The following is a 57346-nucleotide window of genomic DNA, read 5'->3' as shown; positions in this document are numbered from 1 at the left end:
GCGGATGCCGTCGAAGTTGACGAGCGGATGCAGCCGCTCCGCTTCGTCACGGCCGATCTCGTAGAAGTTCATCTTGTAGCGGCGCGCCTTGGCCTCCTGGAGCCGGAGCTGGTGCTCGCGCGCCTCGGTCTGCGCAAGATAGAGCGAACCGGGCTGGAAGATGCCGCAGCCTTGCCCGGTCTCGACCTGCAGCTCCTTGTAGAGCGCCATTGTATAATGCTGAAGCAGACTGATGTTCGTGGAGTCGTGCAGGCCGTGGATGTTGGCGGCCGCATGCCAGGTCGATCCCGATGTCAGTTCGCTGCGCTCGAGAAGCACGACGTCGGACCAGCCGAGCTTGGTGAGATGGTAGAGAATGGAGCAGCCGATGAGACCGCCGCCGATGACGACCGCTTGAGCGTGGGAGCGCATGAAAATCCAGCCTTGAAACGATGACCTCTGCCGCCGGCAAATCTCTGCCGTCGCGGCTTCAGTTTAGGGACGAGCCGTTTTTTGCAAAGCGGCCCAAAGCGGGAAATCGGCCCCTATTGTCATCGAATGAACAAATAAAACGAGGTCATTGATCTCGCAATTTTCGTTTGTTGCCGGATGGGCTCTGGCTAGTGTGAAATCGGCCCTTTCGGTATCGGGGGTGAACCGGTCAGCCGATCACCTTCTGAGCCTCGGCGATGATCCAGTCGCGCACCTTCGAGACGGTCGTTCCCCTCGACGCCTGCCCTTCGGCGAGGTAGTAGTTCCACGCGCTCTTGGTGCGGATCTGGAACGGCTCGACAAGCAGGCCGCGATCCACATAGGCCCGCGCCAGCGACTGGGTGGTCACGATGCAGCCGGCGCCGCTCGCCGCCATTTCCAGCGCTATATTGGTGGAATTGGTGGAAAGCCGCTTGTCGTTCGCGGAGGCGTCTATTCCGAGCGCATCGGCCATTTCCTGCCAGAACTCCTGCCGCCCGTGCACCGCGATCCAGTTCGATTTCAGAACGTCGGCCGGCGTCCTGATCGCATTCTGCCCGTGAACGAGCTGCGGCGCGCATAGAAGCACAAGCCGGTCGTTCCACAATTGCATGCCGCTTGCCGGCATGTTGTCGAAGCGGCGGATCGAAATGAGGATATCGGCGATCTGCTCGGTCGAATCCTCCCAGATCGTGCCGTGCAGAAGGATTTCGACGTCGGGATGTTTCCTGCTGAACCCGGCCACGCACCTTGCCAGCCAGTTTTCGGCAAGGCTCGTCGGGCAGGAGATGACGACGGTTTTGTTGCGCGCCGACGCAAGTACCGCTTCCGTGGCGAAGTCGATCTGGTTCAGAGCCTGGCGCAGGGTGGGAAGGAAGGCCTCTCCCATCTCGGTCAGCTTGAGGCTGCGCGGATAGCGGATGAAGAGCTGACGCCCGAGATATTGCTCGAGCGCCCGCACATGATTGCTGATGGCGGCCTGCGTATAGCCCAGTTCGTTGGCCGCCTCGGTGAAGCTGAGATGCCGGGCGGAGCATTCGAAGGAGCGGATGTAGTTCAATGGCGGCGGCGGCTTCATCTGAAAGTTCCCCTTTTGCTCCATGCTAGTCAGGCCCGTCCGGGACTTGCAAGGTGCACGCGTGCCATGACATGGTTTTTTTTGGCCATTGCCGCCGAACTTATCATGTGAAGACCGGTGCATGATTGGCCATAGTTTCGGGGAGCGGAACAGAAAAAGCATAAGTATCCCGAGCAGGGCCTTCTATGGCGCAGCTGCGCGGATCAGGGGATGAAAGGCAGTTCTCGATGAGCGGCAGACGCGGCGGCGGAAGACGATCGCGGGCGATCCGGGGCGGCGACGGTATCTCGCAGCTGCCATGGCACGAGGTCGTCAACACCTATTCCCCGATGCAGCTTCTCGACGAGGATCGTCTCGAGGCGCTTCATCGCAATTCGATGCGCATCCTCTCGGAAATCGGTATCCGCGTCATGAGCGAAAAGGCGATGGCGCTGTTCGAGAAGGCGGGCGCCATCGTCGACCGCGAGAACCTGATGATCCGCATCGACGAATCCATCGTCGAGGCGGCGCTCGCCACGACGCCGTCTTCCTTCACGCTGACCAGCCGCAATCCCGAAAAACGCCTGACGATCGGCGGCAATAGGATCGCCTTCGGCCTCGTGGCAGGTCCTCCGAACGTGCACGACCGGATCAAGGGCCGGCGGCAGGGAAATCTCGCCGATTACCAGAACTTCACGCGTCTCGCCCACCACTTCAACGCGATCCACATTCTCGGGAACCAGGTCTGCGCGCCGATGGAGCTGCCGGCCAATTCCCGGCACCTCGATACCTACAAGGCGAACATCACGCTCAGCGATCTCTCATTCCATTGCACCGCCATCGGGCGGGGGCGGGCGGTGGACGGCATCAACATGATGGCGATCGCGCGCGGCATCAGCGTCGAGGAGATGCGCCGATCCCCCGGCGTCATCACGATCATCTCGGTGAATTCGCCGCGGCTTTTCGACGATGCGATGGCGGACGGACTGATCGCCATGGCCGAGCACGGGCAGCCCGTGACCATCACGCCCTTCACGCTAATGGGCGCCATGACGCCGGTGACGCTTGCGGCGGCACTCTGCCAGCAGAATGCCGAGGCGCTGTTCGGCGTCACGCTTGCGCAACTGGTCAATCCGGGTACGCCGGTCATGTATGGCGCATTCACGTCCAATGTGGACATGCGTTCCGGCGCCCCCGCCTTCGGCACGCCGGAAAACGCGAAGGCCAACATCATCGCTGGTCAGCTCGCGCGCCGCTACAAGCTTCCCTATCGCACGTCGAACGCCAATGCCTCCAACGCCGTCGACCTTCAGGCGGCCTATGAGACGGAGATGGCCACCTGGGGTGCGGTGCTCGGGGGTGCCAACCTTATCTATCACGCTGCCGGATGGCTCGAAGGTGGCCTGACGGCCTCCTATGAGAAGCTGGTGCTGGACGTGGAGATCCTGCAGAACATGATGGGCTTCCTCGAGCCCATGCCATTCTCCGAGGACGATCTCGGTTTCGACGCCATCAAATCGGTACCGGCCGGAGGACACTTCTTCGGTTCCGAACATACGATGGCGCGATACGAAACTGCTTTCTATCAGCCGATGCTGTCCAACTGGCAGAATTACGGCAGCTGGCAGGAGGCCGGCGGGCACGACGCGCTGGAGCGCGCGACCGGCATCTGGCAGCAAGCCCTGAGCGAATACGAGGAACCGGTCCTCGACCCGGCGATCCGGGAAGAGCTCGATGCCTACATGATCAAGCGGCGAGCGGAGATCGGGGTGGGCGAACCTTGAGGGGCAGATGAGGGATACGCAGGAAATCCGCTTTGCGGTTTTGATGTTTCCGAACTTTCCGCTGATGGCCTTCAGTTCGGTCATCGAGCCGCTGCGCGCAGCCAATACGCTCTCCGGCAAGCGCTGCTATTCCTGGATTACCGTGGCGGCCGGTGAGAAGATCACGGCATCGAACGGCATCGGTATCGAGCCGGACTTTCATGTACGCTACGCACCGGAGGTCGACCGGATTGTCGTGTGTTCGGGCGGTGACGCAGAGCACCTCGTTGCGGACGAGGAGATGGCGTGGATCCGCAAGAATCTCCGATCCGGTGCGCAACTCGGTGCGGTAGCCGACGCTGCCTTCTTCCTGGCGCGCAAAGGGTTGCTCGACGGCCATTCCTGCACGCTCCACTGGACCAGCCAGCCGGCCTTCAAGGAAGCATTCCCGCAGCTCGACATGCGCTCGGACCTCTATGTGATCGACCGCCGCCGCTTCACTTCCGTCGGCGGCATCGGCAGCCTCGACATGATGCTGGACATGATCGGACGGGACTATGGCGCCGAGCTCGCCGACGGCGTCGCCGGCTGGTTCATGCACAGCCCGCTGCGACCCGACGCCGATCGCCGGAAGCTGACCTTGCGTATCCGGAGCGGCATCGCCGACGACCTCGTCCTTTCCGCTGTGGCGATGATGGAGAATGCGATCGAGGACCTATTGCGGATCGGGGACCTGGCCGACCGGCTGAATGTCTCGTCCGATAAGCTCGAACGCGCCTTCAAGGCCGAACTTGGCGTGTCGCCCAACAGCTATTACCGCAATCTGAGGCTTGGTCACGCGGCAGACATGCTGACGCATTCCAGTCTCAAGGTGAATGAAGTCGCGGTCGCCTGCGGGTTCGGAAATGCCGCCAACTTCTCCCGCGCCTTCAAAGAGCAGTTCGGATATGTCCCGCACAGCGTTCGCCGCCGCGTTTCGCGAGCGGGCGAGGCGCCTCGCGCAGTCGCGGGGCTGAAATAATGAAACTCTGCGGATTCCGGCATAGATACCGCGGAATTTGCGCAAATGCGCGCTCCGACTCTTCTCCATCCTGCTGGAAAAGGAGAATGTCATGAGCATTGTTGTATTCGATCCCGACAGCGTGGATGACGTGGACTTCAAGGACCGGATGCGCCATCCGGAGGCAGCCGATCCGGCCGGCGGCATGTGGCTTTCGGACACGGAACCGTCCTTCATCGACGCCGACGCCCTGCGCAAGGGGAGGCTGAAGAAGCTTCGCGACTGGATGCGCGCGGCCGGCTACGGCGCGGTGGTCCTTTTCGATCCCTATAACCAGCGCTACGCGACGGGCTCCCGAAACATGTTCGGGTATTTCCTGCGCAACTCCACCCGCTATTTCTTCATCCCCACCGAAGGTCCGGTCGTCCTCTTCGAATATCCGCAGAGCTATCATGTCTCGATGGTCCTCGACACGATCGACGAGGCCCGCCCTTCCAAGCTTGTCTGGTCCTCCGTCTCCGGTAAGGACGACGAGACCGCCGGGCCCTTCGCGGACGAGATTACCGATTTGCTCAAGCAGCATGGCGGCGGGTCGATGAAGCTCGGCATGGACCGCTGCAGCCATCTGCAGGCACTGGCGCTCGAAAAGCGCGGGTGCGAGGTAAAGGACTGTCAGGGTGAAATTCTCGCCGTCAGGGCCGTCAAGACTCCCGAAGAGATCAAGTGCCTTCAGGTATCCATGGCCGGCGCCGAAGCTGCCGTGGCCGCCGTACGCGAAGCGATCAAGCCGGGCGTTTCCGAAAACGAGCTCTTCGCGATCATGTATCATGAAGTGATCCGGCAGGGCGGCGAGTTCATCGAGACCCGGCTGCTGAGTTCCGGCCAGCGAACCAATCCCTGGTTTAACGAGGCAAGCGGCCGCAAGATCAGGCCGGGCGAACTCGTGGCCCTCGATACCGATACGATCGGCTGCTACGGCTACTATTCCGATTTCTCGCGAACCTTCCGCTGCGGTCCCGGCAAGCCGACCCCTTACCAGAAGTCGCTCTACCGAATGGCCTACGAACAGGTTCAGCACAATATCGACATCGTCAAGCCGGGCATGGCCTTCCGCGAGATCGCCGAAAAGGCCTGGAAGATACCGGACCGCTTCGTCGATCAGCGTTACACGTCCGTGATGCACGGCGTCGGCATGCACGGCGAGACGCCGTTCATCGCCCATGCGATGGACTACGAGACCTACGGTCGCGACGGATGTCTCGTGCCCGGAATGGTCGTCTCGGTCGAAAGCTACATCGGCGAAAAGGGCGGCCGCGAGGGCGTGAAACTCGAAGACGAGATCCTCATCACGGAGAACGGAACGGAACTCCTGTCGCGCTTTCCCTATGAGGACGAATTCCTGAACGGGGAGACTTGATGAAGAAACCGTTGCGGATCGACCGCGCAAAAGCTGCCGCTCTCTTTATCGATCTCCAGGAGGAGCATCGCCACGACGAGCGCTATCTCGTAGACGGTTACGAGACGGTGCTCGGCAATGCCGCGCGCCTTCAGGAGGCGGCCCGCCGCAGCGGCATCCCCGTCTTTCATTGCGCCTATATCGTCGATCTCGCCGAGAATCGTCGGCCGTTCCATCCCATCGGACCGGATGGACGTTCCGCCTTTAGCGACAAGGACGATCCGCTCACGGCGATCTGCCCGGAGGTCGCTCCTCTTCCGTCGGAGCGGCTGCTTGTCAAAAACGAAGCGAGCGCCTTCGGCAAGAGCGCCTTGATCGGCGAATTGCGGGACGCTGGCGTGGAATGGCTGGTGATCGCCGGCGTCTGGACCGAGGCTTGTGTCGATGCAACGGTCAAGGACGCGATCAACCTTGGCCTGCATGTCCTGCTCGTCAAGGACGCCTGCGGCAGCGGCGGCCTTGCGATGCACCAGACCGGCATTCTCAATCTGGCGAACCGCCTCTATGGCGGCGCGGTCGTCGATGCCGAAGCCGCTTGCGCCCTTCTGAAAGGGGCTACGGTCGAAGCATGGCAGGTCGAGGGATCGGTGCCCCTGCGCTACACTTTCGGGAATGCCGCTAACCTGTACGGCGAACTCTGACGAGCGTTTGACAGGGGCGCGCATCAGTGCGGAAGGCCGGGTGTCCCGCCTGCCGCCCGCTCTGACTTATTGGAATCGGTCACGCACCGACCGAGACATCGTGACCCAGTTTAGGAAAGGCAGGCCGCAACGAATGGAGATCATACGGTTCATCATCGACAATCTGGACGTCATAGGCACGCGGACGATCGAGCACATTTCGATCGTCTTCCTGGCGGTCGGGATTGCGATCGCGACGGCCGTGCCGATCGGGATTGCGATCACGCAGTCGAAGAGCACGGCCGATACCGTCCTCTATCTCGCGTCGATGATGATCACCGTTCCGTCGATTGCGCTGTTCGGCCTGATGATCCCGCTGCTCTCGCCGATCGGCCACGGCATCGGCTATGTCCCGGCGGTCGTAGCCGTCATTCTCTATTCCCAGCTTCCCATCATCCGCAACACCTACACCGCCATCACCAATGTCGATCCGTCTCTTCGAGAGGCCGCGAAAGGCATGGGGATGAGCACCTGGCAACGTCTGCGCCAGGTCGAAATCCCGCTTGCCATTCCCGTCATAATGGCCGGGGTCAGGACGGCCGTCGTCATGAACATCGGCGTGACGGCGATCGCGGCTTATATCGGCGCGGGCGGCCTCGGCACTTTCATCTCGCGCGGCATCAGCCAGTCCGATCCCCGACAGCTGGTGACCGGGGCGCTGGCGGTCTCGCTGCTTGCGATCGCAGCCGACCTGTTCCTCGCGCTCGTACAGCGCCTTCTCACGTCACGCGGTATCCAGGGGGAGGTCACGCCATGATCCGGCTCGAAAATCTGACGAAACACTACGGCCCGGCGCACGATCCCCTCATTGCCGTCGACAATGTAAGTTTGGACTTACCCACAGGAGAGATCTGCGTGCTGCTCGGCCCTTCGGGGTGCGGCAAGACGACGACGATGAAGATGATCAACCGGCTGATTCAGCCCACCAGCGGCAAGGTCTTCATCAACGGCAAGGACACCAGCACCATCGATCCGATCAAGCTGCGGCGGAGCATCGGCTATGTGATCCAGCAGATCGGCCTTTTCCCGAACAAGACGATCGAGGAAAATATCTGTGTCGTGCCAGACCTCCTCGGCTGGGATCGCCGCAAGTCGCGCGACCGTGCCAAAGAGCTCCTCGAGCTTGTCGGTCTCCAGCCCGACCTTTTCCTCGCGCGCTATCCGAAGGAACTTTCAGGCGGCCAGCAGCAGCGTGTCGGCGTCCTGCGCGCGCTGGCGGCCGATCCGCCGGTGATGCTGATGGACGAACCGTTCGGGGCGATTGATCCGATCAACCGCGAAGTCATCCAGGAAGAATTTCTGAAGATGCAGCGGGAGATCCGCAAGACGATCATCTTCGTCTCGCACGATCTCGACGAAGCGGTGAAGATGGCGGACAAGATCGCGATCTTCCGCAGCGGCAGGCTCGAACAATATGCCGCGCCCGACGAGTTGCTCGCCCGTCCCGCCAACAGCTTCATCGAAGACTTCCTGGGTTCCGACCGGGCACTCAAGCGGCTGAGGCTCGTCTCGGTGCGCGACGCCATGGAGACGGGTTTCATCACGGTCCGGAGCTCGGACTCGGTCGAACATGCGCTTGAGCGAATGCGATCGTCGCGCAGCGCTGCAGTCTTCGTTCTGGACGCCGACGGCGCACCGCAATCTCTCTTGAGCGAGCAGGTGGCGGAGCTGCGCTCCGGTACGGTGGGCGATCATGCGGAACCGGTAAAGTCCGCCGTCCCGACCACCGGCGATCTTAGGCAGGCCGTGTCGATGATGTTCGCACACGACATGGCGCTGCTGCCCTGCGTCGACGAGGGCGGACGGATGGCGGGCGTGATGAGCTACCGTTCCATCGTGCACAATCTCGGCCATGGAGGGAAGGCATGAGCGCTCTCGCCGGCCAGGCCGCACCGCAGCATCGCCGCCGGATCGAGACCGCACCGATGATCGTGCTCGTCGTGCTGGCCGCAACCGTCGCCTGGCTGTGGTGGAGCGGCATGGCGGAGGAAATCCTCGCCTATTCCGACGACATTTCCTATCTCGCCGTGCAGCATCTGGAGCTGGTCGCCTGGGCGGGAGGGCTCGCCATCCTTGTGGCCGTACCGGTCGGCATCGTCCTTTCGCGGCCTGCCTTCCGCCTCGTTTCGGAAGCCGTGATGCAGATCTTCAATGTCGGCAGCACCGTGCCGACGCTCGCGATCCTGGCGCTTTCGATGACGCTGCTCGGGATCGGTACGGTGCCCGCGGTGTTCGGCCTCTGGGCGGCCACCCTCCTGCCGATCGTGCGCAACACCTATGCCGGCCTGCGCGCCGTGCCGCCGCACCTTGTGGAGGCCGCAACCGGGATGGGCATGACGCCGCGGCAGGTTCTGTGGCGCGTCGAACTTCCAAACGCCCTCTTCGTGATCTTCGGCGGCATCCGCACGGCGCTCGCGATCTGCGTCGGCTCGGCGCCCCTGGTCTTTCTGATCGGCGCGGGCGGGCTTGGCGAACTGATCTTCACCGGGATCTCGCTGGACGAACTCCCGATGATGATGGCCGGGGCCATTCCCACGGCAATGCTCGCGGTCCTGGTCGATTTCATCATCGGCCAGATTCAGTACTACCTCGTTCCACGGGGCATCAATCCGCTACGATAACAAAATGAGAGAGAGGAACTGAAATGAACTTCGCACCGAAACTTGCCAAGACCCTTCTGTCGGCGGCCGCCATCGCGCTCGTCACGACGACTGCCTGGGCCGCCAGCCTTACCGTCGGCGGCAAAAACTTCACCGAGCAGCTGATCATCGCAGAGATCACCAAGCAGCTCCTTCAGAGCAAGGGCCACACGGTCGACAAGAAAGACGGCATGGGCACGAAGATCGTTCGCGCCGCACTGGAGAACGGCGAGGTCGATCTCTACTGGGAATATACGGGGACGTCGCTCATCACCTTCAACAAGGTGACGGAACGGCTTTCGCCGGAGGAGACCTACAACCGCGTCAAGGAACTCGACGGTGAGAAAGGCCTCGTCTGGCTGGCGCCGTCCGCGGCGAACAACACCTACGCCTATGTCATCAAGCCGGGCAACGCCAAGACGGACGGCATGGAGACGATCTCCGACCTCGCCAAGGCGTATAACGACGGCAAGGATGTCCTCATGGGCACGACGGCCGAATTTCCGAAGCGTCCGGACGGCCTGATCGGCTTGGAGAAGGTCTACGGTTTCGAAACCGGCCGGGCCAATATCCGGCCGATGGATCTTGGTCTCGCCTATAACGCACTCGCCAATGGCGATCTCGACACGATCGCCGCGCAGGCGACCGACGGCCAGATCGCGGCGCTCGGATTGAAGACGCTGAAGGACGACAAGGGCTTCTTCCCCAACTATGCGCTGACCCCCGTCGTGCGCAAGGAAGTGCTCGACGCGAATCCGGATCTCAAGGAAACGCTCGAAGCGGTCTCGAAGAAGCTCGATGACGCCACGATGCAGCGTTTGAACAGCCAGGTCGATGTGGAGAAGAAGACCATCGAAACGGTCGCCGCCGACTATCTGAAGTCGCTCGGCATGTAAACGCGCCGCATCTATCGACGAACGTCTCGTCCCGCCTGCAGGTTTTCTGCCGGCGGGCGGGAAGGGTGCGTGCCGGAGAACCGGGCGCAGATATACCGGACCGGCCGTGCCGGCCGTCTTTTCGAGGAACTCCGAGAATGGTCAAGATATCAAACGTCCGCGTCCGCCCGCTGGTACTGCCGCTCAAGCAACCCTACCACTGGTCCTACGGCATCCGTGAATCCTTCGCGGTCAACCTCATCGAGATCGAGGCAGATGACGGCACAGTAGGGGTCGGCGAGTGCACGGTCGCGCCGGACCAGACCGGTACGGCGGCTATCCTCTATCGCCTCGCCAAACACCTCGTCGGCCATTCGCCCCATGATGTGGCGCCGCTCATCGCGCGCATCTTTCACCAGGAATATCTCGGACACGGCGCCAATATCATGCGGGCGGCCAATCAGATATTTTCCGGCATCGACCTGGCCATGTGGGATCTGCAGGGCAAGCTCGCCGGCCTGCCGGTCCACCAGCTGCTCGGGGGGGCTCACAGGAAGGCGGTCGGCTACTTCTATTTCCTGCAGGGCGAGACCGCCGAGGAGCTTGCGAGCGATGCCGCGGTCGGTCACGCCGAGGGCGAGCGGGTCTTCTATCTCAAGGTCGGCCGCGGCGAGAAGCTCGACCTGGAGATCACCGCGGCGGTTCGCCGCGAGATCGGCGACGCGCGCCTGCGCCTCGATGCAAACGAAGGCTGGAGCGTCCATGACGCGATCAACATGTGCCGAAAGCTCGAAAAATTCGACATCGAGTTCATCGAGCAGCCAACGGTGAGCTGGAGCATTCCGGCCATGGCGCATGTCCGCGAGAAAGTCGGTATCCCGATCGTTGCGGATCAGGCCGCCTTTACGCTCTACGACGTCTATGAGATATGCCGCCAGCGTGCCGCGGACATGATCTGCATCGGTCCGCGTGAAATCGGCGGCATACAGCCGATGATGAAGGCGGCAGCCGTGGCGGAGGCCGCCGGACTGAAGATCTGCATCCATTCTTCCTTTACCACCGGCATCACCACCTGCGCGGAACACCACATAGGGCTCGCCATTCCCAATCTCGACGACGGTAACCAGATCATGTGGCAGCTCGTCCAGAAGGATATCGTCTCCTCACCCGACCTGGCCCCCAAAAAAGGCTGGCTGGATGCCTTCAGGAAGCCCGGACTCGGTTTCCAGCTCGCCGAAGACCTGGTCGCCGAAGGCGAAAGACGCTACGCGGCAAGTCGATGACACCGGTCGAAACCTCCCGTGAAGAGATCGAGGTAGTTTGCCTCAAGGCGCTGACGGTCCATGGTGCGGCAGCCAAAAACGCACGCGCCGTGGCGAGCGCGATCGCCACGGCGGAGGCCGACGGCAATCGCGTCTGCGGCCTTTACTACCTGCCGATCTTCTGCAGGCACCTGGCGATCGGAAAGGTCGCTGGAGAAGCCGTTCCCGAGGTGACGACGCGCGGTGTGACGGTCACGGTCGACGCGAGATCCGGCTTCGCACATCCCGCCATTGCCGCCGGTACGCCGGTCCTGATCGACCTCGCACGCCAAGCGGGCCTCGCGGCAATGGCGGTGCGCAACTCCTATAATTGCCTCGCCCTCGGTCATCACGTCCGGCCCCTTGCCGACGCCGGCCTGATCGGCATCTGCGTTTCGAATGCGCCTGCCTCCGTTGCGCCGCCCGGGGCGACGCGGGCGCTTTTCGGCACGAACCCGCTTGCCTTCGCCGTGCCTTCGAAAGAAGGGGCTCCGGCAATCGTCGTGGACCAGAGCATGAGTGCCGTCACCAAGACCGAGATGATCCTGCGCCGCGATCGCGGCGAGGCAATCCCGATCGGCTGGGCGCAGGACGGGAACGGCCAGCCGACGACCGACGCGGCCATCGGGCTGGAAGGCTCGCTGCTGCCCGCCGGCGGTCGCAAGGGCGCCAATATCGCCCTTCTCGTGGAGATCCTTGCTGCCGCCCTGACCGGTTCTGCCGTCAGCACGGAGGCGAGCGCCTTCGGAAGCGACGAGGGTGGGCCGCCGCATGTCGGCCAATTCCTGATCGTCATCGACCCTGGTCACTTCGCCGCCGATCGCTTCTGCGAAGCGATGGATAATCTGGTCGCCTCCCATGGCGCCGCCGGCGTAAGGCTTCCCGGCCACTCCGGACGAAAGCAGCCCGTTTTCGTCGATGCCGATCTCTGGAAGAAGGCGGTTTCGCTTTCGGAATCGAAGGACGGTCGAAATCCTCGTTAGAGCTGGGCGGTCGTGTCTATCTTGCGAAATCGCATTCCCTGCCATATATTTTGCACAGGAAATATGTTCTTGGATATGGCGCAAGATGGCTCAGTCTCAAAAGACCCAAAGCGATGGCGGACCGTTGATACTGTCCTACATGGACAAGGGCGGAAAGATCGCGGTTCAGCAGGTCGCGGACGGCTTCGGCATGTCGAAAACGCAACTTGCCGAAACGGCCGGGCTTGCGCGTGAAACGCTCTACCGGCTGGAGCGCAGCCGGGCGACGAAGACGCAGAACCGCCTCCGCGAAATGCTCGAGATCATCAGCCGTGTCACCGACTGGGCGGGCGGCAAGGAGCAGGCAATGGCGTGGTATCGCGCCCAGCCCCTCCCGGCATTCGGCGGACGAACGGCCGAAGCTCTGGTGAAGGACGGCAAGGCGGCGGCCGTGCGCGATTATCTCGACCACATGGCCCTCGGGGGCTTTGCTTGAGGTTCACCGGAACCTGCTATCGCGCGCATGACCCACGCTGGCCTTTCAAGCCTACATCCGGCGATGGCGCGGCATTAAAGGGCGCGCGCTTCAACCCGAAGGGCTTGAAAACGCTTTACCTTGCACTCAGCATCATGACAGCGGTCAAGGAGGCCAATCAGGGCTTCGCCCATCGTATCGATCCTTGCGTGCTTTGCTCCTACGACATCGATTGCGCCGACATCGCTGATCTGACGACCGAGAGGGGGAGGGCGGAACACGGGGTATCGCTGGAGGAGATGGCCTGCAGCTGGGCGGGCGCGCTTGCCGAGGGGAGGCGTCCGGCCTCCTCGGCCATTTACGACCGTCTTCATCCGCGCGGGACCGCCGGCATCCTGGTTCCGAGTTTCGCACCGGGGACCGAAGCGGAAGACCGGAATCTCGTACTTTGGACGTGGGGACCGGATCTGCCGCATCGCGTCGACGTGTATGATCCAAGTGGCCGGCTGCCTAAAGATCAGCTCTCCTGGGGCTGACTGCGTTTCCGTGGTGAAGTGCTTTCCGAGAATTCCGTACGCGTCGCATTGCGCCGGAATTGCGCCGGGGACTTTCCGGTCCATTTCCGGAATGCGCGGTGAAAGGCGCTCGGCTCGGAAAAGCCGAGCTCGACGGCAAGCTGGGCCACATTCGTCCGGCCGTCGGCGAGGGCTTCCATCGCAAGCGCCCGGCGCAGGTCCTCCTTGATCGATCGATAGGTCTGGCCCTCCTGCTTCAATCTGCGTCGAAGGGTCGGCACTGCAATCCGCATGCGCGCGGCAAGCGCCTCGAAACCCGGCCAGGCGGACGGAGCCGTGGCATGGAGCCGCTGGCGTATTGCCGCGGACAATCCTGCGTCGTGGCGATAGCGCACGAGAATATTTGCAGGCGCATGCCGGAGGAAGTGCTTCAGTGCCCGCTCATCACGAATGGGCGGCAGTTTCAGGTACTCTGCATCGAAAACGAGCCGCGTCCGGGGCTGATCGAAGTGGACGGGCGCGCCAAAGAAGAGCCGATAATCGGTTCCGGCGGGGGGCGCACTGCAGCGGAAGTCGACCCAGCGGATCGGAAGCCGGCGTCCGATCAGCCAGCAATTGACGCCATGCAGGATGATCCAGAAGGTACGATAGGCGAAGGCGGAGCGCGTCGCGCCGGCGTCCTTCAGGACGATCTGTGCCAGCCCGTTTTCGACGACCAGCTCGCCATGCGGTTCCTCGAGAACCACCCTGAGGAAGCGCAGCGCTCGCCGCAGCGCATGTTCGAGCGTCGCGGTTGAAAGAATGGCGTGGCACAGCAATGCGAAGCTGCCGGCGCGCATCGGCCGGGCGCCCTCGCCGAAAAACTCGTCATCCATCGCCTGTGCCACCGCATGCCAGAAGGCGCCGTATTGTTCGGCCGAAACCGGACCGGTGACGACGGATGGCAGGCCGGCTTGTGCAAGGAGGGGTTCGGCGTCCACTCCATGGCGCTGGAGGCATTCGAGCGTATCGTCCATGAAACATGGGGCGATCATCCGGCGTTCCATGGGCGACGTCCCTCTCGTCGAACATTGCAAAAGCGATCACATAATCTGAGTCATTCGGTCATTGCATACCATATTTCTCCTCTGCATCATCCCGGTTGGAAAAAGTTGGAGCTGGAGCCTATGCAACTCAAGGGCCGCGTCTTTATCGTCACGGGGGCCAGTTCCGGACTGGGCGCGGCTGTGACGCGCATGCTGGCTCAGGAGGGCGCGAGGGTGCTGGGGCTTGACCTGAAGCCTCAAGCGGGAGAGGCGCTTGCCGCCGAACTCGGCGCGGCGGTGTGCTTCCGAAATGCCGACGTGACGAGTGAGGCCGACGCCACCGCCGCTCTGGCGTTCGCGAAGCAGGAATTCGGGCACGTCCACGGATTGGTGAATTGTGCCGGCACTGCGCCCGGCGAGAAGATTCTCGGCAGGAGCGGCCCGCACGCACTGGGCAGTTTCGCCCGCACGGTCGCCGTCAATCTGATCGGGACATTCAACATGATACGGCTTGCCGCCGAGGTCATGTCGCAGGGAGTGCCGGACGCCGACGGAGAGCGGGGGGTGATCGTCAATACCGCCTCGATCGCCGCTTTCGACGGGCAAATCGGCCAGGCCGCCTACGCTGCGTCGAAAGGCGGCGTCGCCGCGCTGACGCTTCCGGCCGCGCGCGAGCTCGCGCGTTTTGGAATTCGCGTCGTCACCATTGCGCCTGGCATCTTCGATACGCCGATGATGGCCGGTATGCCTCAGGATGTTCAGGACGCGCTCGCGGCAAGTGTGCCCTTTCCTCCGCGTCTTGGTCGGGCCGAGGAATATGCCGCCCTCGTGAAGCATATTTGCGAGAATACGATGCTTAATGGCGAGGTCATCCGCCTCGACGGGGCTTTGCGCATGGCGCCCCGGTAAGCATGGCCATGCAGGGAGGTTCGAATGAACAAGCAGGATCCTGTGGTCATCGTCGGGCAGGCCCGAACCCCGCTTGGCAGTTTCCAAGGTGAGTTGAGGGACCTTTGCGCCGCCGAGCTAGGGGCGGCCGCGATTGCCGATGCTCTGAAGCGCGCCGGGCTTGCCCCGGATGCAGTCGATGAGGTGCTGTTCGGTTGTGTCCTGACCGCGGGACAGGGACAGGCGCCAGCCCGTCAGGCTGCGCTCGGTGCGGGTCTTCCCCCCGGCGTCGGCGCGACCACCGTTAACAAGATGTGCGGTTCGGGCATGAAGGCGACGATGCTGGCACACGACCTGATCAAGGCGGATTCCGCCTCGATCGTGGTTGCGGGCGGCATGGAGAGCATGACCAATGCCCCCTATCTGCTCGACCGCGCGCGGCAGGGCTATCGCATCGGGCACCAGAAGGTACTGGACCACATGTTCCTCGATGGCCTCGAGGATGCCTACGACAAGGGGCGCCTGATGGGCACGTTTGCCGAGGATTGCGCCGAAGCCTACCAATTCACCCGCAGCGCCCAGGATGAGTATGCCATTGCGTCCCTCGAGAAGGCGCAAAAGGCAAGTGCCGACGGCAGCTTTGCGGAGGAGATCGTCCCCTTGAGCATCGTCTCGGGCAAGGGGGAACGAACCGTCAGCCTGGACGAGCAGCCGCAAAAGGCGCGGTTCGACAAGATTCCCCTGTTGAAACCGGCTTTTCGCGACGGCGGCACGATCACGGCTGCCAACGCCTCTTCGATTTCGGACGGCGCGGCGGCGCTGGTGCTGATGCGCCGGTCGGCGGCGGATCAAAAGGGCATCGCGCCTCTGGCGACGATCTGCGGTCACTCCACCCATGCGGATGCACCCAGTCTCTTTCCGACGGCGCCGATCGGAGCGATCAAGGCACTCTGCCGGCGCATCGGCTGGGACATCGGTGAGGTCGATCTCTTCGAAATCAACGAGGCCTTTGCCGTCGTGCCGATGGCGGCAATGCGCGAATTGGACCTTGCCGCGGAAAAGGTGAACGTCCACGGCGGCGCCTGCGCACTGGGCCATCCAATCGGCGCCTCGGGCGCCCGGGTAATCGTCACGCTCGTCAATGCGCTGCGCCGCCGCGGCCTCAGACGCGGCATAGCTTCCGTCTGTATCGGCGGCGGCGAGGCGACCGCGGTGGCGGTGGAGATATCAGGCTGAGGGAGGACAGGGCGCAGCACGCACGGCGGCGCGCCTAGCAGGTGGAGGGTGGCGGGCATTGGCGGGCGCCGATGCCTCGGAGACATAGAAGAGGCCCGTCCAGGGAACGATACGATCCAAAGTCGCCGGTACGGAATGCCTGACGCGTATCTCTGCGCGCCAGACGGCTTTCTGCGTCACGAGTGGGCAGCGCAGGAGGCTTCATCGGGGGCCCGCAGCAGTACTGGGAGCGCAACAATGAAGAAACTACTCTTGTCCGCCGTGGTCGCGACGTCCATCGTCGCACCCGGAGGCACTGCCTGGGCCGACATCCTGATCGGTGTCGCCGGTCCGGTCACGGGTCCGAACGCTGCTTTCGGAGCGCAGTTCGTCAAGGGCGCGGAACGCGCCGTTGCCAATCTCAACGCCGCCGGCGGTGTGCTTGGCGAAAAGCTCAAGATCGTCATCGGAGACGACGTTTCGGACCCCAAGCAGGGCATTTCGGTTGCCAACAAGTTCGTCGCGGACGGCGTCCGCTACGTCGTGGGGCATTACAATTCCGGCGTATCGATCCCCGCTTCGGAAGTTTATGCGGAAAACGGTGTGCTCCAGATCACGCCCGCATCGACAAATCCGCAGTTCACCGAGCGCGGCCTTTGGAACACGTTCCGCACCTGCGGGCGTGACGACCAGCAGGGCAAGGTCGCGGGCGAGTACATCGCCGCCAATTTTCACGGGGACAAGATAGCGATCGTCCACGACAAGACGCCCTACGGGCAAGGTATCGTCGACGTGGCGAAGCAGGTGCTGAACGGCGCAGGCATCGAAGAAGTGCTTTACGAGGGAATTACCGCCGGAGAGAAAGACTTCTCGGCGCTGATCGCCAAGATGAAGAATGCCAGCGTGACGCTCATCTACTTCGGAGGACTGCATACCGAGGCCGGCCTGATCATGCGACAGTCCGCCGATCAGGGGCTCGGCGCCACCCTCTTTTCCGGCGACGGCATGGTTTCCAGCGAACTGGCATCGATCGCCGGCGACGCAGTCGTCGGGACGCTGAACACCTTCGCTCCCGATCCGCGGCGCAATCCGGCCGCCAAGGAGGTGGTCGAAACCTTCCGTGCCGCCGGCTTCGAGCCGGAAGCCTATACGCTCTACGCCTATATCGCCGTGCAGATCGTTGCCGCGGCCATCGAGAAAACGGGTTCGGCCGACGACGCGCAGAAGGTCGCCGAAACCATCAAGGCGGGCGGACCGTGGTCGACCGTCCTGGGTGAGATCGGTTATGACGACAAGGGCGATATCACGCGTCCGGATTATGTGATCTACGAATGGAAAAAAGGCGAGGACGGAAGGCCTACCTATTTTCAGAAATAGAGCACCGACGGTTGCATGAAGTGCGGCGTTCGTGAACATCATGGCTGCGGCAGGAGAAGGGCCCGCCGCAGCCATGATCCGGCGACCGAATTCAGATCCATATCTCAAAGCGTTGGCAAGACCGCCCGAACATGTTCGGCGAAGGCCGCGACCGCGGGAGATTGGTGGTCGGCATCAGCGAACGCCAGCAAGATGCCCAGATGCGGCAGTTCCGGAAGCGGCGCATTCAGGATGTGGAGATCCGGCGGAACGGCTTCCTGCGTCATGACGCTGACGGCAAGCCCGGAGCGTGCAAGACCGATCAGACCAGCAAGACTGTTGCTCGCATAGGATATCTTGTAGCGCAATCCGGCGCGCGCCATCGCCTCCCGGGCTGCGCGATGGTCCATGGCGTTCGACGCCGGCAGCGCCAGGGGCACCGTGTCGCCGAAATCATGCAGCTCCAGCGCCGGCTTGCTGCCGACCCAGGCGAGCGGCTCCGTTCTGATGATGGTTTCGACGTCGTTCAGGTTGGGCGTCGAAACGAGCGCGAGATCGACCTTGTGCGATTGCAGAAGCGCCCGCAATTCGGCCGTGGGAGCGGATACGACCTTGATTTCGACGTCGGGGTATTTTGTGCCGAAGCTCCTCAGGAGCGCCGGAAAGAAGGATATCAGATAGTCCTCCGGGCTGCCGAAAACCATGGAGCCGTGCAAACCCTTTTCGGAAAAGGCCGACACCGCCTCGTCGTGCATTTTCAGGATGCGTTCGGCATGAGCGAGAAAGCGTTCGCCGCTGCCGGTGAGCCGAACACCGCTGCCGCTGCGATGCAGCAGGCTCTGGCCGAGCATCTCCTCGAGCCGCTGCATCTGCATCGTGACCGCGGACTGCGTACGCCCGACCTGCACCGCCGTCGCGCTCAGCGACCCGGAATGGGCAGCATGCACGAAGGTGATCAGCAGGCGAAGGTCGAGCGGTCCGTGCATATCAACTTTCCTTATATCTGAATCCCAATACTATCAATTTTACACAGAACTTGTCAGCCGCTATCGATTCCCGGGTGTTTGGAGGCTTACAATGTCGAAAAATCAGGATCCCACCTTTTGGGCGGCCGCGAGCAGGCATCTGATACGCTATGGCGGAAGCTTTGACCCGGCGATCATCGAGCGGGCCCGGGGCTCCTTCGTTTTCGATGCGGACGATCGGCCCATCCTCGATTTCACATCGGGACAGATGAGTGCGTTGGTCGGCCATTCCCATCCGCGGATCGTCGAAACCGTCCAGCGACAGATGGAAAAGGTCGCGCACTTGTTCAGCGGAATGCTGTCGCGGCCTGTCGTCGACCTGGCGGAGCGCCTGGCCGCGCTGGCGCCCGGCCTCGACAGGGTCATGCTGCTTTCGACCGGGGCGGAGTCCAACGAGGCGGCGATCCGCATGGCCAAGCTGGTCACCGGCAGGCATGAAATCGTCGCCTTCTCGAAAAGCTGGCACGGCATGACTGGCGCGGCGAGTTCCGCCACGTACAGTGCCGGCCGCAGGGGATATGGCCCCGCGATGGTCGGCTCGCTCACCATTCCCGCGCCCAACGCGTTCCGTCCGCGCTTTCGCCACCCCGACGGCAGCCTCGACTGGGAGACGGAACTGGACGATGCCTTCGCGCTCATAGACAGCCAGTCGACCGGCAGCCTCGCCGCCTTCATAGCCGAACCGATCCTGTCGAGCGGCGGAATGCTCGAATTGCCGCAGGGCTATCTCGCAGCGCTGAAGGAGAAATGCCACGCGCGCGGAATGCTGCTCATTCTGGACGAGGCGCAAACCGGGATCGGCCGGACCGGCAGCATGTTCGCATTTCAGCGCGACGGCGTCACGCCCGACATACTCACGCTTTCGAAGACGATCGGCGCCGGCTTGCCGCTTTCCGCCGTGATGACGACCGCCGAGATCGAAGACGCGGCACATGAGAAGGGTTTCCTCTTCTACACGACGCATGTCTCGGATCCCTTGCCGGCCGCGGTAGGGCTGGCCGTGCTCGATGTCGTTGCCGAGGAAGGGCTCGTCGACCGCGCCCGCCTGACAGGCGCGAAGCTCTTCCACGGACTGTTGCAACTGAAGCAGAGGTTCGAATGCGTCGGCGACATTCGCGGCCGCGGCCTCATGCTCGGCGTCGAAATCGTTAAGCCAGGCCCGAGCAGGAGCGCCGATCACGAGCTTGGCGGCAGGATCGCCGCCGAGGCTTTCCGCCGGGGATTGAGCATGAACATCGTCAAGCTTCCCGGCATGGGCGGCGTGTTCCGCATCGCGCCGCCGTTGACGATTTCCGAGGAGGAGATCGACCTCGGGCTGGGCATCATCACGCAGTCCATCGAGGCGGCTCTGTCCCTCGGCGCGGGCCTTCCCGATCTTGCGGCAGAATAGGGAAGGCAGCCGATGACCGAAACGAATCGCACCGGCGGTGGCCTTGGCGACGGAGCCGGAACTCCGTCGCACGCGGCGGACACCATTCGTGTCCTTGTCGCCAAGCTGGGCCTCGATGGCCATGACCGCGGCGCCAAAGTGGTGGCCCGCATTCTGCGCGATGCCGGCATGGAAGTGGTCTATACGGGGCTCTACAAGTCGCCGAAGGACGTCGTCGCGGCGGCGATCCAGGAGGATGTCGACGTCATCGGCGTCAGCCTTCTTTCGGGGTCGCATGTCCCGCTCTTTCGCGAATTGTGCGGCTGCCTTCGCGAGGAGGGCGCCGAGCACGTTCTCGTGGTCGCCGGCGGCGTGATCCCCGAGCAGGACTATCCCGCCTTGCTGGAATGCGGCGTCGATGCGATCGTTCCGCAGGAGGCGCGTGCGGAGGTGATCGTCACGGCGATTGCCGACCTCGTTGCCGCCCGTGGCCGCATATGACCGTCGTCACGCAGTCCGGATCGGCGAAGCGCGGGGTCTACAAGCCCTCCACGGAGTTGGCCGAGGGCGTCCTGGCCGGGCGGCCGATCGCCATTGCCCGGATGATTTCCCGCGCCGAAGAGGGGCATAGGGAAGCGGCCTTTGCCCTGGGCGAACTCTACAAGCGCGGTGGAAGAGCTCATGTCGTCGGGATTACCGGCGTCCCGGGCGCAGGCAAGTCCACGCTCGTTTCCGCCCTGATCAAGGCCTATGCCGCCGAAGGCCACAAGGTCGGCGTCATTGCGGTCGATCCGAGCAGCCCGTTTTCGGGTGGCGCAATACTGGGCGATCGCGTCCGGATGAGCGATGCGGCCGCGGCGGGCAATGCCTTCGTGCGCAGCATGGCGACCCGAGGTCACCTCGGCGGACTGGCGCGCTCGACACTCCAGGCCGTCGATATCCTCGACGCGGCTGGTTATTCGCCGATCATCATCGAAACGGTCGGAGTGGGACAAGACGAGGTGGAGGTGGTCGCGGCGGCGCACACGATCGTCGTCCTGTCCGCGCCCGGCCTCGGTGACGACATACAGGCGATCAAGGCCGGCATCCTGGAAATCGCGGACATCCACGCCGTCAGCAAATGCGACAAGCCCGAGGCATCGGCAACGGTGTCGGCGCTTCGGGGGATGATGGCGCTTGGCGGAGACGGCGCCGGTTCGGACTGGAAGCCGCCTGTCCTGCCGGTCAGCTCCGTTTCGGGCGAACGCGTCCGCGAATTGAAGAACACCATCGGGGAGCACTGGGCGCATCTGAACGGAAGTGGCGAACTGGCAGACCGTCAGCGCAACATCTGCAGGACGCGCATTCTCGGAACGGCCAGGCACCTGTTTCAGCAGAAATTTCAGCGGGAGCCAGAGACGCTCGAGCGGCATGTTCGGGCCGTGGCGGACCGGCGGATCGATCCGTCCGTCGCCGCGCGCGCTCTGCTGGGTTGGGAGGACGACTCATGGACGACGTGAAACTGTTCTCGGGAGCGGCGATCGAAGACATCCGGCGAAGACAGACCGAATGGGAGGAGGGCGCTTTAGCCGCCGCTCTCGAAAGGCGGCCGGAGGAGAAGCCGGTGTTTGAGACGGAATGCGGCATCCCGCTGAAGCGGGTCTATACGGCGGCCGACATTGCCGATATTCCCGCAAGCGAGCTCGGTTTTCCGGGCGCCTATCCCTTCACGCGGGGCGTCTATCCGACCATGTATCGGGGCCGGCCCTGGACCATCCGCCAGGTCGCCGGCTTCGGCAACCCCGAGGCGACCAACCAACGCTACAAATACATGATCCAGACGGGTCAGACCGGTCTTTCGACCGATTTCGATCTTCCGACGTTGCTGGGGCTCGATTCCGACGACCCTATGGCCTTCGGCGAGGTCGGGCGTGTCGGCGTCGCCATCGATACGGTGGACGACGTCGACCGCCTGTTCGACGGCATCGACCTCGAGAAGATCTCGGTCTCTCTCACCATAAATCCCTCAGCCTGGGTCATATACGCCATGTTCGTCACGGTGGCGCAACAGCGTGGTTGCGACCTGCATAAGCTCACCGGCACGCTGCAGGCCGACCCGCTCAAGGAATACGTTGCCCAGAAGGAATGGATCTACCCGGTTCAGCCGGCCGTCCGGCTGCTGCGCGACCTCATCATGCACAGCGCCTGCGCCACCCCGAAGATCAATCCCGTCAGCCTCAGCGGATATCACCTCTCGGATGTCGGCGGGAATGCGCTTCAGGAAATCGCTTTCATCATGGCTTTCACCATTGCCTATTGCGAAGAGGTGACCAAGGCCGGCATGGATATCGACGAGTTTGCCCCCCGCCTGTCGTTCTTCTTCATCAGTCATCAGGACTTCTTCGAGCAGATCTGCAAGTTCCGGGCCGCGCGGCGCGTCTATGCCAAGATCATGTCGGAGCGCTTCGGCGCACGCAGACCGGAATCCATGCGTCTGCGCGTGCACGTGCAGACCGCTGCCATGAGCCTGACCAAGGTCGAGCACCACAACAACCTCATGCGAACCGCCATTCAGGCGCTCGGCGCCGTGCTCGGGGGATGCCAGAGCATGCATACCAACGGTCTGGACGAGGCTTTCGCCATCCCCACCGAGGAGGCGATGAAGCTCGCCATCCGAACCCAGCAGATCATCCGCGAAGAGATCAACGTGACCTCGGTGATCGATCCTCTCGGCGGCTCCTACTTCATCGAGCGGCTGACGAAGGACATGGAGGGCGAAGTCTGGAAGATGCTCGATGAAATCGACGAACGGGGCGGCGCGATCAAGCTGGTGGAGGAGGGGTGGTTCCAGCAGAAGCTCGCCGACTCCGCCTATGCGACCTTCAAGAAAATCGACTCGGGAGAAAAGATTTCGGTCGGCGTGAACAAATACGCCGATCCGGCGACCAGTACGGCGGATGTGCACATTCATCCTTATGACGAGCATTGCACGCAGCTGCAAATCGACCGTCTGAACGCCGTGAGGGCGAACCGTGACAACGGGCGCATCCAGCGCCTCCTGAAGGAGCTTGCCGAGCAGGCGCAATCCGAAGACGTCAATCTGCTGCCGAAAACGATCGAACTGGTGAAGGCCAAGGCGACGCTCGGTGAGATCTGCGGCGCTCTTCGGGAGGTCTGGGGCTCCTATGCCGAGCCGATGATCGTGTGAGGAGGGAGACGATGAACAACACTGTCATCTCCAAGAACGAGGGAGCGGTCGCCTGGGTAAGGCTGAATCGCCCGGAGCGGCTGAATGCGATGAATCGGCAGCTCGTCGATGGGCTCTCCCGGGCGCTCGCCGACGCGGAAGCGGACGAAGGCATACGCGCCGTGATTCTCCATGGCGAGGGCAGGGCGTTCTGTTCCGGCGACGACCTCAAGGATCTCGATGCGCAGACCGCTTGCGAGGCGGATACGCGAGCCTGGGTCGAGGCCATTCAGAACATCACGCTCCAGATCATGCAGTCGCGCAAGATCGTGATTGCGGCCGTGCACGGCTGGTGCGTCGGAGGCGCGCTGGAATGGGCCATCAACTGCGATTTCCGGCTGTTTTCCGAAAGTGCCCGCTGGTTCTTTCCCGAGGTGACCTACGGCTTGTTCGTGACGGGAGGCGTAACCGCATTGCTGACGAAGCAGGTCGGGCCACAAGTGACGAAGGAGCTTCTCATGCTCGGCGAGCGGCACGATGCGAGGAAGGCGCTGGACGTCGGCATCGCCTGGAAGGTCGTCCCGGACGATCGCCTGCTGGAGGAGGCGCGGGAACTGGCTCTGAGGATCGCGGAGCGTCCCGCAGACGCTGTCGCGGACGCCAAGCGCGCCATCAATGCCGGCCTTCACTCGACCCTTCAGGAAGCTATGGCACGAGAGACCGCAGCCACGGTTCGTGGTTTCCTCTCTCCGCAGGCGCAGGCAAGAGCAAAAGAGTTTTGACCGTGTCGCAAACAACAGTCACCGTTTCCCGCTCGCCCGTTCCGGGCATGCACGACGACGAGATCGAAGACCGCGTCCTGCCGAAGATCCTTCTCCGTCAGGCCGAGCGTTTGGGATCGGCGCCCTTTCTCGATATTTGCGGCCGCCGGGCAAATTTCGAGGAGATGTTCGATGTCTCCTGGCGACTGGCGAGCGGTTTTCGCATGCTGGGCATCGGCAGGTCCGACCGGGTTGCGATGCTGCTTCCCAATTGCTTCGAACTCGTGGCGACCTGGTTTGCGGTTTCGAATCTCGGAGCCATCGAAGTGCCGAACAATCCCGGTCTGAAGGGCGAACTGCTCTGGCACAATCTGAACAATTGCGGGGCGGGGGTGCTGGTCACCGACGCGCGTGGCGTGATCGAGCTCGCAAGGTTGGAGCACAGGCTGCCGGACCTGAGTACTCTCGTCCTGGTCGGCGTCGATCCCGCCGAAGCGCGTGCGGCCGGCCTGCGGATCGACCGCATCGTCCGCTTCGAGGAATGCCTGGCCTCCCTGCCGACCGTCGACCTTGCAGGGCTGCATTATTCCGACCCGATGGCGATCCTCTATACTTCCGGTACGACCGGCCCCGCCAAGGGCGCCCTGATGTCGCATCATCATTGCTATTCATGGGCGGCGGCCATGGCCGCCAATCTCGGATACAGCACCGACGACAGCTATTTTTCGGCATTGCCGCTGTTTCATACCGATGCCCAGATGTTCGGCGTCTACTTGCCTTTGATCTACGGCACCCGGGCGACGCTGGTCGAAGGGTTCAGCGCCTCGCGTTTCTGGGAGCAGGTTCGTGAAAGCGGTGCGAGCGCGACCAATCTCCTCGGAGCCATGGCCGTCATACTGATGCGGGCGGCGCCCTGCGAAAGCGACAAGGATAATCCGGTGCGGGTTTGCCAGTGCATTCCCATGGTGCCGGAAAAGGAGGCCTTCGAGCAGCGCTTCGGCATGCGCCTCGTCACTGGTTACGGCCAGACGGAAACCAGCTTCGTGACCCTCGACACGGTGGATGCCACGCGGCCGGGCTCTTGCGGAAAGCCGCACCCCGACTGGGAAGTGGCCGTCGTCGACGAAAAGGACAGGCCGCTGCCGCCGGGCACGGTCGGCGAGATCGTCTCGCGCCCGAAAAAGAGCTGGAGCATGTTTTCCGGCTACTACCAGGCAGACACCAAGACGGTGCAGACTCTGAGAAACCTCTGGTACCATTCCGGCGATGCGGGGGTGATGGACGAGGATGGCTGGCTCTACTTCAAGCACCGGCTGAACGAGGCCATCCGGCGCCGGGGCGAGAATATCTCTGCCTATGAGGTGGAAACGCTGGCCGAAGCGCATCCCGATGTCGTCGAGAGCGCCGCATTCGGCGTCGCGTCCGAGTTCACCGAGGAGGACATCATGGTGGTCGCTTCGCGCCGGCCGGGCTCGACGCTGACGCCGGCGGAACTGCTCGACCATTTCCGCGCGCTGGCGCCGCGCCATATGGTCCCTCGTTACCTCGAGATCACGGACGCGCCGCTTCCGCGCACCCCGACCGAGAAGGTCGCCAGGAGCATCCTGCGGCAGCGCGGTGTCAGCCCGGGGACATTCGACCGGGGTTCACGCTGATCCCGCCTCACCGGCGCCCGCTCGGCTTGCCATCCTCCCTTCGATGCGAGAAGTAGGAGCGTATCGAATTGAGCTGCGGCAGCCGACGTCTGTAACCGGCAGCCGATCCACGCGGACTTCTCCGGATTGCGGCGGTCCGCCGAACCGGAGAAAGGGCGAATGACGACAATCACGATAGACGATGCGCTCGACCGCGCCGGAACCGGCGCCTACCAGCGCCGCCTCATCGCCATTTTCGGTCTGGTTTGGGCAGCCGACGCGATGCAGGTGCTGGCGGTGGGCTTCACGGCCGCATCGATCGCCGCCACTTTCGGCCTGTCGGTTCCGCAAGCGCTGCAGACGGGCACGCTGTTCTTTCTCGGGATGTTGTTCGGCGCCGCGGGTTTCGGCAGGCTTGCGGACCGCATCGGCCGCCGGCGCGTCCTGATTGCCACCGTCGCCTGCGACGCAGTCTTCGGCCTGCTGTCGGTCTTTGCACAGGATTTTTCCGTCCTGCTTCTGCTGCGGTTCCTCACCGGCGCGGCGGTGGGGGGAACTCTGCCGGTCGACTATGCGATGATGGCGGAGTTTCTGCCCGCTCGCAATCGCGGCCGCTGGCTGGTGATGCTGGAGGGCTTCTGGGCCGTCGGCACGCTCATCGTTGCGCTCGCCGCATGGGGTGCGAGCCTCGCCGGAGTAGCGGACGCCTGGCGCTACATTTTCGCCGTGACTGCACTGCCGGCGCTGATCGGCCTGGGGCTGCGTTTCCTGGTGCCGGAATCGCCGCTCTATCTGCTTCGCCGCGGAAAGACCTCCGAGGCGAAGGCCATCGTCGATCGGATCCTCGTCGTCAACGGCAAGACGCAGCTTGGTGCCGATGCATCGCTGGTGCCGTCGCCGGTGGCGCAGAGCGCCGGCATTTTTTCGGTCGATCTTCGCAAGCGCAGCCTGATGATCCTAGCCATCTGGTTTCTGGTCTCGATATCATATTACGGCGTCTTTACCTGGATGCCTCCGCGGCTCGCGGGCGAAGGCTTCGGGTTCGTTCGGGGCTACGGTTTCCTCGTCGTCCTGGCGTTGGCGCAGATCCCCGGCTACGCGCTGGCCGCCTACGGGGTCGAGAAATGGGGCCGAAGACCTACCCTGATAGGCTTCTGCCTCCTCTCGGCACTTGGCTGCCTGCTCTTCGTGATTGCCGGCACTGCAACGCTGATCGGGACTTCGCTCCTGATCATGAGCTTCGCCTTGCTCGGCACCTGGGGCGCGCTTTATGCCTATACGCCGGAACTCTATCCTACGGCATCGCGGGCGACGGGAATGGGTGCTGCCGGCGCCATGGCCCGGCTCGGCGGCTTGCTCGCTCCATCGCTGATGGGTCTGGTGGTGGCGCAGAGTTTCGGTCTCGCCATCGGCATCTTTGCCGGCCTTCTGCTCGTGGCTGCCGTTGCGGCCTTTCTGATCGACGCCGAGACGCGCCAGGTATCGCTGGCCTGAGCTCTCCGCAATGATGTGAGCTCGCTGCGATTCCCGGGATGCGGACGGAAAGCCGAACAAGAACGCAATCAGATGGCAAGCACACGGTGTGCTCGCGCGGGGAGCACATCACACACAGACAAATGCTACCGATTCAGGTGCTTTTTATCTTGCCGTTCATTCCATTGGGGTAGAAGCCGCCCTTGCTGACGCCTTCCTTGTCGGAGAGATAAACGATGCGTAGCACCTCTTGCGGGGTCCGGGTGAACGCGATCGCATCCGGCGTCGAGGGAACGATGTTGGCCTTGCCATCCATCTGAATGCCCTGATCCTTGTCTTCCGCGCCATCAATTTTATCCCGTGCGTCGGATACCGCTTGCGCGGCCTTCCAGGCTTCTTCGCCCTTCCGGTAAAGGGCGGATCGCGCCATGCCCATGTGATAGGCCTCGACTGCCAGGATGCCGGCGGCGGCGGCGAGAAAGTCCTTGTTCTTGAGGACGGTGGCTGCTCCGGCATAGGCGGTAACGCCAACATCTTCGAATAGCATGCCGCCGAGCACGAAGTTCGTCTCATTACCGAACGGATCAAAGTCCTCGCCGAGCCCCGCCGCTTTCGCGACCGCGGCAAAGCCGGCGTCGAAATCAATGGCCGGCCTCGGCACAGCCTGATCTGCGAGCGTCTTGCGATAGAATCTGACGTGCGCAAGTTCGTTTTCCGCAACCTCCCGCATGAACGCGCCAATCGCAGGGGTAGCGAAGGAGACTTGCTTGCCGCCGGTCACCGGGCCGGCGTCAGAACCTGCATCGGAATCATCGATGCCTTTGCCCGTCGTGCCACGCAGATAGTACTCAGCTTCCATGAATTCGAGGTTGAGCGCAAACTGGAATATGTCCTCGTCCTCGACGTCACTCGGCTCGTCGGCCTGCGATGTCGCGGGGAAGCCTGCGGTTGAAACGAGCGTTGCCCCGAGGCCAAGCTGCAAAAGGCGGCGGCGCGGAAGGAAAATTGATGGCAGTGCGCGGATCATGGCTTCCTCCTTGAAGCCCGCCCGCCGTCAGTCTTGGCTCCTCAGGTGCGGGCCAACTCCGTTGAACGTTGCACGAGCCGAAATGTTCCGGAACATGCCTGCTGTCGCCCCTTATCCGACTTCGTCTCAGGCTTGCTGCATCTCGTCCGCGCGTAACCGGCTCGAAATCTGCTGTACCGCCGTTCGATAATCCCATAAGATGTCTGCGACAACTAACAGTCGCAGTCATATGATGATTTTAAGATGCGGGGTATGGGAATATTCATGCCGAGTACGAAAAAGGGAGGCGCGCGCCCGTCGCTGTCCTCGCAGGTGGCAGACGCCATAAAGGCGCAGATCGAGGCAGGATACTATGCGCCGGGCGACAAGTTGCCGACCGAGCCGGCTTTGATCGACAAGTTCGGCTTCAGTCGGACGGTGGTGAGGGAGGCGATCGCGGCGCTTAGGGCCGATGGCCTGGTGGAGTCGCGGCAGGGGTCGGGCGTCTTCGTGATAGGGCCGCGGCAGAGCGACCCGGGCCTCAGGCTTTTCACCGGCGAGACCGACAAGATTTCCGATATCATCGAGGAGCTCGAACTGCGCATCGGCATCGAAGTCGAGGCGGCAGGCCTGGCGGCGGCGCGCAGTTCCCCGGCGCAGGAGGCCGAAATCCAGACCCAGGTCGAGCGCTTTGCCCATCTCGTCGCCGAAGGAAAGCCCACGGATGAGGCCGATTTCCAGTTTCACATGGCTATAGCGACGGCCACCAACAACACCCGCTTCCGCACCTTTCTGGAGCATGTCGGGCGTCGCATGATCCCGCGCGTGAAGTTTCGCACGGTCATGGGCGGCGTGGATCCGTTGCCGAGCCGGGACGAGCCCATTCTCCTAGAGCACCGCGAGATCGCCGAGGCGATCCTTGCGCGGGATCCGGACCGGGCCCGGGAGGCCATGCGCCGCCATCTCGTCACCGGGATCAAGCGGTACCGCTCGCTGACGACCTGGCGCCCGAGCGAAAAATCCGGCGAGGTTGATTGACTCATCTCAAAAGTCATCATATGAATTTCCCGTCTTAAGCTCGCAGCCGGAGGGAATTCATTGTCGCCTGAAGAAATCAAGTCGCGTGTCGGTTCGGGGCTCTTGTCCTTTCCGGTCACGCACTTCACGTCGGACTACAAGCTTAATCTGGAGAGCTACCGACGTCATGTGGAGTGGCTTTCCGGCTTTGAGGCCGCGGCCCTGTTCGCTGCCGGCGGCACCGGCGAGTTCTTTTCGCTCTCGCCGAACGAAGTGGGCCAGGTCACCCGTGCGGCCAAGGACGTATCGGGCGAGGTGCCGATCATTGCGGGTTGCGGCTACGGCACGTCCCTTGCCGTCGAGACCGCGAAGATCGTCGAGGAGGCGGGTGCCGACGGTATTCTCCTGCTGCCGCACTACCTGACGGAAGCGCCGCAGGAAGGCATCTATGCCCATGTGAAGGCCGTCTGCGATTCGACGGGCCTCGGCGTCATTCTCTACAACCGCGCCAATTCGGTCGCCAATGCCGACACGGTCGCGCGCCTTGCCGAGGCCTGCCCCAACCTGATCGGCTTCAAGGACGGCACCGGCAAGGTGGACCTCGTGCGTCATGTGACGGCCCGGCTCGGCGACCGGCTCTGCTATATCGGCGGCATGCCGACCCATGAGCTCTTCGCGGAAGGCTTCAACGGCGTCGGCGTCACGACCTATTCGTCGGCGGTTTTCAATTTCGTGCCGGAACTGGCGCAGCGCTTCTACCGGGCCATGCGTGCCGGCGACAAGGCGGTGATGGAAGGCATTCTTCATACGTTCTTCTTCCCCTTCGCGGCCCTGCGCGACCGCAAGGCCGGCTATCCGGTTTCGATCATCAAGGCGGGTGTGGAGCTTGCCGGTTTTGCGCCGGGCCCGGTTCGCCCGCCTCTGGTCGACCTGACCGGCGAGGAGCGGGAGATCTTGCAGGGGCTGATAGAGGCATCGCGCCGCTGAAAAGAAACATCGGGCCATGCGCCAGGAGGATGGCGCCCGCCTTAAACGTCGTCGTTCCAACTGGGGAGGAGTGCAATGGGAAACAAATCTGTTCGCGTCATCGCGGGCGCAATGGTGGTGGCCGGCTGGGCCGGCTGGGCCGGCGCGCAGAGCGCCTCGGAAATCAAGATCGTCCTGCCGGAACAGCCGGCCAATCTTGAGCCCTGCGGTACCATCATCACCAATGTCGGTCAGATATTGAGCCGCAACGTCGTCGAGCCGCTGACCATCGTCGATCCGAAAAGCGGTCAGCCGACACCCGGTCTTGCGACCGAGTGGAAGCAGACCGATCCGAACACCTGGCAGCTCAAGCTGCGTCAAGGAGTCAAGTTCCAGGACGGAGCCGCTTTCAATGCCGAGGCGGTCAAATTCTCGATCGAGCGGATGACCGGCGGCAAGCTGACCTGCAGCAACATCGCCAAGTTCGGCGATGCCAAGCTGACGGTCACGCCGATCGATGACCTGACGGTCGAGATCAAATCGGACAAGCCACAGCCGATTCTGCCGACGCTGCTCAGCGTGGTCATGATCGTCTCGCCGAACACGCCGGCGGACAAGGCCGTGAACGATCCGGTCGGAACCGGACCCTTCAAGCTTTCGAGCTTCACCCCGCAGACGGTCGTGCTGGAAGCCTTCGACGGCTACTGGGGCGAGAAGCCGGCCATTGCCAAGGCCAGCTATGTCTGGCGTCCGGAGTCCTCGATTCGCGCCGCCATGGTGGAGACCGGCGAGGCCGATCTGACGCCGTCCATTGCGATCCAGGACGCGACCAATCCGGAAACGGACTTCGCCTATCTGAACTCCGAAACCACGGCGATCCGCATCGATGCCGGCTTTGCTCCGCTCGACGACGTCCGAATCCGCAAGGCGCTGAACCTGGCAATCGACTGGGATGGTCTCGCGCAGCTTTTCGGCGAGGACGTACAGCGGGCTTCGCAGATGGTCGTCACCGGCATCAACGGCCACGACGACAAGCTGGCGCCCTGGGCCTTCGATGCCGAAAAGGCGCGCGCACTGATTGCCGAGGCCAAGGCCGCAGGCGTACCGGTCGATACCGAAATCGAACTGATCGGCCGCAACGGCATCTACCCCAACGGTACGGAAGCCATGGAAGCCATGATGGCCATGTGGCAGGATGTCGGCCTGAACGTCAAGCTGACGATGCTCGACGTGAACGATTGGCTGCGCTACCTGCAGAAGCCTTTCCCGGAGAGCCGCGGGCCGAACCTGCTGCAGATGATGCACGACAACAACAAGGGTGATGCCGCCTTCACCGTTCCGATCTTCTACACCTCGGGCGGAAGCTATTCGACCTTCGAGGATGCGGGACTCGACAAGGAGGTCGCCGATGCCATGGCTGCCACCGGCGAGGACCGTACGGCAAAGTTCAAGGCGATCTTTGGGAAGGTGCATGACGATCTCGCGGTCGACATCCCGATGTTCCACATGATCGGCTACACCCGGGTCGGCAGCCGCCTCGAGTGGAAGCCGGACATCACGACCAACAGCGAGATCCCGCTCGCCAATATCGCCCTCAAGGACTGAGTGTCACCATCCGGGCGAGCGCGCGACACGTTCGCGCGCTCGCATGAACTGCAAGGGAATCCAGAGGCTCCGCATGATGCTCGGCTATATCGGCCGGCGGGCATATCACAGCGTAATTTCGGTGATCGGCCTGCTGACGCTCGTCTTCTTCCTCACGCGTTTGACCGGCGATCCGTCGGCCCTCTACCTGCCGCTCGATTCAAGTCTCGAGGCGCGCCAGGCCTTCGCCCGCCTGAACGGTCTGGACCAGCCGATTTACGTGCAGTTCTTCCAGTATCTGCACAACCTCCTATCCCTGGATTTCGGCCAGTCCTTGCGGCAGAACCGGTCGGCGATCGAGGTCGCTCTCGAGGCCTTTCCGGCCACGTTGAAGCTGGCTTTGGTCGCGATGACGCTCGCAACCGTTCTGGCCATCGTCGTCGGCGCGCTGGCCGCTGCCCGTCCCGGGAGCCTGTTCGACCGCGTCGCCGGTCTCGTTTCGCTGGCGGGTGCGAGCACTCCCGATTTCTGGATCGCGATCGTCGGCATTCTCGTCTTCGCGGTCGGGCTCGGCATGTTGCCGACGTCGGGTACGGGCACTGCCCTGCACTGGATCATGCCGATCGTCGTGCTGATGCTGCGTCCCTTCGGGCTGCTGGTCCAGGTTGTGCGTGGCACGATGATCTCTGCGCTCGCCTCGCCCTTTATCAAGACCGCCCACGCCAAAGGCATGAAGCGTCGCAAGATCATCTTCGGTCACGCGCTCAGGAATTCGCTGCTGCCGGTGATCACCGTCGCCGGCGACCTGGCGACCGGTCTGATCAACGGCGCCGTCGTCGTCGAGACGATCTTCGGCTGGCCGGGCATCGGCAAGCTGATGATCGATTCGATCATTCAGCGCGATTTTGCCGTGGTGCAATCGACGATCCTCGTCACGGCAATCGCCATCTTCATCGTCAACATCGCGATCGATCTTCTTTACGCAGTGCTCGATCCGCGCATCCGCTACTGAGGGGAGGCGACAATGACCGACCTGGCATTGCCATCCGTAAGATCGCCCGGCGCCCTGCGGCAGCTCGCAATCTATCTCACCCGGGACAAGCTGGCGCTCTGCGCAGCCGTCTTTCTCTTCGTGCTCATCGTCTGCGTGCTTGTCGGACCGCTCTTCGTCGGCGAACTTGCGGGCAAGCTCGGGCTCAGGCAACGCAACCTGCCGCCCTTCGCACTGGAACACGGGTTCATCTACATTCTGGGAGCCGATACGCTCGGGCGGCCGATCCTGGCGCGGCTGATCGTCGGGGCGCAGAACACGCTTGGCATCGCGGCCGCTGCCGTCTTCTGCTCCATGGCTTTAGGCGGCATTCTCGGCCTTGCCGCCGGCTATTCGGAGCGCTGGTACAGCCACGTCATCCTGCGCCTGGCCGATGTGGTGATGAGCTTTCCCTCGCTGCTGCTGGCGCTCATCGTGCTCTATACGCTCGGTCCCAGCATGACGAACCTCGTGATCGTGCTGGCGATTACCCGCATGCCCATCTTCATCCGCACCGCACGGGCCGAAGTGCTCGAACTGCGCGAACGCATGTTCGTCAGTGCCGCGCGCTCCATGGGCGCAAGTACCGGACGCATCCTGTTCCGTCATATCGCGCCGCTCGTGCTGCCGACGCTGGTAACGATAGCCGCGATCGATTTCGCTACCGTCATCCTGGCCGAATCCTCCTTGAGTTTCCTCGGGCTTGGCATTCAGCCTCCGGATTTCACCTGGGGCGCCATGGTGGCCAACGGCCGCGGTTATCTGAAGACGGCGTGGTGGATCGCTTTCTGGCCGGGGCTCGCGATCCTGCTGACGACGCTTTCCCTGAACATTCTCGCCAGCTGGGCCCGGACCGTCGCCGATCCGCTGCAGCGCTGGCGTCTGCAATCGCTGCGAAAGGCTCCGCGATGAACGCGCCGGACAAACCCATACTGCGGATCGATAAACTCACGGTCGACTTCCTGTCCGAAGGCGACCCCGTGCGTGCCGTCGACGACGTCTCGTTCGACGTCTGCCCGGGGGAAACCCTCGTCATCCTGGGCGAGAGCGGATCGGGAAAGAGCGTCAGCACCGGAACGGTGATGGGGCTGATCGATTGCCCGCCGGGCGACATCGTCTCGGGCTCGCTGGTGTTCGACGGGACGGATCTTTCCCGCCTCGATGACGAAGGCCGGCGTGAACTGAACGGCCGCCGCATCGCCATGATCTTCCAGGATCCGCTGGCCTATCTCAACCCGGTCTATACTGTCGGCAGGCAGATCGCCGAGGTGTTCGAGAGCCATGGCGGAGGCGAGGGGGGTGCGGTGCGCGACAAGGTCGTTCGGCTGCTCGAACGGGTCGGAATTCCTGAAGCCGACGAGCGGATCGACTATTATCCGCACCAGTTCTCGGGCGGACAGAGGCAGCGCGTGATGATCGCCATGGCGATCGCGCTGAAGCCGGACATCCTGATCGCCGACGAGCCGACCACGGCACTCGACGTCAGCGTTCAGGCACAAATCCTCGAACTCCTGCGGGACCTGCAGCGCGAGACCGGCATGGCGCTGATCATGATCACCCACGATCTCGAGGTCGCCGCGGCCATGGCGGATCGGATCATCGTGATGAATGGCGGCAAGGTGGTGGAGAGCGGCAAGGCCGAGGACGTGTTTACCAATCCGAGCCACGCCTATACCCGCCGGCTGATGTCGGCCGTGCCCCATGCCGACGCGCCGAAAGCGCCTCGGAATGCCGCACAGGGCGAGGTCCTGCTGCAGGTCGCCCATTTAAGCAAGCATTACAAGCTGGGGTCCGGTCCGTTCTCGCCCAAGCGGGAGTTCAAGGCCGTAGACGACGTCAGTTTCACGCTTCGGCGCGGGGAAACGGTCGGTATCGTTGGCGAGTCCGGTTCGGGTAAATCGAGCATTGCACGCATGCTGCTGAGACTGAACGTGCCGACGTCGGGCGCGGCACTCTTTGCCGGCGAGGACATTTTCAAGCTCAAGGGCAGGGCGCTCGACGATTTCCGCCGAAGGGTGCAGATGGTGTTCCAGGATCCGTTCGGGTCGATGAATCCGCGCATGAACGTCCGCTCGATCATTTCCGAACCCTGGGCGATCCATGGGGACATCCTGCCGCGCGGACGTTGGAACGACCGAGTCGTGGAGCTGCTGGAGCTTGTCGGCTTGAAGGCGGAGCATGCTGAACGGCATCCGCATCAGTTTTCGGGCGGGCAGCGGCAACGCATCGCCATTGCCCGGGCACTCGCCAGTGAACCCGAGCTGATCGTCTGCGACGAGGCGGTTTCGGCGCTCGACGTGTCGATTCAGATGCAGGTCATCGAGCTTCTGGCCGATCTCCGCCAGCGCCTCGGCCTCTCCTACATCTTCATTACCCACGATCTGCCCATCGTGCGCCAATTCGCCGACCGGATCCTGGTGATGCAGCGCGGCAGGATCGTCGAGGAAGGCGAGACGGAAGCCCTTTTCGTCTCGCCTCGGCACGAATACACGCAAGCCCTGCTGCGGGCCGTTCCGCAGCCGAAGTGGTTGCAGCGCGATCCGGCGCCGATCGCGGGGTAGAGCATTCCGGGAAAGTTTGAAACGGCTTTCCGGTCGGATACTCAGGTGCGCTCTGTCCCCCGAGCGCTTGACTCATGTCTGCAGCAGTAAATATAACGCACTAACCAGTTACATCATAATTGCAGTGTAGCTGCTGTTTCGACCGATGACCGGGGAGGGGATCGATGAGAGTGTTCGGCATGCAGCATATCGGCTTCACCGTGCCGCATCTGGAGGAGGCGGTTCGCTTCTTCGAAGCTGCCTTCGGCGCCGTGACGTGTTTGGAGACCGGACGCATCGAAGCGGACGACGCCTTCATGCAGAGAAGGCTCGGCGTGCCTGCCGGCTGCAGGATCGAGAACATAAAGGTTCTTCGAATTGGCAACGGCACCAATCTCGAACTTTTTCAATATTCGGGCGAGGAAGGCCGCGACGAGCCATTGAAGCGCAACAGTCAACCCGGCGGCTTTCATCTGGCGTTTGAGGTGGATGACTGCCACGCGGCCGCGGATCGGCTGCGCCAGGCGGGCGTCGACGTGCTGGAGGGGCCGACATTCGTGGACGCCGGCGCGATGCAGGGCCTCACCTGGCTCTACCTGCGTGCGCCGTGGGGGCAGTTCCTCGAACTCGTAAGCATGAACGGTGCGCTGGGCTATGAGCGGGCCGGTGGGCCGAAGCAGTGGTCCCCGGTAACGGGAGAGTGATTTCATCATTCATCGCAAGAACGCCGTCTCCGGCGGAAAGGAGTGCGCTTGCCCCACGAGATAACGATCCCTGCGAAGCAGACGTTCCGACTCGACCGGTATGAGGACTTGCCGCTAAACTTCGGCGAAGTCCGCGGGCGGACGCTTTGTACTCTGGTCAGCCCCGGCACCGAACTCGGCTGGGCGAATGGCGATGTTTTTCCAATTCGGCCCGGCTACTCTGCTGTTTTCGAGGTGGAAGATGTGGCGGACGGCGTGGCTGGTGTTCTGCCCGGTGAACTGCGTTTCGCGATGGGCATGCACCGGAGCACTCAGACGCATATGGCGCGGGACACGGTTCCATTGCCGGCCGGCATGAGGCCCGAGATCGCCGTTCTCTCGCGCCTCATGGGCGTGTCGCTCACGACCCTCATGACGACGAAGGCCCGGCCTGGCGATCACGTCGTCGTCACTGGAGCCGGCCCGGTCGGTCTTCTCGCGGCGCAGCTCTTCAAGATTTCCGGTTACCGCATTACCGTCGTCGATCCGGACCCGCTGAGAAGGGCGCAACTCGCCAGTTGCGGCATCTCCGATTGCCGCGAGCGTGTCCCGCTTCAGTCGTCGCTTCAAGGGCAGGTCGCGCTCGTTCTTGATTGTTCCGGCCACGAAGGGGCCGTGCTCGACGCATGCCGCATCGTTCGCCGCCTGGGCGAGGTCGTCCTGGTTGGCGTTCCATGGCGCAAGCTGACCGAGATCTCCGCGCATGAGATTCTGCACGCGGTTTTCTTCAACCTTGTAACCCTGCGGTCGGGCTGGGAATGGGAATTGCCGGTCCATGCGCGTGCATTCGAGTGGGAGGAACTGCTGGGCGGTTACAATAACGCGCGTCACAGCGTCTTCGGAGGGTTCGCCCGGGCACTCGACTGGCTGGCAGAGGGAAGAATTGAACTCGACGGACTGCTGCGCCGCGTTTCTCCGGCCGATCCTGCCTCTCTCTACGCAGACATTGCCGCAAGGCATATGGACGAACCGTTCATCGTCCTTGATTGGACCAATTTCGACGGACCCGGCTGAAGGTATCGTTATCTAAGCGCAGACCATGCGCATGATGGTCTCTATGTTGAATTGAACGCGCTCTTCGAGCGCGTCTTTCGCCATCAGGTCACGCTCGAAAACGATCGAACCGGTGAAGCGGTTGGTGATGTAGTAATAGCCGATGGCCGCGATGGTGAGGTTCAGTTGCACCGGGTCGATTCCCGGCCGGAAAACCCCCTCGGAAACGCCCCGCTCCAGCAGTTCCTTGACCATGCCGACGAATTTTCGACTGGTTGCACGGACCACCTGGGACTTCTTCAAGTGCTTGGCGCGATGAAGGTTCTCGCTGTTGACCAGCGTTATGAACTCCGGGTGCTTCAGATAGTATTCCCAGGTGAAACGCACGAGTCTTTCAAGGGCGGCCTTGGGTTCAAGGTCATTCAGGTTGAGCTTTTGTTCCGCGGTCCGGATCCCGTTATAGGCGTCTTCGAGAACGGTCTGGAAGAGGTGGTCCTTGCCGTCGAAGTAGTGGTAAATCATCCGCTTGTTGGCGTTTGCCTTCTCGGCGATCACGTCCACCCTGGCGCCCCCCAAGCCGTTTTTCGCGAATTCCTTCTTCGCGGCCTCGAGGATGCGCGCCTTGGTTGCTTCGGCATCGCGCAGCCGCGGTTTCCCGGCTGCTTTCGCTTTCTGTGCACTCGTCGTTCTCAAGGTCTGACCTTCGCGCGTTCATAGCTTGTGTTGCCCGACTCATACACGCCCGCCGGTATAGCCGTCAAAGCCGCCTGCCGAGATGTTCGCTTCATGAAAATATACGAAAACCCTTGACTCATGCAACACTAAACAAGTAACTAGTTAGTGCGTTAACGGCAATGGCGGCGGAAGAAAGATGCGGGCGGGGAATGATCCTTCTCCTCCATGAAGCCGTCGGTGCCGGACACTCAACTGCATTGGGAGGAATGCGAATGTCGACATTCATCAAGAACTTCATCGAGCGTGAGACGATCAGCCGTCGCCACTTTCTGCTTGCCTCGGCCGCAGGTCTGGGGGCAGCGGTCCTGCCAAACCCGTTTGGCGGCGGCGCGCGCGCTGCATTGAGGGATCCCGCGATCGCCTGGAGCTATCGCGACCGCGCTTCGGCCTATTGGAACTCGGTCGTTTCCGGCGGCGAAGCGTTCGTCGAATCGCTCGGCAAGCCGAAGAGCGCGCTCGTAAGCCTGATCAACGAAGGGTCCTCCGAGAAATCTCTGGCCGACATCAAGGCCTTCCTTGCCAAGAACAATGGAAAGTGCGCCCTCGCCTGCGATGCCAATGACAGCCCGAATGCGCGGCCGATCGTCGAGGCAGTGTCGGCTGCGGGCGGCTACATCGCCACGATCTGGAACAAGACCGATGATCTCCATCCATGGGATTTCGGCGACAACTACGTGTCGCACATGACCTGGTCGGACGAGAAGCCCGCCGAAGAAACCGCACGCATCCTGTTCGAAGCCATGGGCGGCGAGGGCGGGGTCGTCCACCTGGGCGGCATTGCCGCCAACAACCCTGCGGTCGAGCGGCTCAACGGCCTCAAGAATGCACTGAAGGACTTTCCCAACATCGAACTGCTCGATGCGCAGCCGGCGGATTGGGACACGCAGAAAGGCGCGGCACTGATGTCGTCCTTCCTGACCCGCTACGGCGACAGGATCAAGGGTGTGCATTGCGCCAACGACAACATCGCCTACGGCGTCATCGAGGCGCTGCGCGCCGAAGGCCTCGAGGGCATGCCGATCGTGTCCTATGACGGCAATCCCGAAGCGGTGCAGATGGTCATGGACGGCCAGCTGCTCGCGACGGTCTTCACCAATCCGCACTGGGGCGGTGGCATCACCTCGGCGCTCGCCTACCATGCGGCAATCGGCAGCTTCAAGCCGTCGGAAGAGCCGAAAGAGCATCGCGAGTTCTACGGACCGACCGTCCTGGTCAGCAAGAAGGATGCCGAGGAATTCAAGGCCAAGTATCTGGATTCGGTTCCGAAATACGATTGGGCCGACTTCTGGGGGCCTTCGAACGGACAGATTCAGTATCGGTCCTGACGCTTTTTCAGGGGACGGCGCGCAGCCGACCGTCCCCGTCATCTTTATCCGAGACCATGCGAAAGGTGCCCATCGTGACCCGGCCCATATCGCGCGAGACCCTGATCAAATGGGCGCCTCTTCTGGTGCTCGTCGCGCTTGTGATCTTCTTTACGGTTTTGAACCCGACATTCTTCTCGGCCCGCAACTTCGCGCGCATCGCCATCGCATCCGCCCCCGCCTTGATGGTGGCCGTGGGCGTGACTTTCATCATCATCATGGGCTCGATCGACCTTTCCATGGAAGGTGTCATCTCGCTTACGGCCGTGCTCTTTTCCTTTGCCTTCATAAAGCTCGGCGGCACCTTGCTGGGCACGGCGTGGCTCGCCGTTCCGCTGGTCCTGATCATAGGCGGGCTTATAGGCTTCCTGAACGGCCTGATCCACGTCAAACTGCGGGTACCCTCGTTCATGGCGAGCCTCGCCATGGGTTTCGTCGGAACCGGCGCCGCAATTCTGGTCACGGGCGGCGACATAGTGCGGGTCGGCGATCCGGCGTTCCGCGGCCTCTTGACCGTCAGATGGCTTGGCTTCCCGCTCATGGTGTACGTGGCCGCCGTATTCCTGATCGTCGCCTGGTTCATCCAGGAACACACAAGGCTCGGCCGCAACTTCTATGCGGTCGGCGGCGGAGAAGAACTGGCGCATGCCTCGGGCCTCGACGTCAGCCGCGTGCGCATCGCCGGCTTTGGGCTTGCAGGCATGTTTTACGCGATTGCGGCAGTCCTCGTCGTCGCACGCATCGGGCAAGCGGAGTCCGTCACGGGTTCCAATTTCATGTTCGTATCGATCACCTCAGTCGTCGTCGGAGGGGTGGCCCTGTGGGGCGGCATCGGCGGCGTGTGGAATGCGCTGATCGGCGTCCTTATCGTCGGCGTCATCAACAACGGCATGGTGGTCATCGGTCTGCCGGATTTCCTTCAGGACGGCGTCCTGGGCCTCCTCGTCATCCTTGCCGTCGTGTTGTCGACCGATCGCAAGCTTGTCTCTTTCGTGAAGTGAGGGTGAGCCCATGTACGAGCTGAAGTCCCTCGACAAGAAGTTCCCCGGCGTTCATGCGCTGAAGGCGATCGACTTCCATATTAAACGCGGCGAGATCGTCGGGCTGGTAGGAGAGAACGGCGCGGGAAAATCCACCCTGATGAAGGTGATCTATGGCGCCTACCAGCCCGATGGCGGGCAGATCCTCATCAACGGCGATGCCGTGCGCTTCGCGAACCCCCGCCAGGCGATGGAAAAAGGGATCGGGATGGTGTTTCAGGAGCAGTCCCTGATCCCCAACCTCACTGTGATGGAGAACATTTTCCTCGGCTACGAGCAGCAGTTCGTCCGCCTCGGCGTCATCAACTGGAAGGAGATGGCCAAGGCCGCGAAAGCACAGCTTGCGAAGGTCAAGCTGGACATCGATCCTTCAACGGTCACGTCGAAGTTGTCCTTCGCCCAGCGTCAACTGGTCGAACTCGCAAAGGTCCTCACACTCGAAGAGCGGGTCGACGGCGATCTCGTCATCCTCCTCGACGAGCCCACCTCGGTCCTGTCGAAGGACGAAGTGCAACTCCTGTTCAAGCTCGTGCGCGAGCTCGTGACCCGTGCCTCCTTCATATTCGTCTCGCACCGAATGGACGAGGTGATGGAGCTGTCGGACCGGATCTACGTGATGAAGGACGGACAGGTGGTCGACGTCGTCGAGCGGGGCGGGCGCGGAGCCGATGCCGAATCGATCCAGCACAAGATGGTCGGGCGGAACGTCGACAAGCAATATTACCGGGAGCAGCTTCAAAAGCCCTACGATCCCTCGAGAGTCCTGGTCGAAATGTCCGGCATCGACCTGCCGGGCCGCACGAGGGACATTTCGCTCAGGCTTCACGCCGGTGAGGTCCTGTGCCTCGTCGGAACCGAAGGCTCGGGCCGGGAAGCAATATTGCGCGCAATCTACGGCATGCTCAGCCCCACCGGCGGACGCCTGAAGATCAAGGGACAGGAGGTGAAGGCATATTCGCCGCGTCAATCGGTCGGCCTCGGTGTCGGATATGTTCCGCGCGAGCGCAAGATCGAGGGCATCGTGGCGGGCATGAATGTCTACGAGAACATGACCCTCTCGCAGATGAAGAAGCATTCGACCGCAAGCGTTCTGCAGGTCGGAAAGGAGCGCGCGCTCGCGCGGGAGTGGATCAGGAAGCTCTCCATCAAGGCCCATTCCGAGCTCGCGGATTGCGGCAATCTGTCAGGCGGCAATCAGCAGAAGGTCGTTCTCGCCAAATGGCGCTCCGCTGGCGCCGATATCATGCTGCTCGATCACCCGACGCGAGGTCTCGACATCGGGGCGAAGGAGGACGTCTACGAAATGATCCGCGCCATGAACGATGCCGGCGTCGGGATCGTCCTGGTGGCAGACACGCTCGAAGAAGCGATTGGCCTCTCCCATACGATCGTCGTCGTCAAGGATGGCAGTATCCAGAAACGGTTCGATTGCGCACCCGGCGCGAAGCCCTCCCTCTATGACCTCCTGCATTACATGATCTGAGGATAAGATGGACCTACAACACCTCAAACCGCACCTGCCCTGGATCACGCTCACGGTGCTCGTCGCCATCGTCGGGATGGCCGATCCCGGTTTTCTCAAGCCGCAAAACCTCATGAGCCTCGCAGGCGACATCGTGCCGCTCTTCATCATGGCGCTCGGCCTGACCTTCGCCATCTATATCGGAGGCATCGACCTGTCGGCCCAGTCCATGGCCAACATGGTGACCGTGATTGCCTCGGTCTACCTGGCATCGATGGGAGCCTGGGTGGCCCTTCTCTGCGTGGCTGCGGGTTTTCTGCTGGGCACCTTGTCCGGCTACATCACTACGAGACTTTACGTTCCGTCCTTCATTTCCACCCTTGCCGTGGGCGGCGTCGCCTTTTCGGTCGCGCAATGGCTGTCCGGCCAGCGCGCGCTGAACATGGACGCGGCGCAACGCAACGAGACCTTCGGCTGGATGATCGGCCGGACGTGGGGGGTGCCGAACGAGCTCCTCATCGCTGCAGTGCTCCTTGTTGTCTGCCTCTTCATCGAGCGCCGGACCATTCTCGGACGGGCGCTGAAGGCCGTCGGCGCAGGCGAGCTCGCCGCAGCCGCATCGGGCTTGAACGTGGCCCGCTATAAGATACTGGCCTTTGCGATTTCCGGTGCGCTCGCGGCGATTGCCGGCCTCCTGTTCGCAGTCAAGCTTTCGGGCGGAGCGCCGACGATCGCCAACGGCTTCCTGTTGCCGGCGATCGTCGCCGTTCTCGTAGGCGGAACTCCGCTGACGGGCGGAGTGGGTGGGGTCCTCAACACAGTTATCGGCACCCTGATCGTAGCGGTCATTCGCGCCTCGATGCTCTATTTCGAGATCGATGCGACACAACAGCAAATGGTCTTCGGCATCGTCCTCATCGGCGCCATCGCCCTGACGATCGACCGGGCCAAGCTCAGGACGGTGAAGTAGGAGAGAAGGATGGCGACGATGAAAGCTGCCGTTCTCGTGGAGCCGCGCCGGTTTGAAGTCAGAGAAGTCGGCATTCCCGAGATTGGTCCGGCCGACGTCCTGATCCGCGTAACGCGGGCGGGCATATGCGGTACCGACCTCCACATCTTCAACGGCCATTACGCGGCCGATCGGTTGCCGATGGTGCCCGGGCACGAGTTCTGCGGGACGATCGCAGAGGTTGGCGAAAGCGTGACGCACCTCAAGACCGGGATGCGTGTGGTCGCGGACATCAATATTGGTTGCGGCAACTGCTACTGGTGCCGGCGCAACGAAGTTCTGAACTGCGGCGAAGTGGAGCAGGTCGGGATCGGGCGCGATGGAGCCTTTGCGCAATATGTGGCGCTTCCCGGTCGTCTGGTCTTCCCGGTTCCGGATGGAGTGCCTGAAGCCGTTCTGGCGCTCGTCGAACCGGTCGCCTGCGTCGTCCGGGCGGCGCGCAAGGCCGGTGCGGCCTTCGGTCGGTCGGGAGTGGTTCTGGGAGCGGGCCCCATCGGCAACCTGCATGTCCAGATGATGCGCCTTGTCGGCATGGCTCCGATCATCGTTGCGGATCTATCGAGCGAGCGCTGCCGCATGGCGGTCGAGGCGGGCGCGGATGCTGCGGTATCGGAAACCGCGGCGCTCAGGAGCAAGGTGCTTGAGATGACGGGCGGACGCGGCGCAGATATCGTCGTCGAAAGCGTCGGCAGCCCGAAGCTCTATCGTCAAGCCTTCGACCTGGTCCGCAAGGGCGGTCATGTGGCTTTCTTCGGGATTACCCCGCCAGGCGAAACCGTTCCGATCGAGATACTCAGGACCGTACTCGAGGAAAACAGTCTCAAGGGTTCGGTTGCGGGAATGGGGGAGGACATGCATGACGCGCTGACGCTTCTGTCCCATGGCAGGTTCCGAACCGAGGCTTTTACCGCTGCTCACTTTCCCCTCGAGCGCATTCAGGAGGCCTTCGAAACGGTTTCGGCAAGAACCGAGCACCTCAAGACCCAGATACTGCTGGATGCTTAGAGCGGGATGAGGAAAGTGTGCGCGGTTTCCACCCGCATCCCGCTCTGAATCGATCACGGTCACGACATTAGGTCGGCCGGACCTAAAACCATCGTGGTCGAGCGCGCAGCTAATACAAGTTTCCGTTTAGTTACTAAAATAGAGAGGCACCCGATGGACCAGTTGAACAACTTCCTTTCTCCTCCGGCCGCCCCGCGGGATTTCGGTTTCTTCGTGGATGGCAAATGGCAAAACGGGCATGACCTCTTCGTGCGGCACTCGCCCGGACATGGCATTGCGGTCACCCGCACCGCAAAATGCAGCGTCGACGACCTGCATTCCGCAGTCGCCGCCGCACGCCGGGCTTTCGAGGACCGGCGTTGGTCTGGTCTCCCGGGGGGCTCTCGTGCGTCGGTATTGCTGCGGGTGGCCGAGATCCTGCGCACCCGTCGCGATGAACTCGCCTATTGGGAGGCGCTGGAAAACGGCAAACCGATCACCCAGGCGCGCGGCGAGATCGACCACTGCATCGCCTGCTTCGAAGTAGGCGCGGGTGCGGCCCGCCTTCTGCACGGCGACAGCTTCAATTCGCTCGGAGACGGATTGTTCGGCATGGTTCTGCGCGAGCCGATCGGGGTCGTCGGGCTCATCACGCCATGGAACTTTCCTTTCCTGATCCTGTGCGAGCGCGTTCCCTTCATTCTCGCATCGGGTTGCACGATGGTCGTGAAGCCGTCGGAGGTGACTTCCGCGACGACTCTCATCCTTGCCGATGTGCTCGCCGAAGCCGGACTGCCCGACGGCGTGTATAACGTGATCACCGGCTCGGGTCGGACGATCGGTCAAGCCGTGAGTGAGCATCCCGACATCGACATGCTGTCGTTCACGGGTTCAACCTCCGTTGGGCGTTCCTGCGTGCATGCGGCCGCCGACAGCAACTTCAAGAAGCTCGGTCTGGAGCTTGGAGGCAAGAACCCGATCATCGTCTTTGCCGACTCCGATCTAGAGGATGCGGCCGATGGCGCAGCTTTCGGCATCAGCTTCAATACGGGGCAATGCTGCGTGTCTTCATCCCGCTTGATCGTCGAGCGGTCGGTGGCGCACGAATTCGAAGCGCTGCTTGCCGAGAAGATGAAACGGATACGCGTCGGAGACCCGCTGGACGAGACGACCCAGGTCGGCGCGATCACGACCGAAGCGCAAAATACGACCATTCTCGATTACATCGCCAAGGGCAAAACGGAAGGAGCGGAGCTCGTGACCGGGGGGGCCGCCGTCGATCTCGGTCGCGGGCAATACATCGCGCCCACGCTGTTTTCGGGCGTATCGCGCGACATGGCGATTGCGCGTGACGAAATCTTCGGGCCGGTGCTTTGCTCGATGACCTTCGACACGGTCGAGCAGGCGGTCGAGCTGGCAAACGACACGGTTTACGGACTGGCTGCAAGCGTCTGGACCAAGAATATCGACAAGGCCCTGACCGTCACGCGCCGCGTTCGAGCGGGCCGCTTCTGGGTCAATACCATGATGGCCGGCGGGCCGGAGATGCCGCTCGGAGGCTTCAAGCAGTCCGGCTGGGGCCGCGAGGCCGGCATGTACGGAGTCGAGGAATATACGCAGGTGAAATCGGTCCATATCGAGATCGGCAAGCGCACGCATTGGATTGCCTGATGATGGAAGGTTTCGATTACGTCATCGTCGGCGGCGGATCGTCCGGCTGCGTTCTGGCCGCCCGCCTTTCCGAGAACCCTTCGGTGCGCGTCTGCCTGATCGAGGCAGGCGGCCGCGATCGTCACCCGTTGATCCACATGCCGGTCGGCTTCGCGAAGATGACTGCGGGGCCGATGACCTGGGGCCTGACGACCGCCCCGCAGAAACATGCAAACAACCGCGAGATTCCCTATGCCCAGGCGAGAGTGCTTGGCGGCGGCTCCTCGATCAATGCCGAGGTCTATACGCGCGGCCACCCGCGGGACTATGACCGCTGGGTGGAAGAGGGGGCCGACGGCTGGAGCTTTCAGGAGGTGAAGCCTTACTTCCTGCGGTCCGAGGGCAATACGATCCTTTCCGGCGAGTGGCACGGGACGGACGGTCCTCTCGGAGTCTCCAACCTTCCCGATCCGCAACCGATGACACGGGCTTTCGTCCAAAGCTGCCAGGAGCTCGGCATGCCCTATAATCCCGACTTCAACGGGCCGGTCCAGGAAGGCGCGGGGGTCTACCAGACGACGATCCGCAACAGCCGCCGCTGCTCGGCCGCCGTCGGATATCTGCGGCCGGCGCTCGCGCGCAAGAACCTCACGCTCATCACGGGTGCGCTTGTCCTTCGCATCGTGTTCCAGGGCCGCCGCGCTGTCGGCGTCGAATATTCGACCGGGAGCGCCGCGAAGATCGCTCGGGCGGAGAGCGAGGTACTCGTCACCTCGGGTGCGATCGGAACGCCCAAGCTCATGATGCTTTCAGGGGTCGGCCCGGCCGCCTCCCTCCAGAGCCACGGTATCGACGTCGTGCAGGATATGGCGGGGGTCGGCCAGAACCTCCACGATCACTTCGGCGTGGACATCGTTGCCGAGCTGAAGGGGCATGACAGTCTCGACAAGTACAACAAGCTCCACTGGATGTTCTTGGCGGGGATCGAATACGCGCTTTTCAAATCCGGGCCGGTCGCCTCCAACGTTGTTGAGGGTGGAGCCTTCTGGTACGGCGATCGGGCAAGCCCCTATCCCGACCTCCAGTTCCACTTCCTTGCGGGGGCGGGAGCCGAGGCCGGAGTGCCTAGCGTTCCAAAGGGTTCCTCCGGGGTGACCTTGAATTCCTACACGGTCCGGCCGAAGTCACGGGGTTCCGTGACCCTTCGCTCTGCCGACCCCCGCGCCCTGCCGATCGTCGACCCGAACTTCCTCGAGGATCCGGACGATCTCAGGATCTCGGTCGAAGGCATCAGGATCAGCAGGGAAATTTTCGGGCAGCCGTCGCTGCAGAAATACATCAGGACGATCCGCTTCCCCGACGAGAACGTCAGGACGCAGGCCGACTTCGAGGCCTATGCGCGGCAATACGGACGGACGTCCTATCACCCGACATGCACCTGCAAGATGGGTCGCGACGATATGTCGGTGGTCGATCCGCAGCTCCGCGTCCACGGCCTTGATGGCATCCGCATCTGCGACAGTTCGGTGATGCCCAGTCTCGTGGGCTCCAATACCAACGCGGCTACCATCATGATCGGCGAGAAGGCGGCCGATCTGATCCGGGGTAACATTTGACCGCGAGGCAGTAACGGAGGGATCCCGACACAATTTGCCAAATGTGCTACTGAGTAGAGGGTGGGCAGAGGATTTCAGTCTATGAGTGTCAAATCGTCGATCTCGTTGACCGATCAACAAAATGCGTTCGCGCGTTCGTTGGTAGAGAGCGGCCGGTATCCAGCCTGAGTTCCGTCCTCCAGCAGGCTTCGAACTGCTTCGTCAAAAGACGGAAGCGGAGACCGTCGAGGCGTCAGCGCTTCGCGAAGCTGATCTTCGATCATCTGTTCGACGCTTATGTCTAACTTGGAGATCCGCCTGACGAGGCGTTGGAGTGTAGCGCTGAACGCATCCGCAACCTGCGCCTCGAATTCGATCGTCTCCTGGATACGTCTTATATCGGGCCTTTGCGGGCCGATATTCATTCCGGGATCCCTATTCTTTTGCGGGACAAGATGGCAATTTGGTTTCTACCGGTTGACGCCACTTACTGGGTGTTTCCGGCGTCCGGACCGGGCGGAGGAGGCGCGTGACCTACGGGTCCCAGTCCGGAACCCACGGCAACATCCCGGCCTTTAGAATCCGATAGTTGGTCGCGTTCATCGCGCCGATCCGCTTCATGTCTTCCGGCGAAAGGACGAAATCCACGATCTCGAAGTTCGCCCTGATGTTCTCCGGCTTTGTCGACATGGTATTCATGGACACACCCTTTTGAAAGATCCAACGAAGGACCGCCTGGGCAGCCGTCTTGCCGTATCTCGCGCCGACCTCGGCGAAGACCGCATGTTTGAACACCTCGCCCCTGGCCACCGAACAGTATGAGGACAGTGGGATCTTCGTCTCTTCTGCTGCGTCGAGCAGCCGGCTCTGGTCAATGAGCGGGTGGAATTCGACCTGGTTGGTCACCAGCGGCGCCTCTATGATCGACTGTGCGTCGCGCATCATCCGGGCCGTGTAGTTGGAGATCCCTATATTGCGGGCGAGTCCGATGTGGAAAGCCTTCTGTAGCAGACGCAGGGATTGAGCGTTCTCACCACCGATTGCCGGCCAATGCAGCATCAGAACGTCGACCTGATCCACGCGCAAGGCTTTCAGGCTCGCCTCGATCGAAGGCAGAAATTTCTCTTCGGAATAGTTGTCGGGGTGCACCTTGGTGGTGATGCAGAGCTCGCTCCGATCAACGCCACTCTCGGCAAGCGCTTCCCCTGTTTCGGCCTCGTTGCCGTACATCTGTGCAGTGTCGAAGGCGCGGTAGCCGACCATGATGGCCTCGTGAATGGCCGCCTTCAACGGCTCGCCCTTCAGTGGGTAGGTGCCGAAACCTCTCTGATAACTCTTCTCGAAATAAACGCTCATCGGTCCTCCCATTGATCGGCCCAGTAAAATGAGGAGCTGAGGAAATGCCTCTTGCCTCCGCGGCTTGTCGTGCTTAAGCTATAACTGGTTAGTTACTTACGCAACAAGAAAAGGAGCCCTGGCATGGCAAAAATGATGACCGCACACGAGGCCGCCGGGCTGGTCAAAGATGGGGCGGTGCTGGCGGTCAATTCGTCGTCCGGCCTATGTTGTCCTGATGAGGTTTTGAGGGCACTCGGAGAGCGGTTCGAGTCGGAGGGACATCCGCGCGCACTGACGTCGGTTCACCCCATCGCCGCCGGAGATTTCTTCGGGACGAAGGGGGTCGATCACATCGCCAAGCCAGGCATGCTGAAGAAGATCATCGGCGGTTCGTATCCTTCCGGTCCGAGCAGTGCCGAACCGCCGCTCATCTGGCAGATGATTTTGAAGGAAGAGGTGGCGGCTTGGAATGTGCCCTCCGGCATCGTCTTCGACATGCTGAGGGAAGGTGCCGCGAAACGCCCCGGCGTGCTGACCAAGGTCGGCATCGACACCTTCGTCGATCCCGAGCAGGAAGGCTGCGCCATGAACGCCGCAGCGCGGGCCGAGCCGATCGTCAGGCGCGTGCGCTTTGCCGACGACGACTGGCTGCATTTTCCGCCCATTCAGCCCGATGTCGCGATCATCCGCGCGACGACCTCCGACGAGAGAGGCAACCTGACCTTCGAGCACGAAGGTGCGACGCTCGGCGCGATGGAGATGGCGCTTGCGGCGCGCAATTCGGGTGGGATCGTCATAGCCCAGGTGAAAAGGGTCGCGGCCGAGGGAACGATGCGTCCTCACGACGTGCGCGTTCCGGGGATACTCGTCGATGTCATCGTCGAAGCGCCCGATCAATTGCAGACGACTGCGACCGCTTATGATCCCGCGATATCCGGGGAACTGTACCGCCCGCTTCATACGTTCCGCACGCCGGCGCTGGACCCCGGCAAGGTGATCGCCCGCCGGGTGGCGCAGGAACTCAAGGCCGGCTGGGCGGTCAATATCGGGTTCGGTATTTCGGCAAACGTCCCGCGCGTGCTGATCGAAGAAGGGCATCACGGCAAGATCACCTGGGTGATCGAGCAGGGCGCCGTGGGCGGCGTGCCGCTGCTCGATTTCAAATTCGGCTGTGCGTCGAACGCCGAGGCTTTCGTCGCCTCGCCGCATCAGTTCTGTTATTTCCAGGCGGGCGGGTTCGATTGCTCTTTGCTGTCATTTCTTGAAATCGACACGGAAGGTTCGGTGAATGTTAGCCGTCTCGCAGCGACACCCCACCGCACGGCCGGCGCAGGCGGCTTCGTCGACATCACCGCGCGCGCAAGGAAGATCGTTTTCTCGGGCAATTTCAACGCGGGCGCGAAAATGCACGTCGAGGACGGGCGGCTCGTCATCGACAAGGAAGGACGAGTTGCGAAGATCGTCCCGAAAGTCGATCAGGTCAGTTTTTCCGGCCGGCGTGCACGCATTCAAGGGCAGGATGTCACCTATGTCACCGAACGCTGCGTGATGAAGCTCGAGCCCGATGGGCTCGTTGTCAGCGAGGTTGCCCCCGGTTTGGACTTGAGGAGGGACGTTCTCGATCAGGCAGCGACGCCCCTGCGGGTAGCCGACGGCCTCAAGGAAATGGACAAAGCCCTGTTTCTTTCAACCGCAATGGGGTTAGACCTGTGAGCGAGCCGGTTCGACTGAAGATCGAGGAAGGTGTCGCCTGGCTGACGATCAGCCGGCCGGACAAGCTGAATGCGCTTAACGGCGAGATGGTCGATGCAATCGTCCCGGCCTGTCGCGAAATCGAGCGCTCCGCGGCGAAGGTGGCGATACTGACCGGTGAGGGGGAGCGTTCGTTTTGCGCCGGAGGTGACATCGATGCCTGGAGCAATGCTTCGCCCGAGTCCTTCGGCCGCCATTGGGTGCGTGACGGCCATGCGGCCTTCGATGCTCTGGCCCGGCTCGCGGTTCCGCTGATCGCGGTGTTGAACGGGCACACATTAGGGGGTGGGCTCGAGCTCGCCGCCTGCGCCGATCTCCGGATCGCCGAGGCACATGTCAGGATAGGCCAGCCGGAGACGGGGCTCGGAATAATTCCCGGCTGGTCGGGCACGCAACGCGCGGTGCGAAGGTTCGGTCCGCAGCTCGTGCGGCGCATGGCGCTCTTCGGGCATGTCTATAACGCTGAGGAGGCGCTCGCCCTTGGGTTGGTGGATCAGGTGGTCGCAGCGGGCGAGGGGTGCGCCGCCGCGGAAAGCGCAGCTGCAGGCGTAATGAAGCGATCGGCGCGCGCGACCGAACTCACGAAAATGCTCATCAACGCAGCGGAGAAAGAAGAAAACGAGCGGGTCGTCGAAGCCTTGGCGGGTGCTGTGGCCGCGGCGTCCGACGACCTGCAGGAAGGCCTGTCGGCCTTCCGCGAGAGGCGGCCGGCGCGGTTCGGCTCATGAGCTGGGGTTTTCATGTCACCTGACGATCGGGACTTTCTTTCGGAATTGTTCGACGCGGCCGTGCGGGCGGCAGACCCGAAGCTTGCGCTTCGCACCCGATTGCCGGAGCCGCCGCGCGGGCGCACCGTTGTGGTTGGGGCGGGCAAGGGCGCGGCCCAACTGGCGGCGGCATTCGAGAGCCTTTGGGGCGGCCCGCTCGAAGGCGTCGTCGTCACCCGCTACGGCTATGCCGTTCCCTGCGATCGGATAAGGGTGATCGAGGCGGCCCATCCGGTTCCCGACCGAAACGGACTTGTCGCCTCGCGCGCGCTCTTCGAAGCTGTGCGCGGGCTGACGGCGGATGACCTCGTCGTTGCTCTTTTCTGTGGAGGAGGCTCGGCCCTGCTGCCTTGCCCGCCCGAAGAACTCGCTCTCGAAGATGAAATCGCCCTGAATCGGGCGCTGCTCGCAAGCGGCGCACCGATATCCGTGATGAACGCAATCCGCAAGCAGGTCTCAGGCATAAAGGGAGGGCGGCTCGCCGCCGCCTGCCACCCGGCGAAAGTAGTGAGCTTCATCGTTTCCGACGTCCCGGGCGATGACCCGGCACAGGTCGCGTCGGGACCCACGGTTCCCGACGCGACGGACCGCGCTACGGCCCGCGCAATGGTGGATGCCTGGCGAATCGGCCTGCCCGAGAGGCTCGTCGATTGGCTGAAGGGCGAGAACGGGAGGGCTCCGTCGCCGAACGATCCCGTCTTTGCGGGCCACGAGGCTCAGATTATCGCCTCGGCGCGGCTTTCGTTGGAGGCTGCCGCGGCTCGGGCCGAAGCACGGGGAATGCCTGCCATCATCCTGTCGGACGCGATCGAAGGAGAGGCGCGCGACGTCGGCAAAGTCCATGCCGCAATCGCGCGCGAAGTGGCCTTGCGCAACCGCCCCTTCGAGCGTCCCGTGGTTCTGCTGTCGGGCGGTGAAACGACGGTAACGCTTCGCGGGCATGGAAAGGGAGGGCGCAATACCGAATTCCTTCTTTCGCTCGCGATCACAGCCGAAGGCCTGCCCTTCGCGTCACTTGCGGCAGATAGCGACGGTATTGACGGTTCGGAGAACAATGCGGGAGCATTTGCAGACGGAAGCAGTGCGACGCGCTTGCGCGCACTCGGCAGAGATCCGGTCGCATTGCTTTCGGGCAACGACGCCTGGACTGCGTTCAATTGCCTCGAAGATCTGTTCGTGCCTGGGCCCACAGGTACCAATGTGAATGACTTCAGGGCGATTCTGGTACGGTGAAAGGCGGCTACCCTCTTCCGAGCCAGTGCATGCGCGCAGCCAAACGTCATCCTCGGCGTCAAAGCCCGAGAATGATGGTCGGAAAGGGCCCGCTCACTTGAATCGCTTCATACGGGCGTCGGAGCATCCTCGCGCAGGAGCCCCTTGGACTTGAGTTCCGCCCAGAACCCAGCGGGAATCGGGTGGCTGAACCAGGAAAGGTTCTGGCGCAGTTGTTCGATCGTCCGTGTGCCGGCCATGAAGGAGGGAACGGCGGGGTGCGCGACCACGAATTGGAGTGCGGCTGCCCCAAGGGGTACGTCATGTGTCCTGCACACCGCCTCGATCCGCGCCACCTTTTCCAGTATGGCCTTCGGCGCCGGTGCGTAATTGTATTTCGCTCCCTCCCTTGCCCCCGTCGCCAGAATTCCTGAGTTGAAGCCTCCGCCGACGACCACGGCTGCGCCTCGCTCTTCACAAAGAGGCAGGAATTCCTCGAGTGCGTCCTGTTCGAGAAGCGTATAGCGCCCGGCAAGTAGGAAGCAGTCGAAATCCCGCTGCCTCAACGCCTCGTGGCACACCTCCCATTCGTTGACACCGACCCCGATCGCCTTGACCAGGCCTTCCGACCGGAGTTTATCGAGCGCTCGCCAGGCCCCGTCCATGGCCTGCCCGAAGACTTCGGGCTGTTCGCTTCCCCGCGTGAAAACGTCGATGTCGTGAATGAAGCAGATGTCCATCCGTTCCAGGCCCAGCCTCTGCAGGCTGTCCTCGAAGGAGCGCATCGTGCCGTCATAGCTGTAGTCGAAGCGCATGCTGAAGGGCGCCGCGTTCACCCATGGGGCAAAGTCGATCGTCGATCGCTTGGCGGGCGTCAGCAACCGGCCGACTTTCGATGAAAGCACGTATTCGTCCCTGTCCTTCCAGCGCAGGCCATGGCCGGTGCGAAGCTCGGCCAGGCCATGCCCGTACATGGGCGCGGTATCGAAGAAGCGGACGCCCGCGTCCCAGGCGAGCTGGAACATGGACTGCGACACCTCTTCATCGATCTCACGGAAAATGTTTCCGAGCGGCGCTGTCCCGAACCCGAACGCGGTGACGTCTAGGTCCACGCGGCCGAACTTCCGTTTCTCTCCCGGGTGCATGCACAAACCTCCTCATGTAAGTAACCAGATGGTGCATAATATGCGTGGCTAGGGCCAGCGCGCAAGCCTCGTCGTGATGCGATCGGCGATTTTCCGGCTTGACCGACTGCCGCATCCCGATGTATGTAACTGGATAGTTACTGAAATCGGGATAAGTCCATGTATCTAACGGAAATACAGGAGCAGGTGCGCGACATGGCGCGCGCGTTTGCCGATGAGGTGATCCGACCGATGGCGGAGTCGCTCGACCGCGAGGAACGTTTCCCCGCAGAGCTCTACGGGGAAATGGCGAAGCTCGGACTATTCGGTATCGGCGTTCCCGAACCCCTCGGCGGACCGGGTTTCGACACGCTGACCTATGCGGTCGTGATGGAGGAACTCAGCCGCGGTTATGCGTCGGTTGCCGACCAGTGCGGCCTGGTAGAGCTGATATCCACGCTGCTCGTTCGTCACGGGACCGATGATCAGCAACGCATGCTCCCCGACGTCCTGAACATGCGCGTCAAGGTCGCCTATTGCATCACCGAACCTGAGGCGGGAACCGACGTATCGGGCATCCGGACGACGGCGGAACGCGACGGCGACGGCTGGATGCTGAACGGCGGCAAGATCTGGATCCACAACGCGCCCGTTGCCGATGTCGGGTTCGTGCTGGCGAGGACCGACAAGGAGGCCGGCAACCGCGGCATGTCGATCTTTATCGTGGATCTCAATTCTGCAGGGGTCGAGAGAGGTCCGAAAGAGCACAAGATGGGCCAGAGAGCCAGCCAGGTGGGAGCGTTGACCTTCACCGATGTGCGCCTGCCCGGTGGTGCTTTGCTGGGTCAGGAGGGGCGCGGGTTTCACATGATGATGTCCGTTCTCGACAAAGGCCGCGTGGGCATCGCCGCGCTCGCCGTCGGCATCGCGCAGGCGGGGCTGGAGGCGGCGGTAGACTATGCCGGTACACGCAAGCAGTTCGGCAAGGCCATTTCCGATTTCCAGGGCGTGCAATGGCTGCTCGCCGACATGGCAAAGGACATCGAGGCCGCGCGTCTTCTTGTCCATTCGGCCGCCTCCAAGATCGACCGGGGCCTTGACGCGACGAAGGCCTGCTCCATCGCCAAATGTTTCGCCGGAGACATGGCCGTTCAGCGCACCGCCGACGCCGTGCAGGTTTTCGGCGGGTCGGGGTATATCCGCGGCTTCGAGGTCGAGCGGCTCTATCGCGACGCAAAGATCACGCAGATCTACGAAGGCACGAACCAGATCCAGCGGATGATCATTGCGCGTGAACTTCTGAAGAAGGGAGCAAGGGCGTGATTGCTTCGACCGCGAAACCCGTGGCACTGGTGACGGGCTCGTCCCGCGGTATCGGCCTTGCCGCTGCCGAAGCCCTGGCGCGGGAAGGGTTCTCCGTCGCAATCAACGGGCTGTCGGCCGACGACGAATTGGCGGCCGCTGCCGCACGCGTCTCCAGCAACGGCGCACGGGTGATCGCGGTTGCCTTCGACGTCGCAGACTTGGCTGCTCACGAAGCCGCGCTTACGAAGATCGAGGCGGAGCTCGGCCCGCTCACGACGCTCGTCAACAATGCGGGGGTGGGCGTGCTGAAGCGCGGCGACCTTCTCGAGGTGACGGAAGAGAGCTGGGACCGTTGCCTCAGGGTGAATGCCAAGGCGATGTTCTTTCTGAGCCAGGCTTTCGCGCGCCGACTTCTGGCTCGGGAGCGAAGCCCGCTTTTCCACTCGATCGTCAACGTCACTTCGTCGAATTCCGTGGCGGTCGCCGTTCAGCGCTCGGAATATTGCGCCTCCAAGGCGGCGGCGTCGATGGTTTCCAAGGCGCTTGCGGTCCGTCTCGGGCGGGAAAACGTCGCAGTTTATGACGTCCAGCCCGGTCTGATCGCCACCGAAATGACCGCTCCGGTGATCGACTCCTATCGCGAGCGCGCGGAGCAGGGGCTGACGCTTTTTCCGCGCGTCGGAGAGCCCGAGGAGGTCGGGGCCGTGATCGCCTCGCTCGCCTCCGGCAGGCTCCCCTACACGACAGGACAGACGATCTCGGCTGATGCCGGCATGCTCGTTCCGCGATTTTGAGGTCTCCAATGAAAATTGCTCTTCCCGACACCGAAGGCAGACTGGCCGAATACGGCCTTTCAGGCAAAGCGATAGCAGGCGCGGCCCTCGGTTCCGATCCCGCTCGTGTCGTCTATTCCGCCGCCCATGTCGTGGCAGACCCGTTCACCGCCAACGAGCCCTCAGGACGGGCAACCGTCGACTGGCCAAAGACGCTGGAGTTCCGCCGCTATCTTGCGGGGCTGGGGCTCGGGATCGCCGAGGCCATGGACACGGCCCAGCGCGGCATGGGCCTGGACTGGGCGGGCGCCCTGGAACTCATTCGCCGCACAAAAGCCGAGCTGCCGGACGCGCTGATTGCAAACGGCTGCGGGACCGATCATCTGGACCTTTCCAAGTCCCACAGCATCGACGACGTGAGACGTGCCTATCTCGATCAGGTCGAAGCGGTGCAGAAGCTGGGCGGGCGGATCATCCTCATGGCGTCGAGGGCGCTGGTTCGGGCGGCCAGGGGGCCGGACGATTACATCAGGGTCTATTCCGACGTGCTCGATGCCTGTGATCACCCGGTCATCCTGCACTGGCTAGGAGACATGTTCGACCCGCAGCTTGCCGGGTATTGGGGTGGCGAGACATTCGAGCCCGCGATGCAGACGGCATTGGCCGTCATCGAAGCGAACGTCCGCAAGGTTGACGGCATAAAGATCTCCCTGCTCGACAAGGACAAAGAAATAGCGATGCGCCGGCTGCTGCCGGCGGACGTCAAGATGTACACCGGAGACGATTTCAACTACCCGGAACTTATTGAAGGCGACGAGCAGGGTTTTTCGCATGCACTTCTCGGCATCTTCGATCCGCTCGCGCCGGCTGCCGCTTTTGCGGTGCAGAGACTTGGCGAAGGCGACGTTGCCGCGTTCCGCGCGACATTGGATCCGACAGTGCCGCTGGCACGGCTGATCTTCCGGGAGCCGACCCAATACTACAAGACGGGCGTGGTCTTCCTGGCCTGGCTGAACGGCTTCCAGGACCACTTCGTGATGCTGAACGGCGCGCAGGCGATGCGGCCGCTTCCCTATTTCACCGAGGTTTTCCGCCTAGCGGATCAATGCGGTCTCCTTCGCGATCCGGAAGTGGCCGTCACCCGCATGAAGCGTCTCCTCGCAGTCTACGGGGTGTGAGATGAGGGACTTCTCTTCGGATCACTCGGCCCTTGCACTGAACACGGCGAGCCTCGGCCACAACCTCGAGGGCCGCGGTGCGAGCTGGACTAGCGAACAGGTCATCGATGCCTGTGCCGAGCGCGGCTTCGGGAGCATCGTGTTCTGGCGGCGCGAGATCGGCGCACGCGCCGTGGAGATCGGCGAACGGGTTCGTTCCGCCGGGCTTGCCGTGGCGGGTCTGTGCCGGACGCCCTTTCTGGTAGGCACCCAGGCGACGGATGTCGAAAGCGTCATCGACGACTTCAAGAGGTCGATCGACATGGCCGCAGCCTTGGGGGCTCCGGTCTTAACGATCGTCGTCGGAGGCGTGCATCCGGGGACCAAAGGGATTGCCGAAAGCCTGAAGATCGTTGCGGACCGCGTTGCCGAGGCGGCTCCCTGCGCACAGGCAAGCGGCGTGAAACTGGCTCTGGAGCCGCTCAATCCCGTCTACGCCGGCAACCGCTCCTGCCTCACGACGCTTCGCGATGCCGTGGACCTTTGCGATCGCATAGCTGCCCCGAATGTCGGCATAGCCGTGGATGTCTACCATGTCTGGTGGGACACGGAGCTTGAACGGCAGTTGAACCGTGCCGGCGCCGAGCGAATATATGGCTATCATCTCTGCGACTGGCTCGCCGAAACCAATGACGTGCTTCTCGACCGCGGCATGATGGGCGACGGCGTCGCCGATCTCAAGACGATCCGTTCATTCGTTGAAGGCGCCGGCTATCGCGGCCCTTGCGAGGTCGAAATCTTTTCCGCGAACGACTGGTGGAAGCGCGATCCCGGCGAGGTGCTGGACGTGATGGTCGAGCGTTTCCGCAACTGTTGCTGACAGAGAGTAGGAATCCATGAAAATACTTGTGACGGTGAAACGGGTCGTCGACTACAACGTCAAGATCCGGGTCAAAGCGGATGGAACGGGCGTCGAGCTTGCCAATGGGAAGATGTCGATGAACCCCTTCGACGAGATCTCGGTCGAAGAGGCGCTGCGGCTGAAGGAAGCCGGCAAGGCGAGTGAAGTGGTGGTCGTGTCGATCGGCCCGGCCAAGGCGGAAGAGACGCTCAGG

53 protein-coding genes and 2 pseudogenes (1 of these 55 cut by a window edge) are annotated in these 57346 nt (G+C 62.5%); 47 read left to right on the top strand and 8 right to left on the bottom strand.

Annotated elements, in window-relative coordinates; translation table 11 throughout:
• Together CN933_RS29360 and CN933_RS29355 are read right to left on the bottom strand one after the other, a co-directional pair.
• On the bottom strand, positions 1-411 hold the 5' portion of the coding sequence (locus CN933_RS29360) for a GcvT family protein (RefSeq protein WP_102763219.1). Its footprint begins 2010 nt before the window's first position; only the first 411 of its 2421 coding nucleotides appear in the window; the start codon lies at positions 409-411; its stop codon lies off the left edge, out of view.
• Between the two features lie 229 nt (positions 412-640).
• The gene (locus CN933_RS29355; protein WP_102763218.1) at positions 641-1528 is read right to left on the bottom strand and encodes a LysR substrate-binding domain-containing protein; all 888 of its coding nucleotides are present in this window, start codon (positions 1526-1528) and stop codon (positions 641-643) included.
• 227 nt (positions 1529-1755) lie between these two features.
• Between CN933_RS29355 and CN933_RS29350 the strand changes: the two genes are divergently transcribed.
• The 12 genes from CN933_RS29350 to CN933_RS29295 all read left to right on the top strand — a co-directional run bounded on the left by CN933_RS29350 (position 1756) and on the right by CN933_RS29295 (position 13194).
• Positions 1756-3291, top strand: a complete 1536-nt coding sequence (locus CN933_RS29350; protein WP_102763272.1) for a trimethylamine methyltransferase family protein — start codon at positions 1756-1758, stop codon at positions 3289-3291.
• Positions 3292-3298: 7 nt separating this feature from the next.
• The gene (locus CN933_RS29345) at positions 3299-4291 is read left to right on the top strand and encodes a GlxA family transcriptional regulator (RefSeq protein ID WP_102763217.1); all 993 of its coding nucleotides are present in this window, start codon (positions 3299-3301) and stop codon (positions 4289-4291) included.
• 91 nt (positions 4292-4382) lie between these two features.
• Positions 4383-5687 (top strand): M24 family metallopeptidase, encoded by a 1305-nt coding sequence (locus CN933_RS29340; RefSeq protein ID WP_102763271.1) that lies wholly within the window; start codon positions 4383-4385, stop codon positions 5685-5687.
• Positions 5687-6367, top strand: a complete 681-nt coding sequence (locus CN933_RS29335; protein ID WP_102763216.1) for an isochorismatase family protein — start codon at positions 5687-5689, stop codon at positions 6365-6367. Before CN933_RS29340 ends, CN933_RS29335 begins: the two co-directional genes overlap by 1 nt.
• A gap of 133 nt (positions 6368-6500) precedes the next feature.
• On the top strand, positions 6501-7163 hold the full coding sequence (locus tag CN933_RS29330; RefSeq protein WP_102763215.1) for an ABC transporter permease: 663 nt from the start codon (positions 6501-6503) through the stop codon (positions 7161-7163).
• Positions 7160-8275, top strand: coding sequence for an ABC transporter ATP-binding protein (locus tag CN933_RS29325; protein ID WP_102763214.1), 1116 nt, complete (start codon positions 7160-7162; stop codon positions 8273-8275). The genes CN933_RS29330 and CN933_RS29325 overlap by 4 nt, the downstream gene beginning before the upstream one ends.
• A complete protein-coding gene (locus CN933_RS29320; protein WP_102763213.1) occupies positions 8272-9027 on the top strand; it encodes an ABC transporter permease in 756 nt (251 codons plus the stop codon). Before CN933_RS29325 ends, CN933_RS29320 begins: the two co-directional genes overlap by 4 nt.
• A gap of 23 nt (positions 9028-9050) precedes the next feature.
• Positions 9051-9941 carry a glycine betaine ABC transporter substrate-binding protein gene (locus CN933_RS29315; protein ID WP_102763212.1) on the top strand — a complete coding sequence of 297 codons (891 nt, stop codon included), beginning with the start codon at positions 9051-9053 and terminating at the stop codon, positions 9939-9941.
• Positions 9942-10078: 137 nt separating this feature from the next.
• Positions 10079-11203 (top strand): mandelate racemase/muconate lactonizing enzyme family protein, encoded by a 1125-nt coding sequence (locus CN933_RS29310; RefSeq protein WP_102763211.1) that lies wholly within the window; start codon positions 10079-10081, stop codon positions 11201-11203.
• On the top strand, positions 11200-12204 hold the full coding sequence (locus tag CN933_RS29305) for an Ldh family oxidoreductase (protein WP_102763210.1): 1005 nt from the start codon (positions 11200-11202) through the stop codon (positions 12202-12204). The genes CN933_RS29310 and CN933_RS29305 overlap by 4 nt, the downstream gene beginning before the upstream one ends.
• 85 nt (positions 12205-12289) lie before the next feature.
• Positions 12290-12679, top strand: coding sequence for an antitoxin Xre/MbcA/ParS toxin-binding domain-containing protein (locus CN933_RS29300; protein WP_102763209.1), 390 nt, complete (start codon positions 12290-12292; stop codon positions 12677-12679).
• On the top strand, positions 12676-13194 hold the full coding sequence (locus tag CN933_RS29295; protein WP_102763208.1) for an RES family NAD+ phosphorylase: 519 nt from the start codon (positions 12676-12678) through the stop codon (positions 13192-13194). The genes CN933_RS29300 and CN933_RS29295 overlap by 4 nt, the downstream gene beginning before the upstream one ends.
• Here CN933_RS29295 and CN933_RS29290 read toward each other — a convergent pair.
• Positions 13176-14219 (bottom strand): AraC family transcriptional regulator, encoded by a 1044-nt coding sequence (locus CN933_RS29290; protein ID WP_102763207.1) that lies wholly within the window; start codon positions 14217-14219, stop codon positions 13176-13178. The two genes, CN933_RS29295 and CN933_RS29290, sit on opposite strands and share 19 nt — an antisense overlap.
• 120 nt (positions 14220-14339) lie before the next feature.
• On the opposite strand from CN933_RS29290, the gene CN933_RS29285 reads away from it, so the two are divergent.
• From CN933_RS29285 to CN933_RS29275, 3 genes are all read left to right on the top strand, one after another.
• On the top strand, positions 14340-15107 hold the full coding sequence (locus CN933_RS29285) for an SDR family NAD(P)-dependent oxidoreductase (protein WP_102763206.1): 768 nt from the start codon (positions 14340-14342) through the stop codon (positions 15105-15107).
• A 24-nt stretch (positions 15108-15131) separates the two neighbouring features.
• On the top strand, positions 15132-16322 hold the full coding sequence (locus CN933_RS29280) for an acetyl-CoA C-acyltransferase (RefSeq protein ID WP_102763205.1): 1191 nt from the start codon (positions 15132-15134) through the stop codon (positions 16320-16322).
• A gap of 237 nt (positions 16323-16559) precedes the next feature.
• Entirely contained in the window at positions 16560-17678 is a 1119-nt protein-coding gene (locus tag CN933_RS29275) for a branched-chain amino acid ABC transporter substrate-binding protein (protein WP_102763204.1), read from the top strand.
• Positions 17679-17782: 104 nt separating this feature from the next.
• On the opposite strand, the gene CN933_RS29270 is transcribed toward CN933_RS29275, so the two are convergent.
• On the bottom strand, positions 17783-18643 hold the full coding sequence (locus CN933_RS29270; protein WP_102763203.1) for a LysR family transcriptional regulator: 861 nt from the start codon (positions 18641-18643) through the stop codon (positions 17783-17785).
• Between the two features lie 91 nt (positions 18644-18734).
• On the opposite strand from CN933_RS29270, the gene CN933_RS29265 reads away from it, so the two are divergent.
• The 7 genes from CN933_RS29265 to CN933_RS29235 all read left to right on the top strand — a co-directional run bounded on the left by CN933_RS29265 (position 18735) and on the right by CN933_RS29235 (position 27106).
• Positions 18735-20072 carry an aspartate aminotransferase family protein gene (locus CN933_RS29265; RefSeq protein WP_102763202.1) on the top strand — a complete coding sequence of 446 codons (1338 nt, stop codon included), beginning with the start codon at positions 18735-18737 and terminating at the stop codon, positions 20070-20072.
• A 12-nt stretch (positions 20073-20084) separates the two neighbouring features.
• Complete coding sequence (locus CN933_RS29260) at positions 20085-20552, top strand: cobalamin B12-binding domain-containing protein (RefSeq protein ID WP_102763201.1); 468 nt, start codon at positions 20085-20087, stop codon at positions 20550-20552.
• Entirely contained in the window at positions 20549-21550 is a 1002-nt protein-coding gene (gene meaB / locus CN933_RS29255) for a methylmalonyl Co-A mutase-associated GTPase MeaB (RefSeq protein ID WP_102763200.1), read from the top strand. The genes CN933_RS29260 and meaB overlap by 4 nt, the downstream gene beginning before the upstream one ends.
• Positions 21538-23238: a methylmalonyl-CoA mutase family protein gene (locus CN933_RS29250; RefSeq protein ID WP_180980844.1), complete on the top strand. Its 1701-nt coding sequence runs from the start codon at positions 21538-21540 to the stop codon at positions 23236-23238. The genes meaB and CN933_RS29250 overlap by 13 nt, the downstream gene beginning before the upstream one ends.
• 11 nt (positions 23239-23249) lie before the next feature.
• The gene (locus CN933_RS29245; RefSeq protein WP_102763199.1) at positions 23250-23999 is read left to right on the top strand and encodes an enoyl-CoA hydratase/isomerase family protein; all 750 of its coding nucleotides are present in this window, start codon (positions 23250-23252) and stop codon (positions 23997-23999) included.
• Between the two features lie 2 nt (positions 24000-24001).
• The gene (locus tag CN933_RS29240; RefSeq protein WP_245425217.1) at positions 24002-25633 is read left to right on the top strand and encodes an AMP-binding protein; all 1632 of its coding nucleotides are present in this window, start codon (positions 24002-24004) and stop codon (positions 25631-25633) included.
• 159 nt (positions 25634-25792) lie between these two features.
• Positions 25793-27106 carry an MFS transporter gene (locus tag CN933_RS29235; protein ID WP_102763198.1) on the top strand — a complete coding sequence of 438 codons (1314 nt, stop codon included), beginning with the start codon at positions 25793-25795 and terminating at the stop codon, positions 27104-27106.
• A gap of 133 nt (positions 27107-27239) precedes the next feature.
• Here the strand turns inward: CN933_RS29235 and CN933_RS29230 are convergent, their stop codons facing one another.
• The gene (locus CN933_RS29230) at positions 27240-28112 is read right to left on the bottom strand and encodes a ferritin-like domain-containing protein (RefSeq protein ID WP_102763197.1); all 873 of its coding nucleotides are present in this window, start codon (positions 28110-28112) and stop codon (positions 27240-27242) included.
• Positions 28113-28364: 252 nt separating this feature from the next.
• On the opposite strand from CN933_RS29230, the gene CN933_RS29225 reads away from it, so the two are divergent.
• From CN933_RS29225 to CN933_RS29190, 8 genes are all read left to right on the top strand, one after another.
• Positions 28365-29129, top strand: coding sequence for a FadR/GntR family transcriptional regulator (locus tag CN933_RS29225; RefSeq protein ID WP_100673307.1), 765 nt, complete (start codon positions 28365-28367; stop codon positions 29127-29129).
• A 60-nt stretch (positions 29130-29189) separates the two neighbouring features.
• On the top strand, positions 29190-30095 hold the full coding sequence (kdgD, locus tag CN933_RS29220) for a 5-dehydro-4-deoxyglucarate dehydratase (protein ID WP_102763196.1): 906 nt from the start codon (positions 29190-29192) through the stop codon (positions 30093-30095).
• A 75-nt stretch (positions 30096-30170) separates the two neighbouring features.
• A complete protein-coding gene (locus CN933_RS29215; RefSeq protein ID WP_102763195.1) occupies positions 30171-31679 on the top strand; it encodes an ABC transporter substrate-binding protein in 1509 nt (502 codons plus the stop codon).
• A gap of 76 nt (positions 31680-31755) precedes the next feature.
• Entirely contained in the window at positions 31756-32670 is a 915-nt protein-coding gene (locus CN933_RS29210) for an ABC transporter permease (protein WP_180980849.1), read from the top strand.
• A 12-nt stretch (positions 32671-32682) separates the two neighbouring features.
• Positions 32683-33600 carry an ABC transporter permease gene (locus tag CN933_RS29205; protein ID WP_100673310.1) on the top strand — a complete coding sequence of 306 codons (918 nt, stop codon included), beginning with the start codon at positions 32683-32685 and terminating at the stop codon, positions 33598-33600.
• Positions 33597-35249, top strand: coding sequence for an ABC transporter ATP-binding protein (locus CN933_RS29200; RefSeq protein ID WP_102763194.1), 1653 nt, complete (start codon positions 33597-33599; stop codon positions 35247-35249). The genes CN933_RS29205 and CN933_RS29200 overlap by 4 nt, the downstream gene beginning before the upstream one ends.
• A 164-nt stretch (positions 35250-35413) precedes the next feature.
• On the top strand, positions 35414-35932 hold the full coding sequence (locus CN933_RS29195; protein WP_102763193.1) for a VOC family protein: 519 nt from the start codon (positions 35414-35416) through the stop codon (positions 35930-35932).
• Between the two features lie 48 nt (positions 35933-35980).
• Positions 35981-36985, top strand: a complete 1005-nt coding sequence (locus CN933_RS29190; RefSeq protein ID WP_102763192.1) for a zinc-binding dehydrogenase — start codon at positions 35981-35983, stop codon at positions 36983-36985.
• A gap of 12 nt (positions 36986-36997) precedes the next feature.
• Here CN933_RS29190 and CN933_RS29185 read toward each other — a convergent pair whose 3' ends face one another.
• Complete coding sequence (locus CN933_RS29185) at positions 36998-37657, bottom strand: TetR/AcrR family transcriptional regulator (protein WP_102763191.1); 660 nt, start codon at positions 37655-37657, stop codon at positions 36998-37000.
• A 254-nt stretch (positions 37658-37911) separates the two neighbouring features.
• Between CN933_RS29185 and CN933_RS29180 the strand changes: the two genes are divergently transcribed.
• The 9 genes and pseudogenes from CN933_RS29180 to CN933_RS32145 all read left to right on the top strand — a co-directional run bounded on the left by CN933_RS29180 (position 37912) and on the right by CN933_RS32145 (position 47336).
• Positions 37912-39024 carry a sugar ABC transporter substrate-binding protein gene (locus CN933_RS29180; protein WP_180980843.1) on the top strand — a complete coding sequence of 371 codons (1113 nt, stop codon included), beginning with the start codon at positions 37912-37914 and terminating at the stop codon, positions 39022-39024.
• Positions 39025-39098: 74 nt separating this feature from the next.
• Positions 39099-40064, top strand: a complete 966-nt coding sequence (locus CN933_RS29175) for an ABC transporter permease (protein ID WP_102763267.1) — start codon at positions 39099-39101, stop codon at positions 40062-40064.
• Positions 40065-40074: 10 nt separating this feature from the next.
• Positions 40075-41586: a sugar ABC transporter ATP-binding protein gene (locus CN933_RS29170; protein ID WP_102763189.1), complete on the top strand. Its 1512-nt coding sequence runs from the start codon at positions 40075-40077 to the stop codon at positions 41584-41586.
• A gap of 7 nt (positions 41587-41593) precedes the next feature.
• Entirely contained in the window at positions 41594-42535 is a 942-nt protein-coding gene (locus CN933_RS29165) for an ABC transporter permease (RefSeq protein WP_102763188.1), read from the top strand.
• Between the two features lie 9 nt (positions 42536-42544).
• A complete protein-coding gene (locus tag CN933_RS29160) occupies positions 42545-43579 on the top strand; it encodes a zinc-dependent alcohol dehydrogenase (protein WP_180980842.1) in 1035 nt (344 codons plus the stop codon).
• A 153-nt stretch (positions 43580-43732) separates the two neighbouring features.
• Positions 43733-45229 carry an aldehyde dehydrogenase family protein gene (locus tag CN933_RS29155; protein WP_102763187.1) on the top strand — a complete coding sequence of 499 codons (1497 nt, stop codon included), beginning with the start codon at positions 43733-43735 and terminating at the stop codon, positions 45227-45229.
• A complete protein-coding gene (locus CN933_RS29150) occupies positions 45229-46824 on the top strand; it encodes a GMC family oxidoreductase (protein WP_102763186.1) in 1596 nt (531 codons plus the stop codon). Before CN933_RS29155 ends, CN933_RS29150 begins: the two co-directional genes overlap by 1 nt.
• 81 nt (positions 46825-46905) lie before the next feature.
• Positions 46906-47071: pseudogene (locus CN933_RS29145) on the top strand (ribbon-helix-helix domain-containing protein); the annotation flags it as partial.
• Between the two features lies 1 nt (position 47072).
• Positions 47073-47336, top strand: a pseudogene (locus CN933_RS32145) (type II toxin-antitoxin system RelE/ParE family toxin).
• 1 nt (position 47337) lies between these two features.
• Here CN933_RS32145 and CN933_RS29140 read toward each other — a convergent pair.
• Positions 47338-48159, bottom strand: a complete 822-nt coding sequence (locus CN933_RS29140) for an aldo/keto reductase (protein ID WP_180980841.1) — start codon at positions 48157-48159, stop codon at positions 47338-47340.
• A 123-nt stretch (positions 48160-48282) separates the two neighbouring features.
• Between CN933_RS29140 and CN933_RS29135 the strand changes: the two genes are divergently transcribed.
• The 3 genes from CN933_RS29135 to CN933_RS29125 are packed head-to-tail and all read left to right on the top strand — an operon-like array spanning position 48283 to position 51893.
• A complete protein-coding gene (locus tag CN933_RS29135) occupies positions 48283-49854 on the top strand; it encodes an acyl CoA:acetate/3-ketoacid CoA transferase (protein WP_102763184.1) in 1572 nt (523 codons plus the stop codon).
• Positions 49851-50621, top strand: a complete 771-nt coding sequence (locus CN933_RS29130; RefSeq protein WP_102763183.1) for an enoyl-CoA hydratase/isomerase family protein — start codon at positions 49851-49853, stop codon at positions 50619-50621. Before CN933_RS29135 ends, CN933_RS29130 begins: the two co-directional genes overlap by 4 nt.
• Positions 50622-50633: 12 nt before the next feature.
• Complete coding sequence (locus tag CN933_RS29125; RefSeq protein ID WP_102763182.1) at positions 50634-51893, top strand: glycerate kinase type-2 family protein; 1260 nt, start codon at positions 50634-50636, stop codon at positions 51891-51893.
• A gap of 107 nt (positions 51894-52000) precedes the next feature.
• On the opposite strand, the gene CN933_RS29120 is transcribed toward CN933_RS29125, so the two are convergent.
• Positions 52001-53017, bottom strand: a complete 1017-nt coding sequence (locus tag CN933_RS29120; RefSeq protein ID WP_102763181.1) for an aldo/keto reductase — start codon at positions 53015-53017, stop codon at positions 52001-52003.
• A 159-nt stretch (positions 53018-53176) separates the two neighbouring features.
• Here CN933_RS29120 and CN933_RS29115 point away from each other — a divergent pair, with 159 nt between their 5' ends.
• From CN933_RS29115 to CN933_RS29095, 5 genes are all read left to right on the top strand, one after another.
• Positions 53177-54319, top strand: coding sequence for an acyl-CoA dehydrogenase family protein (locus CN933_RS29115; protein WP_102763180.1), 1143 nt, complete (start codon positions 53177-53179; stop codon positions 54317-54319).
• Positions 54319-55095 (top strand): 3-ketoacyl-ACP reductase, encoded by a 777-nt coding sequence (locus CN933_RS29110; RefSeq protein ID WP_522954423.1) that lies wholly within the window; start codon positions 54319-54321, stop codon positions 55093-55095. Before CN933_RS29115 ends, CN933_RS29110 begins: the two co-directional genes overlap by 1 nt.
• 8 nt (positions 55096-55103) lie before the next feature.
• Entirely contained in the window at positions 55104-56252 is a 1149-nt protein-coding gene (locus CN933_RS29105; RefSeq protein ID WP_102763178.1) for a dihydrodipicolinate synthase family protein, read from the top strand.
• 1 nt (position 56253) lies between these two features.
• Positions 56254-57111, top strand: a complete 858-nt coding sequence (locus CN933_RS29100; RefSeq protein WP_102763177.1) for a sugar phosphate isomerase/epimerase family protein — start codon at positions 56254-56256, stop codon at positions 57109-57111.
• A gap of 16 nt (positions 57112-57127) precedes the next feature.
• A partial coding sequence (locus tag CN933_RS29095) for an electron transfer flavoprotein subunit beta/FixA family protein (RefSeq protein ID WP_522954421.1) occupies positions 57128-57346 on the top strand: 219 nt, incomplete at its 3' end.

Source organism: Sinorhizobium sp. M4_45 (assembly GCF_002885915.1).
In the GTDB taxonomy this organism is placed as follows: Bacteria; Pseudomonadota; Alphaproteobacteria; order Rhizobiales; family Rhizobiaceae; genus Sinorhizobium; species Sinorhizobium meliloti_A.
Note: the sequence above shows the minus strand (reverse complement) of the source record. Positions and strands in the feature narration are given on the sequence as shown.

Bases quoted from the DNA above. Each gene is read 5' to 3' on its own strand.
- CN933_RS29355 (WP_102763218.1), bottom strand. From the start codon at position 1,528: ATGAAGCCGCCGCCGCCATTGAACTACATCCGCTCCTTCGAATGCTCC.
- CN933_RS29350 (WP_102763272.1), top strand. From the start codon at position 1,756: ATGAGCGGCAGACGCGGCGGCGGAAGACGATCGCGGGCGATCCGGGGC.
- CN933_RS29345 (WP_102763217.1), top strand. From the start codon at position 3,299: ATGAGGGATACGCAGGAAATCCGCTTTGCGGTTTTGATGTTTCCGAAC.
- CN933_RS29340 (WP_102763271.1), top strand. From the start codon at position 4,383: ATGAGCATTGTTGTATTCGATCCCGACAGCGTGGATGACGTGGACTTC.
- CN933_RS29335 (WP_102763216.1), top strand. From the start codon at position 5,687: ATGAAGAAACCGTTGCGGATCGACCGCGCAAAAGCTGCCGCTCTCTTT.
- CN933_RS29330 (WP_102763215.1), top strand. From the start codon at position 6,501: ATGGAGATCATACGGTTCATCATCGACAATCTGGACGTCATAGGCACG.
- CN933_RS29325 (WP_102763214.1), top strand. From the start codon at position 7,160: ATGATCCGGCTCGAAAATCTGACGAAACACTACGGCCCGGCGCACGAT.
- CN933_RS29320 (WP_102763213.1), top strand. From the start codon at position 8,272: ATGAGCGCTCTCGCCGGCCAGGCCGCACCGCAGCATCGCCGCCGGATC.
- CN933_RS29315 (WP_102763212.1), top strand. From the start codon at position 9,051: ATGAACTTCGCACCGAAACTTGCCAAGACCCTTCTGTCGGCGGCCGCC.
- CN933_RS29310 (WP_102763211.1), top strand. From the start codon at position 10,079: ATGGTCAAGATATCAAACGTCCGCGTCCGCCCGCTGGTACTGCCGCTC.
- CN933_RS29305 (WP_102763210.1), top strand. From the start codon at position 11,200: ATGACACCGGTCGAAACCTCCCGTGAAGAGATCGAGGTAGTTTGCCTC.
- CN933_RS29300 (WP_102763209.1), top strand. From the start codon at position 12,290: ATGGCTCAGTCTCAAAAGACCCAAAGCGATGGCGGACCGTTGATACTG.
- CN933_RS29290 (WP_102763207.1), bottom strand. From the start codon at position 14,219: ATGGAACGCCGGATGATCGCCCCATGTTTCATGGACGATACGCTCGAA.
- CN933_RS29285 (WP_102763206.1), top strand. From the start codon at position 14,340: ATGCAACTCAAGGGCCGCGTCTTTATCGTCACGGGGGCCAGTTCCGGA.
- CN933_RS29280 (WP_102763205.1), top strand. From the start codon at position 15,132: ATGAACAAGCAGGATCCTGTGGTCATCGTCGGGCAGGCCCGAACCCCG.
- CN933_RS29275 (WP_102763204.1), top strand. From the start codon at position 16,560: ATGAAGAAACTACTCTTGTCCGCCGTGGTCGCGACGTCCATCGTCGCA.
- CN933_RS29270 (WP_102763203.1), bottom strand. From the start codon at position 18,643: ATGCACGGACCGCTCGACCTTCGCCTGCTGATCACCTTCGTGCATGCT.
- CN933_RS29265 (WP_102763202.1), top strand. From the start codon at position 18,735: ATGTCGAAAAATCAGGATCCCACCTTTTGGGCGGCCGCGAGCAGGCAT.
- CN933_RS29260 (WP_102763201.1), top strand. From the start codon at position 20,085: ATGACCGAAACGAATCGCACCGGCGGTGGCCTTGGCGACGGAGCCGGA.
- meaB (WP_102763200.1), top strand. From the start codon at position 20,549: ATGACCGTCGTCACGCAGTCCGGATCGGCGAAGCGCGGGGTCTACAAG.
- CN933_RS29250 (WP_180980844.1), top strand. From the start codon at position 21,538: ATGGACGACGTGAAACTGTTCTCGGGAGCGGCGATCGAAGACATCCGG.
- CN933_RS29245 (WP_102763199.1), top strand. From the start codon at position 23,250: ATGAACAACACTGTCATCTCCAAGAACGAGGGAGCGGTCGCCTGGGTA.
- CN933_RS29235 (WP_102763198.1), top strand. From the start codon at position 25,793: ATGACGACAATCACGATAGACGATGCGCTCGACCGCGCCGGAACCGGC.
- CN933_RS29230 (WP_102763197.1), bottom strand. From the start codon at position 28,112: ATGATCCGCGCACTGCCATCAATTTTCCTTCCGCGCCGCCGCCTTTTG.
- CN933_RS29225 (WP_100673307.1), top strand. From the start codon at position 28,365: ATGGGAATATTCATGCCGAGTACGAAAAAGGGAGGCGCGCGCCCGTCG.
- CN933_RS29215 (WP_102763195.1), top strand. From the start codon at position 30,171: ATGGGAAACAAATCTGTTCGCGTCATCGCGGGCGCAATGGTGGTGGCC.
- CN933_RS29210 (WP_180980849.1), top strand. From the start codon at position 31,756: ATGCTCGGCTATATCGGCCGGCGGGCATATCACAGCGTAATTTCGGTG.
- CN933_RS29205 (WP_100673310.1), top strand. From the start codon at position 32,683: ATGACCGACCTGGCATTGCCATCCGTAAGATCGCCCGGCGCCCTGCGG.
- CN933_RS29200 (WP_102763194.1), top strand. From the start codon at position 33,597: ATGAACGCGCCGGACAAACCCATACTGCGGATCGATAAACTCACGGTC.
- CN933_RS29195 (WP_102763193.1), top strand. From the start codon at position 35,414: ATGAGAGTGTTCGGCATGCAGCATATCGGCTTCACCGTGCCGCATCTG.
- CN933_RS29180 (WP_180980843.1), top strand. From the start codon at position 37,912: ATGTCGACATTCATCAAGAACTTCATCGAGCGTGAGACGATCAGCCGT.
- CN933_RS29170 (WP_102763189.1), top strand. From the start codon at position 40,075: ATGTACGAGCTGAAGTCCCTCGACAAGAAGTTCCCCGGCGTTCATGCG.
- CN933_RS29165 (WP_102763188.1), top strand. From the start codon at position 41,594: ATGGACCTACAACACCTCAAACCGCACCTGCCCTGGATCACGCTCACG.
- CN933_RS29160 (WP_180980842.1), top strand. From the start codon at position 42,545: ATGGCGACGATGAAAGCTGCCGTTCTCGTGGAGCCGCGCCGGTTTGAA.
- CN933_RS29155 (WP_102763187.1), top strand. From the start codon at position 43,733: ATGGACCAGTTGAACAACTTCCTTTCTCCTCCGGCCGCCCCGCGGGAT.
- CN933_RS29150 (WP_102763186.1), top strand. From the start codon at position 45,229: ATGATGGAAGGTTTCGATTACGTCATCGTCGGCGGCGGATCGTCCGGC.
- CN933_RS29140 (WP_180980841.1), bottom strand. From the start codon at position 48,159: ATGAGCGTTTATTTCGAGAAGAGTTATCAGAGAGGTTTCGGCACCTAC.
- CN933_RS29135 (WP_102763184.1), top strand. From the start codon at position 48,283: ATGGCAAAAATGATGACCGCACACGAGGCCGCCGGGCTGGTCAAAGAT.
- CN933_RS29125 (WP_102763182.1), top strand. From the start codon at position 50,634: ATGTCACCTGACGATCGGGACTTTCTTTCGGAATTGTTCGACGCGGCC.
- CN933_RS29120 (WP_102763181.1), bottom strand. From the start codon at position 53,017: ATGCACCCGGGAGAGAAACGGAAGTTCGGCCGCGTGGACCTAGACGTC.
- CN933_RS29115 (WP_102763180.1), top strand. From the start codon at position 53,177: ATGTATCTAACGGAAATACAGGAGCAGGTGCGCGACATGGCGCGCGCG.
- CN933_RS29105 (WP_102763178.1), top strand. From the start codon at position 55,104: ATGAAAATTGCTCTTCCCGACACCGAAGGCAGACTGGCCGAATACGGC.
- CN933_RS29100 (WP_102763177.1), top strand. From the start codon at position 56,254: ATGAGGGACTTCTCTTCGGATCACTCGGCCCTTGCACTGAACACGGCG.